This is a genomic window from Candidatus Agathobaculum pullicola, from assembly GCF_052117205.1.
GTDB classification, from domain to species: Bacteria; Bacillota; Clostridia; order Oscillospirales; family Butyricicoccaceae; genus Agathobaculum; species Agathobaculum pullicola.
The window spans coordinates 114102-170124 of the sequence record NZ_JBQKJP010000002.1; the positions used below are offsets into that span (position 1 = coordinate 114102).

The following is a 56023-nucleotide window of genomic DNA, read 5'->3' on the forward strand; positions in this document are numbered from 1 at the left end:
TGCTTCATAGCTTGTCCATCTCCCGAAAAAACTCGGCCTTCCGCGCGCTGCGCTGGACGGCCTCTTTCTCTTTTTTCTCAAAAGCGCGGATGACTGCCAGCTCATGCAATGCCACAAACAGCCCGCACCCGCAGCCGATCAGGATCATCACAAATGAGATCCCGCTGCACCACTCTGCGTCCCATGCGGCGGCAGCCACGCCAATAATTCCGCCTAAGCTGTATGCCGCGACTTTAAGTGCCCATTTCAATCTGTTCACCCCCTCATTGATACATCATCGCGCGCTCTGCTCGTATCGTCTCAATCAGCTTGTTTGCTGCTTTGGTGAACTCCTCCAGCTTGTTCACCAACTCTCGGATGTCCTCGGTCGGCATAACGCCGTGCTTGTAGGATATCAGCCTGTCCTTGTCAATGCGGTATGTCCATGTCCCCGTTTTGGGATTTTGGATAGCCTCGCCAATCGGCAGCTTGCCCGCGCGCATCGAAAGCGCAACGCTCATCGCATTCGGGTATTGGTCTAAGTACTGGCTCGCAATCAGCGGGGTCACTCGCTTCAGCGCGCGGATTTCATCATCTGTCCATGTCTTGTCAGCCATCTTCGGCCACCTCCTCCCTAAAGGTTATGCGCCTAACGGCTTGTCCGTTGCCTGTCCACATCTGTTCCCTCCTGCGCCTCGCGCTCCATCTTGTTCCGCGCACGGATTTTTAAAGTCTCCGGCGCATCCGGATCATTTAGAATCTGTTCAGGCGACATGGCCTCATACTCGCTGATCGGTCTTTGCATAATCAATTCACCCAACCCTTCCTGTGTTGTCATACATCTTCGTAATTTCCGCAATGTCAATGCTGGCCTTTTCCCAGCCTTTTCTTCTTGCGTCAAAATTCCAATCGCTTAACGTCATGTGAAGCCGCTCTCCCAGCTGCTTTACATCTTCCTTTTTCCCGGAAATCTTGATTTCTACTTTCATTTTGTCGCTCCTTGTCTTTCCATTCCCTTCCTGCTACAATGAAGAGCAGAAAAGAGGTGTCTTTATGACTTCCATGCAATACGCTGTCTTAAAAGCGATCCAACAGAATACCAGCGAAACTGTTTCTTATGTGCCTTATTCCGTCTTTTCCCGTCAGGTGCCAAACTGTCCGGACTCCTTCAAGCTCCTGTCTCTTCTCCCCTCTGCGTATTTTGATTCGCAAAAGAGTGAAGTCAACGGTGTGTGGGAAGCGTGCTTCTGGATTTCTGCCGAAGGCATTGACGCAATCTCGGAATATGAAAAGAATCAGAAACGGGATAAAGTCGCTTTTATCTCGCTATCTATTGGAGTTCTAACCCTTATTGTTTCAATCCTTGGCCTTTTTAACTGAAAAACCTCTTGGCGAGTGCTAAAATGCTCACCGCCAAAGATAACCAGCTCACTACCCACGCAATATCTTGCGTTCTCTTCCATCTGTCTTCCATGTCAACAAATGACTTCCGAATTTTCATCCGGCGATGCCGTTCTTTTGCGCGCTTGAAAATATTCTTTGAAGGTTTCAATTCCGGCGCGCTCAGCGCAAGCTGTCGCACCATTTCGCGGTTTCCGCACAAAAATCCGATGCGAAAACCCCATTGAAACATTTCCGTCGCGTTGTCCTGCGCATAAAAGCGCGCCTTTTCATCGTCCGGGAAATCCTTCTCCAATTGTTTGTTGAGCCTCTCAAACGCGGTTTCCATTCCGAACTCGTCTTTCTCTGCCTTGCCGCGCTCGCTGGTATCGTATTCAAGCAGAATCGCTTCTAATTCCGGTACATATGACATAATCACCCCTTCTTTCCTTTTCTCAGCTCCCGGGCAACCATAACAATCGCATCCGTAATTCCCAGTTTCATTCCCATTTGATTTTCCTTAAAGTCATACCCGTCCGCCAGTTTCATCAGCCGCTTTAGCTGCTTTTTGAGCGCTTTCTTCCGTTTCATAATCACCCCGCCTTTCCTTGCTCGTCCGCGCGCGCGAACAGATATTTCCACTCGCAATCCGGAAACATTGACAAAACTTTCTCGGCTTCAGGTAGCGTAAAAGCCGCCCGGCCTTTTCTCTTGTTCCGCATTGCGCTCTCGCTGATGCCACAAGCATCTGCCAATTGTCGTGACGTAATCTGCCTTTTAAACATTTCCAGCTCTAAATTAGGGTACATTCTGCTCACTCCTTTCTTTTCTCTGTACAGTAGTCTGTCTGGCTGGTAAAATATTGATGTCCCTTTGTAACGGCCTCCCGGAAAGGAGGTCTGATAGTGGAGTATACATATATCCCCGTCATGCCGTATGGCGCTCCGCCGTTTGTCGCCAAAATCCCGGCTGTTCACTCTCCGGATGAACTTCGTGAAAAAGCCATGGAAGTGTATGACGCTGCAAATGCTGCAGTGCGCTACCTGCGCAATATGCGCTAATTGATACCAACTTTTTAATTTCTTTGCATATTAAATCAGGGAGGCCGTAACATTGGGTTGCGGTCTTTCGACCTCTTGATAGACGATGTATCGTCTATCTGCTATAAATAATATCCGACATGTCGCTAATTGTCAAGTCATAATCTGCGACATGTCGCTAATTTTTTATTGCATCCGTTCTTTTTTTGTGGTATGTTGTAAACAAAGGAGGTGCGTCTCTTGGAAAACCTGTTGCAAAAAATTGATTTTCTAATGCAACGTGATGGGATAAAAAGTAAGCTCCAACTTTCAAAAGCTGCAAATATCCCTTACTCTACGCTAACAAGTTTATACAACAAAGACTTTAAAAAAGCTAAATTGCCAACCATCGAAGCAATTTGCAGGGTTTTTGGTGTTACTCTTGACTATCTTTGCCGTGATGAAATCACCGACCCCAACTATGGCCTTTCTCCGCTTTCTTCATCCGATTTATCCGAAGATGAAACCCAACTTGTAGAGGACTACCGCAATCTCAACAAACAAGGGCAAGAATATATCCGGCAAACCATGTATATTGCAAAACAGACATACAAAAAAATGCCTGACATTTCCGACTTGGAAAATCAGGCATGATTAACGGGGGCATCTAAATGATATTAAACTGCATAGAATTGTTAGGATTATGTCTTATTCTCTTTACCGTATTCTCCAAATTGATAACATTAGCGTTTAACATAATCCAACTTCCTTTTGCTGCTATCAGCCGAACTGCTGTTTATTGCATTTTATTCTTTCGCACTTTTCTTTTAGCTTTATTTTTTTCTGTATGCGTGTGGATTGCTGAACAAAATAACCTTCCAACCTTGCCTTTCCTTATTGTTTTTTCTTTTGTTTTGTATGGTGAAATTATTGCGCCTTATAGCAACAATGATATAGATTCCTCTGCTCAAACATATATTGCACTTTCTTCCGTTGTTGCTGTTATTATTTTTCTTCTTCTTTACTTTTTCAAATTCTTTCCTTTTATTAAAATACCCCTTTTATTCTTTTCTGCATTATCATGGGTTTTGAACCTTCCCTATATTGGCACATTTCTTAACTTTATTTTGCCGTTTTTGTCGTTTGTTACATGTGTGTTTGCAATATTAAATACTGTTTTAATTTGTATTGCATTTATTGGTTCTCTTTTAGGCGAAGTGAATTCAAAGAAAAATAATACTTAATTACACAAAATCAACGCCCCGCGCACCGCGCGGGGCTTACTTCTCAAAGGAGCTGATACCATGCGAAACCCCAATGGCTATGGCTGTGTTTACAAACTATCCGGCAAGCGGCGCAAGCCGTTTGCCGTCCGTATCACCGTCGGCTGGGAGCTGGGCGAGGACGGACGCAGCCGCCAGCGGTATAAACACCTTGGGTCGTTTGCTACGCAGGCTGAAGCGCTCAAAGCCCTCTCGGCCTATAACGATGATCCGCACGCACTCCCGGACGCATCGACCTTTGCGCAGGTGTATGAGCGTTGGTCTGCCGAAAAATTTGAAAAGGTATCGGAAAGCGCCATCACCGGCTATCGTGTTGCGTTCTCGCATTGCAAACCGATTCATGATGTAAAATTCGTTGACATTCGCAAAAACCACATGCAGACGATTGTCGATAAGCATAAAGGCGGCTATCACTCCAAGGAGAAGATAAAAACACTTTTTGTTCAGCTTTATAAATACGCGCTGGAAAATGATTTGGTCGCCAAGGATTACAGTAAGTTTGTCACCCTCTCCCGGCCGGATGAACCGACTACACGCCGACCGTTTACGAATGAAGAGATATCGCTGCTCTGGCAGAAAGTCGAAGCCGTTCCCAATGTGGATTTGATTCTGATTTTGATATATACCGGCTGGCGCATCGGTGAACTGCTGAACATGGAAACCGCGTCGGTCGATTTGGAAAACTGGACCATGCGCGGCGGTTCAAAAACCGCAGCCGGTAAAAACCGTGTTGTTCCCATTCATACGCGCATCCGACCTCTGGTTGCGGCCCGCTATGACCCCGCGCAAAAATATCTTGTCTGGCGTGCCGATAAGCCCAACCGCCCGATCACGCATGCGCATTTTCTTGAATCCATGTTTAACCCGGCTCTGGAGCTGTGCGGGATTCCGAAGCACGTCCCGCATGAATGCCGACATACTTGTGCCACTCTGCTTGATAATGCAGGCGCAAACCGCGTTTCTATCAAACGCATCCTTGGGCACACATCAACCGACGTCACCGACGCCGTGTATACCCATAAGGACATCGAAGAATTGCGCCGTGCTATCGAGCTTATTTCTTAACTTCTTTTGTCTATTGTTCGTCGTATTGTTTGTGTATTGTTTTTCCGAGCACTCATTTTTAAAATCAAAAAATAAGCATGAAAATACCCCGTAATTTCAAAAATTACGGGGTATTTTATATAAAAATATTTCTTACGTTTACGCCAAAATATTATAAACGTAATCCACTTCATATTCCAGTACCGATTGCTCCAGATCGGATAAAATTTTCAAATGCGCTTCAAATCCGGCCAGTTCCTCAAAATGTGTGCGCACGGTTGAGGCATCCGCTGCCGTATCGCCGCCGCAGCCGGACAGCACCGCCAGCAGAATGGCCATGCAAACAAACCGTTTCAGGTCACCACTCCCTTGTATTATACCGTTTGAGAAGTTCGGGCAGGTATCGCAGCATATCCCCCGGCGTCATTCCGTATTCGCTCAGCCGGTTTGCTGCTAAATCCCCCGCGCGGCCATGCAGCCACGCGGCAGCACAGGCTGCCTGCACCGGAGAAATCCCCTGCCCGCACAGCGACACCAGCATGCCCGCCAGCACATCCCCGCTGCCGCCCTTCGCCATGCCGGGATTGCCCGAATGATTGCGGTACATCGTACCATCCGGTGAAAAAATGCGTGTGTGATGGCCTTTATAGAGCAAAATACATCGGTTATCCTGTGCAAATGCGGCTAACTCCTCGGTTTTCGGCTGTTGGATGCCGCTCAGCCGCACAAACTCGGCTGCATGCGGCGTGAGTACAACCGGCTGTGCCGTCTGCCGTAATATATCCTTATGCGCGGAAAGCGCATTTATGCCGTCCGCATCCAAAACGACCGAACCGTTTGCACATTGCAGGAGCCCATATACAATTTCCGTCACCGCGTCCGACCGTCCCAGACCACAGCCGATGAGCACCGCGTCTGCCCGCGCAGCCAAGGCAGTCAGCACAGGCAGCGCTTCGCGCGACAGCATACCGTCTGCATCGCACGGCATCGGCCGCACGACCGGCTCATTCAGCTTGACCGCAAGCACCGACCAAGCCTTTTCGGACGTTGCCAGCGTTACCACGCCGCTGCCCATGCGCACCGCACCCTGTGCGGCGAAATATGCCGCACCTGTATAGCCCGCAGAACCGCACACACACAGCACGCGCCCGAACGCATTCTTATCTGCCTCCGGCTGCCTACGCGGCAAAATGCCATCCACATATGCCTCGTCGATCTCGATAAACGCCTCTGCCATGTCATACCCGCTCCTATTCTTGCCGTTTTACCTGTATTCAGCATAGCACGACGCCTTGTTTTGCGTCAAGCAAAGCACATCATTTTACTGTCTCCCGTGTCCCGTTCCGGTGTCCGACGGAATACAATGAACCGAGGAGGTGATTTTTTGCCCATCCGTATTTTTATTGACCCAGGGCACAACCCCACCGGTCCAAACACCGGTGCGGAAGGAAACGGCCTGCGTGAGCAGGACGTAAACTATACGGTCAGCATGTACCTTGCCGAACTACTGCGTGCCGACCCGCGTTTTGCCGTTCGGCTGAGCCGCAACAGCCCGACCGAAATCCTCGGCACGAGCAACGCGACGAGCCTCGCTACACGCGTCAACATGGCCAACAGCTGGCCTGCTGATTACTTCATCAGCATCCACTGCAATTCCAACGTCAACCCCGCCATCAACGGCACGGAGGTTTACGTCTACCAACAGAACACGCAACCCTACTGGCTGGCGCAGCATGTGCTGCAAGGCATTGTCAACCGTGTCGGCACCAAGGACAACGGTGTGCGTCTCAATCCCAGCTTATATGTACTGCGCCGCACACGTATGCCCGCCATTTTGGTCGAGCTGGCCTATCTGAGCAACGAAGCGGATGCCCAAAAGCTGCAGGATGACCCCTACGGCTTCGCACAGGGCATCTATAACGGCATGCTCAGCTATTTCGGATTCAGTCCTCTGTAATCAAAAAAGGTCTTGCCTGGGGCAAGACCTTTTTCTGTATCCGGTTTATTGCACAGTTAGAATCCGCCAGTCACGCCAAGCACTTGTCCAGTAATGAACGAGGCACGCTCCGAGCAAAGATACAGTACGCTTTGCGCAACCTCATCTGCGGTTCCGATTCGGCCGAGCGGTGTCTCTGCCGCCAGCCCGCGCATGGTTTCACTGCTGTGCATAGCGTTCATATCGGTATCGATTACACCGGGCGCCACACAGTTGACACGGATACCGCTCGGTCCGAACTCCTGTGCCAGTGACTTGGTCAGCCCGATCAGCGCTGCTTTACTCGCTGCATAATGGCTTTCACAGGAGGCGCCCATCTGTCCCCAGACGGATGAAATGGTCACAATGCTGCCCTGCTTTCGGTGCAGCAGGTCGGGCAATGCCGCCCGAATGGTGCGCACCGCTCCCATCAGGTTGATATCCAACATGCGCTGCCAATCCTCATCCGTAATGTCCTGAAACAGCTTCTGCTCCGCAATGCCGGCGTTGCACACCACCGCATCGGGCGCGCCAAAGTGCCCGCGCGCCTCTCCAAACGCACGGCTGACCGCCTTATCATCATGCAGGTCGGCGCATAGCGCCAGTGCGCCGGTTTGCTCTGCCAGCGTGCCGGCAACCTCCCGATTAACCCGATAGGTAAACGCAACCTGCCAGCCGGCTGCGGAAAAGGCATGCACACACGCTGCACCGATGCCGCGCGATCCTCCTGTAATAAAAACCGTCTGTGCCATCAGATTGCAACCGTCTGCTGCGCTTCAAACAGGCACTGATTCAAATCCTTTTCACGCGACAAGCCCTCTTCGATATCCAAATCGGTGACCTGATTGTCGTCAAACACCACAACACGATTGGTCTTTCCCTCTATCAGCGCGCACACCGCAGCATAGCCCATACGGGTTGCCATAACACGGTCCTGTGCGGTCGGAGAACCGCCGCGCTGGATGTGTCCCAGAATGGTCACGCGAGTATCAATCCCCGTCGCCTCATGGATGTGATCGGCAACCTCCTGTGCAGAGCCATAGCCCTCCGCGACGATGATGATGTGATGATTGCGGCCCTTAATACGGCCCATACGCATTTTTTCTACAATATCGGTATCAAAATCCAGCTTGCGCTCAGGCAGGCAAATTGCTGTTGCACCAACCGCACAGCCGACATGCAGTGCCAAATGGCCGGCCCGGCGTCCCATAACTTCCACAACCGAGCAACGCTCATGCGACTGCATGGTGTCGCGCAGCTTGTCGATGCACTCGATTGCGGTGTTGCACGCCGTATCAAAGCCGATGGTGTAATCCGTGCACACGATATCGTTGTCAATCGTGCCGGGCACACCGATACACGGCACACCCTTACGGGAAAGCGCCTGCGCGCCGCGGAACGTACCGTCGCCACCGCAGCAAATCAGGCCGTCAATACCGAGATATTTGCAAGTGTCTGCCGCTTTTTGCAGTCCTTCCTCGGTCATCATCTCCTTGCAGCGCGCAGTATACAGCATCGTGCCTCCGCGACGGATGATGCCGTCGACACTGCGTGCGCCCATCTCAATGATATCACCATTAATCAGACCGCTGTAGCCACGGCGGATGCCAAGCACGGAAATATCATTTGCGGATGCGGTTCGAACAACCGCGCGAATCAAGGCATTCATACCGGGTGCGTCGCCGCCGCTGGTGAGTACGCCAATTCTACGAATTTGCTTGTCCATAAAGAGCCTCCTGTATCGGTTGCTTAGAATTTATCCAATTAATTCATTATAACATTTTCTTCCCCCAAGAGAAAGCGCAATTTTTCCAAAAGGGGCACATCCGGCCTGCACCAGTAGCGCCTTGCCGCAAGGGTTTTCTTTTTGGTATCCGTGGGGTACAGATACACCGGCGTATCCCCCGGCTGTGTGACCAGAACCGTTTTAATCTGCGGCCATTCGTCGCTCTGCATGCTGGAAATACGCAAATACAGTTTTTGCGCCGCAATACGCGCGGCCTGCGCATCCGTATAAACCGACTGCTGCGGATGCTCACGTGACTGCATACTGCTGACCGCCACTTCGGTCAGCGGCTGCGCTTCGTTTAGCAGGATCTTAGGCGCCTCATCCTCGCGTGCGTCAATTTTACCAGTCAGCAGCACCGCGCTGTCCTCAGTCAGATACGCGCCGCACTGCTGAAGCGAGCGCGGAAACACCACTAATTCAATCGCCGCCGATTCATCCTCTACCGTCACATACGCCATCATCGAGCCATTTTTGGTCGATTTGAGCCGTACCGCCGTAATTACACACGCCAGATGGACGGTCATGCCGTCCTTATACTGCGGCTGTGCGCTCTCGCCAGACAGATCGTCGATGATTTGACGGACCGAAGCCGCCTGCGCCTGCCGCGCCAAATCGCGGTATTCGTCCATCGGATGGCCAGACAAATACAGACCGGTCGTTTCCTTTTCCATCGCAAGCAATTCCCGCTTGGAAACCTCCGGAATATTGGGCAAGGCGATTTGTGTATCCTGCACCGCATCGTTGCCCATACCGAACAGATCCATCTGTCCTTCTATATTCTTTTTGCGGCTCTGCGCAATCGCATCTACCACCGCGCCCACAATCTGAATCAGCTGACTGCGGCGGTAGCCCATCGAATCAAACGCCCCCGCTTTAATCAGACTTTCGAGCGCACGGCGGTTTAGTTCGCGGTCGTACATGCGCTCACAGAACTCCTGAAACGAAGAAAACATTCCGCCCGTCTCGCGTTCTGCCACCAGCTGCTTCATAAACGAACGGCCCACGCCCTTAACCGCAGCCAAGCCAAAGCGGATATCCCGCCCGGAAACCGAAAATCCGTCAAACGACTCGTTGACATCGGGTGGCAGCACGGAAATACCCATCTCTCGCGCGGCCTGAATATATTCCGAAATTTTGTCCGAGGAATCGAGCACACTGGTCAGCAGCGCCGCCATATATTCACGCGGATAATGGCATTTGAGATACGCCGTGCGGAAAGAAACCACCGCATAGCACACTGCATGCGCCTTGTTAAACGCGTAGTTGGCAAAATCCATGATTTCATCAAACAAGCTTGCGGCAACAGCTTCCGGCACACCGCGCCTCACCGCGCCGTCAATGCCAAGCTCCTCGTTGCCATGGATGAAGTTGACGCGCTCCTTTTCCAGTTCCTTCATCTTTTTCTTGCTCATCGCGCGGCGCACCATATCCGCCTTGCCAAGCGAATAGCCTGCCAAGCTTTGGAACACCTGCATAACCTGTTCCTGATAAATCATGCAGCCATAGGTGACGCCTAAAATCGGCTCGAGCAATGGGTGCTTATAGGTTACCTTTTCCGGATGGTGACGGCACTCGATATAGCGCGGGATGGACTGCATCGGCCCCGGCCGGTACAGCGCCACGACCGCGGTGATGTCCTCAATGGACTCCGGCTGCAGGCCGGTGACAACATTGGTGATGCCCGCGCTTTCGAGCTGGAACACGCCCATCGTCGAGCCGCGGCCGAGCATTTCATAGGTGGCCTTATCGCTCATATCCACCTTTTCGATGCTGAAATTCGGCACATGGCGACGAACCATCTTTTCCGCATCCGCAATGACCGTCAGGTTGCGCAGACCGAGGAAGTCCATTTTGAGCAGTCCCAACTCTTCGAGCGTGGTCATGGTAAACTGCGTGACCATCTGCTCATCATTGCGCGCGAGCGGCACATAGGTGTCGACCGGATCCTTGGTGATGACCACGCCTGCCGCGTGCGTAGACGCATGGCGCGGCATACCTTCCAGCGCGCGTGCGGTGTCTATTAGTTCGCGTACCTGCGGCTTCTCGTCGTACATTTTCTTTAGCTCCGGATTGACCGAAAGCGCTTTATCAATCGTGATGTGCAGTTCATTGGGGACCTGCTTGGCGACAACGTCAACCTCGTTATACGGGATGTTGAGCGCACGGCCCACGTCACGAATGGCGCCGCGCGCCGCCATTGTGCCGAAGGTGACAATCTGCGCTACGCGGTCCTTGCCGTATTTATTCGTAACATACTCAATGACTTCGGGGCGGCGCACATAGCAGAAGTCCACATCGATATCCGGCATGGACACGCGCTCCGGGTTCAAAAATCGCTCGAAGTAAAGCGAGTAATGGATGGGGTCAAGGTCGGTGATGCCCAGACAGTAGGACACAATCGACCCCGCCGCCGAGCCGCGTCCCGGCCCGACCGGAATCCCTTGCCGCTTAGCGTAACCGATGAAGTCGGAAACAATCAGAAAGTAATCGACAAATCCCATCTTGGCAATCATATCAATTTCATACTGCAAGCGCGTCCGCACCGTGCCGTCATCCTTTGGATAACGCACGGCAAAACCCTCATCGCATAGCTTTTGCAGATACTGTAGGGCGGTATACCCTTCCGGCACATCAAATTCCGGCAGGTGATATTTGCCGAACTCAAATTCAACCTGACACCGCTCGGCAATTTTGACCGAATTGGCAAGCGCTTCGGGATGATTCAGGAACAATGCGGCCATCTCGTCCGCATCCTTGATATAGAATTCCTCGGTTTCAAACTTCATGCGCGTGGGGTCATCCACCGTTTTACCCATCTGGATGGACATGAGAACGTCCTGAATACGCGCGTCCTTTCGGGTCAGATAATGCGCGTCATTGGTCGCAACCAGCCCGATATTCAGCTCCTCCGCCAACTGGAACAGCCCTTCGTTAACCTTTTTCTGAATCTCAATCCCGTGGTCCTGCACTTCCAGATAGAAGTGGTCGCGATCAAAAATTTCCAGAAACTGCTCGCACAGTTCATACGCGCCGTCCATGTCCCCCTCAGCCAACGCGCGCGGAATCACGCCTGCAAGGCAGGCAGACAAGCAAATCAAGCCCTCGCTGTGTTGTCGCAGCAACTCCATGTCAATGCGCGGCTTCATATAGAAGCCCTCGGCAAAACCCAGCGATACCAGATGAATAAGATTGCGATAACCGGTCATATTTTCGCACAGCAAAATCAGATGGCTGTGCCACTCTCCATTCACATAGCTGCGGTCAAACCGCGAATGTGGCGCAAGGTAGACTTCGCACCCTATGACCGGATGGATGCCCTTGGCCTTACATGCACGGTAAAAATCGATTACACCGTACATCACGCCGTGATCGGTCAGTGCGCACGCGGTCTGGCCCAGTGCCGCTACACGGTCCACCAACCCCTCGATACGGCATGCGCCGTCCAGCAGGCTATATTCACTATGCACATGCAAATGCGCAAACGGTACCATTTAGTCCTCCTTTGACGCAAACTCGGTAATTTTTTTCAGTCTATGGCTCAGCCCCGGTTTGGAGATCGGCGGCTCGAACCGCCGCGCCAGCTCCGCCAATGTATCAGTCGGATAGTCCAGCCTGAGGCGCACGGTCTCCCGCAGATTTTCCGGAAACGCCTCCTCTCCGCGCGTATCGAGCACGGCACGAATGGCCGCAATTTGCCGCGCGGCCGCATCCGCCGTCTTGACGAGGTTCGCCGTTTCGCAGTTGACTTGCCGGTTGATCGTATTACGCAGGTTTTTTTCCACCTTGGCTTCCATCAGCGCCATCGCCGCATGCGGCGCGCCGATACAGGTCAGAAAATCCTCTACACTTGCGCTGTCTTTAAAATATAACAGGCATGTGCCGCCCCGACGCGCGAGCTTGGGAGACAGGCCCAAATCCAGCAGCAAGCTGGTCTCCTCCCCGGCAAGGCTTTGATGACTGCTTTTCAGCTCCAGATGGCTCTTTTTCTCCGGCCCCGCCACTGTCCCCACCATCAGAAACGCGCCGCGCAGAAAAGACGCTAAACAACATTCCTCTTCCAACTCATTGCGATTGAGATGATAGGTCACATGGCTTTTGCGATCATATCCCAGCGCATCAAAAATCCGACCGATCTGCGCCGATTGCTCGAGCACAATCTGATATTTTCTGCCCTGCCGCTGCGGCTCGCATACGACAAAAAACGCGCGCTGCAGCAAAGCCTGCAAGCGGCGCGCAACCACGGCGTTTTCTGTGGACAGACGGATCTCCCGATGGGAGAAAACCGTTGCATGCAGCAATGCGCCGTAGGCCTCGGCCCGCGTACAGCACGCACGCTGCATCGACACACGGCACAGCTCATTTTTTACCTCAGTTGAAAAGGACATCTCTGCTCCCTGTTTTTCTCTGTTTATCTTTGATAATCGCGGTGCATAGTGACTACACCGTAATCATGGCCACGCAGATGATTGCTGAGCGCCTCAGCGATGGCAACCGAGCGGTGTTTTCCGCCTGTGCAGCCAATGCCGATGATGACGTTAGACTTTCCCTCCGCCATATAGCGCGGCAGCAGAAAGTCGATGAGGCTGGTCAGATGCCCCATCAGCGCATCTGCCGTACCGCCTTGAAATACATAGTCGCGGACATCCGGATCTGTGCCGTTTTTCTCACGCAGACTCATCTCATAATATGGGTTTGGCAGAAATCGCACATCAAAGACCAAATCGGACTCGGGCGGAATACCGTATTTGAAACCAAACGACTGCACGATCACCTCAAACGCACCATTGCCATCCGTACCGGCGAACAAGGCAAGCAGACGCTCCCGAAGTCCGGCAGCGGACAAGCCGGTTGTATCAACCACAAAGTCGGCCCGGTTGCGCAGTGCCGACAACATATGGCGTTCTTTTTCGATCGCCGCGGTCATGGGTATCCCCTTTTCCATCAGCGGATGCTTGCGGCGTGTCTCCTTGAAGCGCCGGATGAGCGTCGGCGTATCCGTATCCAGAAACAGGATGCGATAATCGCAGCCCATGGTTTTGATCGAATCGAGGGAATCAAACAGCTGCTGAAAATCCCCACCCGCACGCACGTCAGTGACCAATGCCACCTTCTCATATCGCTCGGTCGCGGCCAGACAGATCTCCGCAAAGCGCGGAATCAGCGCAATCGGCAGATTATCCACGCAATAATAGCCCAAATCCTCAAACGTGGCAACCGCGCGACTCTTTCCTGCGCCCGACATGCCCGAAACAATGATAAAATACATTTATGCCAATCCCCCTTGTCCAACAGCACGCTTTAGCGAACGATGCGTACCTCACATTCCAGCTCCACGCCGAACCGCTCACGCACGCGCTGCTGCACCAACTCAATCAGACGAAGCATCTCGTCGCAGGTCGCGCCGCCGCGATTGATCAAAAAGCCTGCATGCTTTTCCGAAACCTGCGCCGCGCCAACTGAAACCCCCTTAAGGCCCGCATCCTCAATCAGCCTTCCGGCAAAATATCCTTCCGGCCGCTTGAAGGTCGAACCGGCAGATGGGAAATTGAGCGGCTGCTTGTCGCGCCGGCGCTGTGCAAAATCATTCATCTTATCCAAAATCACGGCCGGATCGCCGGGCTGCAGCCGCATGGTCGTGCGGACAACCGTCCAATCCGAATGCGCGCGGAACGCACTGTTACGGTATCCGAAGCAATGTTCTTCGCCCGTAAGCGTGTGCAAATTTCCCTCACCGTCCAGATATTCGGTTTTTTCCACAATCCCCGCCATCTGACCGTCATATGCACCGGCGTTCATGAACACCGCGCCGCCTACGCTGCCCGGAATACCGCCGGAAAACTCCGCACCGGTCAGTCCCGCTCGCTGTGCACGCCGGGCCACGCGGCCAAGCAGTGCGCCAGCTTGAGCCACCAGCGTTCCATCGTCTTCCGCGCGTACATCGTCCAGCTCGGTCATGCAGATGACCGCTCCACGATACCCCGCATCTGCAACCAGCATATTGGAACCGTTACCCAGCAGCAGCAGCGGCAAGCCACAGCCCCGAATCACCTTGAGCGCTTCCGACAACTGTTCCGGTGTTTTGGGGGTGACAAACAGATCGGCAGGTCCGCCGATGGCAAACGTTGTATGACGACTCATCGGCTCTGCCGCCGCGATCTCTATATCCGGAACGGCAGCGCGCAGCGCCGCCATACATGACACGTTGATATTTTCCATATGATCCTCCATTGCTCTGACCGGTAAATCTACAAGTAAGCCGCAGCGGCAGGCCGATGCTTTTCTTCCGCATCCGCGCCGCACAGCAGCAGTATTGCTTCTTGTTCGCAAGTATTATACCAAATACGGACGTAAAGTGCAAATCAAAGGCACCCCGAAGGGTGCCTTTTTTTAATTTCTTGTTTTATGAATTTTACGAACCGCTTGCTGCCTGCAGCAGGCTGGCGCCTTCCGCCATGTCGGTCATGGCAGTCTGCAACTGCTCGCCCATCTTCGTGGTCAACTCAGACAGCTTGGTCTGATCGGTCTCCTCCGTCATCGCAGAAACGGTATCAATGAACTCGATCAGGGACTGGCAGCCGGACTGAATCTTGGTATGCGCCTCGGCATAGGCCTCCGGCGGAGTGATGGCAATGAAATCATTCAGCGAGGCCTTCATATCCTCCAGCACTTGCTTGGCCGATTCCGGATCGGTAACAGCCGTGCTCGCGCTGTTTTGGATCTCGCTCATCTCTGTGCTCAGATCCTCAACCGCCTGCTGGTACTCTTCTTCAGTCAGTGCAGTCGAAGCAGCTTCACCGCTCTCACCGGTCGCGCCGCCGTTATCGCCGGTACCTGCATTGTTGCCGCCGCCGCAAGCCGCCAGAGAAAGTGCCAACGCCGCTGCGAGCAGAGCAGCCAGCAAACGCTTTGTCATATTCTTCTTCATATTGTGTCTCTCCTTACCCTTACTTGTTTTTTTCAAGACTGTATTAAGCATTATAAAGGAAGAGAGCTGAATTGTAAAGTCAAATATTGCCAGTAGCTATGCAAACTTATCAGCAAATTCCTGTGCATTTTACCTATTAAGTCTTAGCGCACCCAAACTTCCTCATGCTCACCGCGCCGCGGACGTCCCAACAGCAGACGGCTTGCTTCTGTTGCCGGCTGTCCACGATACAGCACCTCATACATTGCTTCCGTAATCGGCATGGAAACGCCCTGCTGCTTGGCCAGATGATAACCTGCCTCGGTTGCATAGTAGCCTTCCACGGTCGCGCCGACCTCCTGCATGGCCTGCTGAACGCTCTTTCCCTTGCCTATCAGAATCCCTGCACGACGGTTGCGCGAGTGCATCGAGCAGCAGGTTACAATCAGGTCGCCCACGCCGGATAAGCCCGCAAATGTCTCCTGCCGCGCGCCCAGTTGGACGCCCAGCCGCGCAATCTCGGTCAATCCGCGGGTCATAAAGGCCGCCTTGGCGTTATCGCCCATACCAAGGCCGTCCGCGATGCCCGCGCCCAGCGCAATGATGTTTTTAAACGCGCCGCCAAGCTCACAGCCGATAATATCCGCCGAAGTGTACACGCGAAAATAGTTTTCGTTCATGAAGGCCGCTTGCGTCAGCTCAGCTGCGGCGCGGCTTTCCGACGCGGCTACAATAGCAGTCGGTACCCCACGCGATACCTCCTCCGCATGGGTCGGGCCGGTCAGCGCGACAACCGGATTGTTACCGTGCATCGCGCGGTCAATTGTCTGCGAAAAGCGGCAGTAGCCATGCTTGGCATCCAGCCCCTTGCCCACGTTGACGATCACCGTACCCGCCGGAACGATATTCGCCAACTGCTCCGCCGTGGACGCGACCGCAAACGATGGCACCGCCATCACGATAAGGTCAGCCTTTGCCGCACCCGACATATCGGTGGTAATCGCAATCCCCTCCGGAATCTTAACGCCCGGCAGCAGCTTTTCATTGGCGCGCTCACGCAGCAGCAGGTCGCACTCCTCCTGCAAATAAGTCCACGAGGTCACCTCATGGCCATTATCATGCAGCAGCAGCGCCAGCGCAATACCCCAGCCGCCGGTACCCAGTACAAAAACCTTCATTTTCCGTTCTCCTCTCCGTTACGCTCGGACTGCTCAATGGTTTTCTTGCTTTTGAAGGAAAACTTGTTTTCCTCGCCGCGCAAAATGCGCGCGATATTCGAGCGGTGCATGAAAACCACCGCCACCGCCATGCCGAATGCCATCGCAATCAGCACAGGGTCATCGTAGAATAGAAAGGTGGTGATGGGAAAGCTGATTGCGCCCAGAATCGACCCGAGGGAAATCCAACGTGTCAGCGCCACCGCTACAAAAAACAGAGCAAACGCAATCAGGAAAATACGCCAGTCGAACAGCAGCAGCATTACCGCGCCCACCAGCACGCCCTTGCCGCCGCGGAAGCCGAAATACAGCGGGAACATATGCCCGAGAATCACAAAGATGCCCGCTACCAGCTTACCAACCGGTCCGGCCAGCATCGCGCCAATCGATACTGCCGCTGCGCCCTTGGCGATATCGCCCAACAGCACAAACAGCGTCTTGCCCGCGCCCATTGTGCGATAGGAGTTGGTCAGTCCTGCGTTGCCGCTGCCGTATTCGCGGATGTCCTTTCCCAGTGTAACCTTACTGACAATGATTGCAAAACTCAGCGAGCCAAGCAGATAGGCGCACACAGCAATGATAGCAAAATGCGTAAGTGTCATATGTTTTTCCCCCAGTTACAGAAATAACAGCCGCGCTCATCATTCCCTCTTATCACTACGCTCTCGGATCACCATGCGCACCGGCGTACCGGTCAGACCGAACACCTCGCGAATCTGATTTTCCAGATAGCGCTGATAGGAAAAATGGAATAGCCGCGCGTCGTTGCAGAAGCAAACAAAGGTCGGCGGACAGGTGGATGCCTGCGTCATATAGAAAATACGCAGACGGCGGCCCTTGTCGGTCGGCGGCTGCACACGGGCAGTCGCCTCAGCCAGAATCGAATTGAGGCGGCCGGTCGGGATACGCATGTGGTTCTGCTCATAAACCTCGTGAATCAGACCAAACAGCTTGTCGACACGCTGGCCGGTCTGTGCCGAGATGAACAATACGGGTGCATACGGCATATAAGCCAGCCCTTCGCGCACGCGAAGCGTATATTCCTTCATGGTCGAGCCATCTTTTTCAACCAGATCCCATTTGTTGACCACGATGATGCACGCCTTGCCTGCGTTGTGCGCCTCACCCGCGACCTTGGTATCCTGCTCGGTCACACCTTCGGTCGCATCAATCATGATAACGCACACATCCGCGCGCTCGACCGCAAGCAGCGAGCGCATCACCGAATATTTCTCAATCTTTTCGTCCACCTTGCTCTTTTTGCGGATGCCCGCAGTATCGATAAACGTAAACTTTCCGTGCGCATTGTCCACATCCGCATCCACGCTGTCGCGCGTAGTGCCGGCCATGTTGGATACAATGACGCGTTCCTCGCCAAGCACGCGATTGAGCAGGCTGGACTTACCGACGTTCGGCTTACCGATGAGCGCGACACGGATGCGCTCCTCATCCTCTCCGGCCTCCTCTTCGAGCGGGAAATGCTCATATGCCGCGTCCAGCAACTCACCCATTCCGTAACCGTGCAGCGCGGAAATGCCGTATGGCTCACCCAAACCGAGGTTATAAAACTCATAAAACTCCGGTTCCGGTTGACCCGGCTTGTCACACTTATTGACCGCCAGCACAATCGGCTTGCCCGAGCGCAGCAGCATGGCCGCCACATCCTGATCAGCCGCCGTGATACCGGTGCGCAGGTCCGTGATGAAAATAATCACATCCGCGTGCGAGATCGCTGTTTCCGCTTGAAAACGCATAAACTGCAAAATCTCGTTGTCGTTATTCGGCTCAATGCCGCCGGTATCGATAATCGTAAAATCACGGCCGCGCCAGTCGCTCTCCGCATACAAACGGTCGCGCGTTACGCCAGGCGTATCCTCCACAATCGACAGGCGTTTACCCGCCAGCCGGTTGAACAACTGGCTTTTGCCGACGTTCGGCCGGCCCACAATCGCAACAATCGGTTTTGGCATATCGTTTCCCTCCTCTTTGCTTCGGGGGTGTCAGTCTTCAAAAATTTTGGCGAGCAAATCCGCACCGTCGATTTCCACCGGCACAAGCGGCACGCCAATCGCATCCGCGACCTGCTGCGGGGTATAATCGTCCAGAAATACATCGCCGCCATCGCGCAGCATGTTGGCCGAGATCAGCACACGCTCACCCAAATCGCGGCCTGCCAGCTGTGCAATCAAATCCTGTCCGGTGATCAAACCCGCAACCGAAACGCGATGCCCGAAAAAGTCATTGCGAATTTGCACTACTTTTCCATTCAGATTATCGCATTTTGCGGCCGCTTCGTCAAGCAGAACCGCCATGGACGGCGCCGCCGCCGCACCGGTGGCAATGGTGAAAGGACGCGCCGTGCGGCCCGCGTAATCAGGCAGCGCCAAGCGGAATTCCTCCATAAACAGCGGCAGCATGCCGATGCCGTTTTCAAACTGGGTGAAATCCTCATAATACGCAGTATCCGGCAGCGGACGTTCGGCTTTGAGATACAGCTCATCTCCGCACCAGACCAGCCTTGTGCCTAAATCATCCAGGCACGCTTCCGCGAATGGCTCTACGATGTCCAGAATCGCCTCGGCCGCCGCCTTGTCGGCTGGCTCGAGCGGATACAACCCCTCGCGATGCCGCGTCATGCCGAACGGCACGACCGAAATCGTATTCACCGCAGGATACAACGCCTTGAGATCACGCAGCGAGCGCTTCAATTCCTCGCCGTCGTTTAAGCCCTTGCACACCACAAGCTGACAATTCATCTGGATGCCGCCCTCGGCAAAGCGATTCATAATTTTCAGCGCTTCACCCGCGCGCGGGTTGTGCAGCATTTTAACGCGCAGCTCCGGATTGGTTGTCTGCACCGAAATATTGACCGGCGAAATGTGCATGCGCAGAATACGGTCGACATCCGCTTCAGACAGGTTGGTCATTGAGATATAATTGCCCATCAGAAAGGACATACGCGCGTCATCGTCCTTGACATAAAGCGTTTTGCGCATACCGCGCGGCAGCTGATCAATGAAGCAGAACACACACTTATTCGAGCACTGCTTCATGCCGTCCATCAGATAATGCTCAAAGTTCAACCCAAGCGGTTCGCCCTCGCGCTTGCGCACGCGTACCTCGCGCAGCGTTTTCCCATCCGCTTCCAGCACCTGTAAAGTAAGCGAAGCGTCATAACTGTAAAATTTATAATCGAGCACATCTCGAATGGCGGTGTTATCAATTTGCAGCAGGGTTTCCCCTGCTTGCAGTCCTGCGCGCTCCGCCGGACTGCCCGCGTCCACGCTGACAATTTTTGACGCCATACAGCGCCCTCCTTTCGGCAATTTTCCTTTTCCTTGCGATGCCCGGCACATCTTTTTCGTTGGGGCCGCCAGCGATCCAAATCAGACGAAACCATAAAAAAATGGAGAAGTCGTTGCCGCCTTCTCCATCTCCTGTTCTGTTTTCGCCTTACGCTTCCTTAACGGCGACAACCTCACGGCCGTTATAATAACCGCAAGCCTTGCACATTCTGTGAGCCAGCTTCATCTCGCCGCAGTGCGGGCACTTGGTCATGCCGGGCAGAGAGAGCTTCCAATGAGAGTTACGACGCTTGTCACGGCGGGCTTTCGATACCTTTCTCTTCGGTACTGCCATGGTGGATACACCTCCTACTCTATCTTCTATATTTTTTATTAACGAACTTCAGTTGCGCTCGTCCTCACCGGAATCGAGCAGAGCGTGCAGCGCGGCAAAACGCGGATCGATTTGTTTGCTTTCGCAATCACAATCGACCTCGTTGCGGTCAGCGCCGCAGTGCGGACACAATCCCCTGCAATCCTCCCGACACAGATACGTCATCTGCACCTGAAGAATCAATGCGGGCACCATCACATCCGCCGGGTCCACGCTGTCACCGGTCAGCACGAAAAGATCATCCTCTTCTTCCGCATCCGGGTCGTCCGATAATACCGTATCGACCTCGGCTGTCAGCAAAATCTGAAGAGGCTTGAGGCAGCGCGCACAGGCAGTGGAGTAAATCGTTTTGATTGTTCCCGTCAGCCGCAATATGCCGCTTTCACCGGAAACCTCGCCGCTCATCTGAACCGGGCTTTGAAACGGCTTGGCACCGTACAAAGTCTCTTCCCGCAGGTCAATCGTTTCAGAAAACGGAATTGACGCATGCTGGGACGCGGTCAGTTTTCTTAAATCAATCTTCATGTCAACCTCACATGGTACTAAGATAGTATACTACACCCAATCCCGCTTTGTCAACCAAAAAATGCGGCAAAAAACGCATTTCTCTATCCGGCGGGAGCACTTCCCTTTTCTTCCGAAATGCGGTATACTGAATGCGTTCCATTATTTTTACAGAAAAGGATACCGCATCTTGAGAGAATATTATATCACAAAAAACGACAGCGGGCAACGGCTGAACAAATTTCTTGAAAAAGCAGTACCTCTGCTGTCCGGCGGCATGATGCACAAATCTCTGCGCCTCAAGCGCATCAAGGTCAACGGCAAACGCACAGAAGCCGCCTACCGTCTTTGCGAAGGCGACACGGTGCAGCTCTACCTCAATGACAGCTACTTTGAAGCGCCGTGTGAAGAGCAAGCCTTCCGCCGCATCACGCAGCCGCATGTCCGTATCGTCTATGAGGATGAGAACATCCTTCTGGCCGACAAAGCGCCCGGTATGGTCGTCCATGCCGACGAACATGGCGACACCAATACGCTGATTGCGCACATTCAGGCATATCTGTTCCGGTCCGGCGCATGGAACCCTGATGACGCGGCCTCCTTTGCGCCCGCGCTGTGTAACCGCATTGACCGCAACACCGGCGGTATTGTCATCTGCGCGAAAACCGCCGAAGCGCTGCGCATCCTCAATGAACGCATCAAGGAGCGCGAACTGGAAAAGCGCTATCTGTGCGTGGTGCACGGCAGACCTGTACCGCCCGAAGGACACATTGAAAACTATCTGCGGCGGGATGAAAAGCGCAAGCAGGTCACACTGCACAAAACACGCGTTCCCGGCGCGAAAACCGCCAAAACGCGCTATCGCACGCTTGCCAGCAGCGGCAAGCTGTCTCTGGTCGAGTGTGAATTGCTCACCGGACGTACCCATCAGATTCGTGCGCACATGGCATCCATCGGCTGCCCGCTGCTCGGGGACGGCAAATATGGCACCAATGAGTTAAACCGTCCCTACCGCGAAAACGGCCAATTGCTGTATGCGTATTCACTAACGTTTTGCTTTGAAGCGGATGCCGGCGTGCTTTCTTATTTAAACGGCCGCACATTCCGCGTAAAGCATATCCCCTTTGTCGAGCAGTATTTCCCATCCTATCACATTCCGTAAGCGCAGGAGCAACCTATCCGGCTTTCGCATGGAAAAGCGACAGGCACAAATGTGCCTGCCGCTTTGTTTTATCATTATCATTGCAGCCAAGATGGTTTTTCGCGCATTCGCACACCCGCTGCGATACCGAGCGCGGCATACATGGTCACCACCGAAGTGCCACCGTAGGAGAAGAACGGCAGCGTCAGACCCATAACAGGCAGCAAACCGACATTCATAAAGATATTCATGAAGGTCTGGAATAGGAACATGCCGCCCACACCCACTGCCAACAGCGCGGAAAACATAGTAGAAGCGCGGTAAGAGACGTAGAACAAGCGCAGAATGAGCAGGCCCAGCAGGCAAATAATCAGCATACAGCCGATAAAGCCAAGTTCCTCACCTGCGACCGAAAAGATATAGTCGGTCTGATTTTCCGATACTAACTGCATTTGCGTCATCGTACCGTGTGTCAATCCCTGTCCGGAAATCTGTCCGGAGCCGATGGCGATTTTACCGTAGGTCGCCTGCATAGAAGCATTGGGATCAATGGACGGGTCGAACAACACCAGAATACGGGTTTTCTGATAATCCTTCAAGATAAAGTTCCAGATAATCGGGATGCTGACGATACCAAGACCTAAGCCCGCGCCCAACCATTTCAGCGAAAGCCCCGCAGCAAACAGCATAATGAGCGCAATCATAAAGTACTGGATCGCCATGCCGGTATCACCCGAAGCGATGACAACCGCACCCATCATAATCAGCGTGTGCAGACCGATGACGAACAGCCCGCGCCACTCGCTGATATGGTCCTTGATTTCCGAAATATGCGCGGCAAGCGTGAAAATGAATATCAGCTTGCCCAGCTCACCCGGCTGCAGGCTGGTGAGACCCAGATCCAGCCATGCGCGCTGACCGTTGACCGACATACCCAGAGGTGTAAAGAGCAAAAATTGCAGACCAATGTTTATCAGTACGAAAATCTTCCACCAGCCGCTCATACCCTCCAAATCAATCAGGCTCATCACCACAAAAGCACATAAGCCCATGATAATTGCCGCCCCTTGAATGATCAGATTCCGTGTACTGCCGTCAAACACGGTTACCGGGTTGAGCGTCGCCGAGTAGATCATGACCATGCCGTACCCCGAACAAACCAGAGCCAATATCACCAGATACAGGTCGGTATTTTTGATGTAATGCGTGACCGTTTTGAAAACGTCCATGCCGACCCTCCTTTTGCCGAAATTATATACGCTTTATATCATACCACAACGCAGCCGCTTTTTCGAGTCACAAATTCGGCAAATTTTTCACGCTGTCCGCTGGAAAACTGTGCAGAACATTGTTATAATAATGTCACTGTGTAAAATTTACAGGAGGAACTGCTATGCTATCCGATATTGAAATCGCACAGGGCTGCCAGATGCGCCCGATCACCGAAGTCGCCGCATCCGCCGGTCTGGATGTGGAGGATCTGGAATTATACGGAAAATACAAGGCCAAGCTGTCTGCCGATGTCTGGAAAAAGACAGCCGGTCAGCCGGACGGCAAGCTGGTGCTGGTCACCGCCATCAACCCCACTCCGGCCGGCGAGGGCAAGACCACCACAACCGTCGGCCTTGGTCAGGCAATGGCAAAGCTCGGCAAAAAAGCTATGATTGCCCTGCGCGAGCCGTCCCTCGGCCCGGTATTCGGCATCAAGGGCGGCGCTGCCGGCGGCGGCTATGCACAGGTTGTACCGATGGAGGACATCAACCTGCACTTTACGGGTGATATGCACGCCATCACGGCCGCTAACAACCTACTGTGCGCTATGCTGGATAACCACCTGCAGCAAGGCAACGCGCTGGGCATCGATCCGCGTCGCATTATCTTTACCCGCGTCATGGACATGAACGACCGCGCTCTGCGCAACATCACCATCGGCCTTGGCGGCAAAGTCAACGGCGTGCCGCGCGAGGACCACTTCATGATTACCGTTGCCTCCGAGGTCATGGCAATCCTGTGCCTTGCCTCTGATTTAGAGGACCTCAAAAAGCGCTTCGGCGATATTCTGGTGGCATATACTTACGAAGGCAAGCCGGTTTACGCGCGCGACCTCAAGGCGGAAGGCGCGATGACCGCGCTGATGAAGGATGCTATCAAGCCCAATCTGGTACAGACGCTGGAGGGCACGCCCGCGCTGATGCACGGCGGTCCGTTCGCCAACATCGCGCACGGCTGCAACAGCGTGCAGGCCACCAAGCTCGCGCTTCGGCTGGCGGACATTGCCATCACTGAAGCCGGCTTCGGCGCGGACCTCGGTGCGGAAAAGTTTATGGACATCAAGTGCCGCAAGGCTGGCCTGTCACCCAACTGCATCGTTATCGTTGCGACCGTGCGCGCTCTGAAATATAACGGCGGCATACCCAAGGCCGAGCTGAACCAGCCCAATCTGGCCGCGCTGGAGCACGGCATCTGCAATCTGGATGCCCATTTGGACAACATGAAAAAGTTTGGCGTGCCAACGGTCGTGGCCATCAACGCTTTCCCGACCGACACCGAAGAGGAAGTCGAATTCATCCGTCAGCACTGCGCCGCACGCGGTGTTCGGGTCGCTTTATCCGAGGTATTCGCCAAGGGCGGCGAAGGCGGTACGGCACTGGCAGAAGAGGTTCTTGCCGTACTGGACGAGGGCAAAGCAGACTTCCATATGCTGTACGAGGATTCACTTCCGCTTGAGGACAAGATCCGGAAGATCGCCAAGGAAATTTACGGTGCGCTGGGCGTGACCATTGCCCCGGCAGCACATAAGGAGCTGACGAACATCACCGAAATGGGCTACGGAAACCTGCCCGTTTGCGTTGCCAAGACCCAGTATTCTCTGTCCGATGATCCGGCGCTGCTCGGCCGACCGACCGAATTTGTCGTCAATGTCCGCTCCGCGCGTCTGGCCGCGGGCGCAGGCTTTGTTGTGGTCGAGACCGGTGCGATTATGACCATGCCGGGCCTGCCCAAGGTTCCGGCCGCGGAAAAAATTGACGTGGATGCTGACGGCAAAATCACTGGTCTGTTCTAAATTCCAATTGCAAATCCATCGACAGAAGCCGCCGATAGGCGGCTTCTGCATTACACCGGAAAAACAGGCCGCACAGTGGACAAATTCATTTACTCTGGTGTATAATAGCCATACGACAATAAGTCGCACTGTCCCTTGACCGCAAACTGACTCAAACAGGAGGTTATTATCATGGAAAATCCTGAAAAGCTGCTGGATTTACTCAGTCAGGACGCTCGTCTGACTCCCGCTCAGCTTGCTGCCATGACCGGTGCAAGCGAAGAAGAGGTCACCGATGCAATCCGGACTTTTGAAAAGAATTCTACCATTTTGGGCTATAAGACCGTTATTGATTGGGACAAAACCGCAAAAGAAAGTGTAACTGCGCTCATCGAGGTCAAAATCACCCCTCAGAAGGGTATGGGCTTTGACGAAATCGCGCGTCAAATCTACTCCCATCATCAAGTGGAAAGCGTTTATCTGATGAGCGGCGGCTTTGATCTGACGGTCATCATCAAGGACCGTTCCATGCGTGAGGTTGCGCGCTTTGTCTCCGAGCAGCTCGCGCCGATGGAAAACGTTCTTTCGACCGGCACACACTTCATTTTGAAGAAATATAAGGATTACGGCGTGGAATTCGACCCCTCAGATAACGATAAGAGAGAGGTCATGATGGCATGGTAGATTACGAACAACTTCTCTCCGACCGGGTCAAGGAGGTCAAGCCCTCCGGTATCCGTAAATTTTTTGATGTGGTTGCGACCATGCCCGAGGCAATTTCGCTCGGCGTGGGCGAACCGGATTTTGAAACCCCGTGGCAAATCCGCCGCGCGGGTATTCAGTCTTTGGAAAAAGGCCAGACTTTCTACACTTCAAACTGGGGTCTTGCCGAGCTGCGCCGTCAGATAGCCGCGTTGACTCGACGCAAATATCAGCTCTGCTATGATGCTGATAAGGAAATTCTGGTCACAGTCGGCGGCTCCGAAGCAATCGACAATGCCATCCGCGCGCTGGTCAATCCCGGCGAAGAAGTGCTCATTCCCGAGCCGAGCTTTGTCTGCTATACGCCATTGACCCAGATGGCAGGCGGCGTACCCATCCCGCTGCCGACGCGCGTGGAGGATCAGTTCAAGCTGACTGCGGACGCGCTGCGCGCAGCCATCACCCCGCGCACCAAGCTGCTGATCCTGCCCTATCCCAATAACCCGACCGGCGCGATCATGACAAGAGACGAGTTGGAAGCCATCGCAGCTGCCCTGCGCGACACCAATATCGTCGTACTGTCAGACGAAATCTATTGCAGCCTGACCTACGGCAAGGAACCCCATGTCTGCTTTGCCGAACTGCCGGGCATGCAGGAGCGTACCATTGTCGTAGATGGTTTCTCCAAGTCCTATGCGATGACCGGCTGGCGCCTCGGCTGGGCGATGGGACCGAAAGAGCTCATGCGCCACATCTGCAAAGTACACCAGTTCGGCATCATGTCCGCGCCGACCACCGCACAGTTTGCAGGCATTGAGGCCATCCGCTCGGGCGAGGATGACATCGAACGGATGCGCACACAGTATGACATTCGCCGCCGCTTTCTGCTCGGTGAGCTGCGCTCGATGGGACTGGAATGTTTTGAGCCGCAGGGCGCGTTCTATATGTTCCCATCCATCACTTCGACCGGACTGTCGTGCGAAGAATTCTGCGAGCGGTTGCTCAAAGAACAAAAGGTTGCCGTCGTACCGGGTAGTGCTTTTGGCGCAAGCGGCAAGGGACATGTGCGTATTTCTTATTCCTACTCAATGAATCATCTGCGTGAAGCCTGCTTCCGCATGCGCAAATTCCTGCAATCCCTATCCTAAAACAAAACGACCTGTTTCCTTGGAAACAGGTCGCTTTTCTATGCAAACTTTGTCTTAGAATATGCAGTACTGCGCCATATACGCATCCATCAGCGGCAGCAGGTCGGCATATTCTGCCTTATCCGCCAGATACTCGCGGATATCCTGCACGGTGACAAGCGCATGCACCTTGATGCCGAACTCCTCGCCGACCTCCATGACTGCCGTCTTGCCCGGCGTGGTTCCAACCTCGCAGCGGTTAACGGAAATAAACATATCGGTCACTTCGACGTTCGCACAGCCCTTGAGCACCGGCATCGTCTCGCGAATCGCAGTGCCTGCCGTGATTACGTCCTCAATGATGATGACACGGTCACCATCTTTAGGCTTGTAGCCAACGATGCTGCCGCCCTCTCCGTGGTCTTTAACCTCCTTGCGGTTGAAGAAAAACGGCTTGTCGATGCCATAATTGCGCGCAAGGGCACCGGACACAGAAGTTGCCAGCGGAATACCCTTATACGCCGGGCCGAACATCGCGTCAAAATTGTCGCCAATGGTCTCCTTGACGAGCGCTGCATAGAACTCACCCAGACGGGAGTTCTGCAAACCGGTCTTATAATTGCCGGTGTTGACAAAATACGGAGTCTTGCGGCCGGACTTGGTTGTAAAGTCACCGAAACGCAGCACGTCCGCACTCATCATAAACTCGATAAATTCCTTTTTCGCTGCTGTCAGCATAACTCGTTCCACCTTTATTCTCATTTATCATCAGTATACCAGATTTAACCGACAGAAACAAGCCGTCTGTAATATAGAAAAAGCCTGAAGCGGACGCTTCAGGCTCTTCCTATATTTATCGCAATACCGCGCCTTGGTCGGCCGAGGTGACCAGTCGAGAATAGCGGTACAGCCAACCCGACTTGATATTCGGCTCACGCGGCACAAACGTTGCGCGGCGCGCCTCCATCTCCTCGTCGGAAATCTTGACATTGACCTTGCTATTCGGGATATCGATAGCAATGATATCCCCCTCTTTGATCAGCGCAATCTCGCCGCCCGCAGCAGCTTCGGGCGAAACGTGGCCGATGGATGCGCCGCGGGATGCACCGGAGAAACGTCCGTCTGTAATCAGCGCGCAGTCCTTATCAAGCTGCATACCGGCCAGTGCAGAGGTTGGATTGAGCATCTCACGCATGCCGGGTCCGCCCTTCGGGCCTTCATAGCGAATGACCACAACATCGCCCTTGTGAATCTCACCGGCATAGATGGCCTTGATTGCGTCGTCCTCGGAATCGAACACCCGTGCCGGGCCTTCATGCACCATCATTTCCGGTGCGACAGCCGAGCGCTTGACGACACAGCCGTTCTTGGCAATGTTGCCCCACAGCACCGCAATACCGCCCGTCTCAGAATACGGATTCTCCAGCGGACGCACGACCTCGGGATTCTTGTTCACGATGCCCTCAAGGTTCTCGCCCACCGTCTTGCCAGTCGCAGTAATCAGCGACAGATCAAGCAAGTCACGCTTGGTAAGCTCCTTCATGATGGCCGGTACACCGCCCGCCATGTACAGTTCTTCGATATGATATGGACCAGCAGGAGCAAGATGACAGATGTTCGGCACCTTGGCAGACAACTCATTAAGCACATGCAAATCAAGCGGTACGCCTGCCTCGTTGGCCAGCGCCAGCAAATGCAGCACCGAGTTGGTCGAGCAGCCAATGGCCATCTCACAGGTCAACGCATTTCGGAAGGCCGCAGGCGTCAGAATGTCACGCGGCTTGATATCGCGGCGCAGTAATTCCATAATCTGCATGCCTGCATGCTTGGCCAGATGGATGCGCGCAGCATGCACAGCCGGAATTGTACCGTTGCCGGGCAGCGCCATGCCGATTGCTTCAGACAGGCAGTTCATCGAGTTTGCCGTGTACATACCCGAGCACGAGCCGCAGCCCGGGCACGAGCCGCACTCACATTCCTCAAGCTTGGCGTCATCAATCAGGCCAGCCTTATACGCACCAACCGTCTCAAACGTCTTGGACAGCGAGATTTCCTGTCCGTCATAACGACCGGCCAGCATCGGACCGCCGGAAATGATGATGGACGGAATATTGAGGCGCGCTGCGGCCATCAGCATGCCGGGTACAATCTTATCGCAGTTCGGGATGAGTACCAGCGCATCAAACTGATGTGCCTGCGCGAGCGTCTCAACGCTGTCTGCGATCAGTTCGCGGCTGGGCAGCGAGTACTTCATGCCGATATGGCCCATGGCAATGCCGTCACACACGCCGATAGCCGGAACCAGCACCGGTGTACCGCCTGCGACGCGAACGCCTGCCTTAGCGGCGTCCGCAATTTTATCCAGATTGATGTGACCGGGGATAATCTCGCTGAATGCGGAAACCACGCCGATAATCGGCTTTTTCATCTCTTCTTCGGTCAAACCGCAGGCACGCAGCAGCGAACGATTGGGCATACGCTCTGCGCCCGCAGTGATGTTATCACTTCTCTTGGACATGGGGATTCCCTCCTCTTTTGCAAACAGGCGGACGGAAACCCGCCCGCCTGTGCGCATTTTTCTTTTCGCGCCCATAGGAGCGCAATTCAATAGAAAAGTTCGGTATTTCGAATTTTTATATAGGGGCTGTGCATCGCGCAGCGCGTCCTATCGTTTGAAACGATGTGTTTCAAACAAATTATTTCTTCAGCCAGCTCATCATGCCGCGCAGCTTCTTGCCGACTTCCTCCAGCTCAGTGTCAGCCTCAAGCGCACGGGTCGCCAGGAAGCGCGCACGGCCGCCCGCACGGTTCTCCTGAATCCATTCGGAAGCAAAGGTGCCGTCCTGAATTTCGCGCAGGATCTTCTTCATCTCCTTGCGAGTCTCTTCGGTGATGATGCGCTTGCCAGTGCGGTAATCGCCGTACTCCGCAGTGTCGGAGATGGAGTAACGCATCTTAGCAAAACCACCCTCGTTAATCAGGTCAACGATCAGCTTCATCTCATGCACACACTCAAAGTAAGCGTTCTCCGGCGCATAACCCGCCTCAACCAGCGTCTCAAAGCCTGCCTTCATCAGCTCGCAAACGCCGCCGCACAGAACAGCCTGCTCACCAAACAGGTCGGTCTCGGTCTCGGTCTTGAAGGTAGACTCGAGGATGCCCGCGCGGCCGCCGCCGATGCCGCTTGCGTATGCCAATGCAATGTCCATTGCCTTGCCGGAAGCATCCTGATGGACGCAAACCAGATCCGGCACACCTGCGCCTGCCAGATACTGAGAACGAACGGTGTGGCCCGGGCCCTTCGGCGCGATCATGATAACGTCGACATCTGCCGGCGGAACAATCTGCTTGAAGTGAATGTTGAAGCCATGTGCAAAAGCAAGCACATTGCCCGGCTTGAGGTTAGGCTCAACAACATCCTTATAGATATCTGCCTGCTTTTCGTCCGGTACCAGCATCATAATGATATCGCCCGCAGCTGCCGCCTCTGCCATCGGCAAAACAGTCAGGCCGTAATCGGACGCCTTCTTCTCATGCTTGGAACCGGGACGCAGGCCGACAACAACATTAACGCCCGAATCCTTCAGATTCATCGCATGTGCGTGACCCTGCGAACCAAAGCCCAGAATGGCTACGGTCTTGCCGTCCAGCAGGGACAGATTGCAGTCCGAATCGTAGAACATCTTTACCATTTTTAACTCCTCCTAAATATGTATAAATGAGATTAGGAAAACAAATTAAATATACCGCCGTTATTTTTCAATCGCGGTAACGCCCGAACGGCTCATCTCCACTATCTCAAAGTTGGAGATGACATTCAAAAACGCATCAATACGGCTGGGCACCTCCGCCAGCTCGACAATCATCGACTGTTCGGTGGACTCGACAATATGTGCAGCGTACAGATCGCACAGCTGCCGGATGGAATCGCGCTCATTGCCGTTTTCCGCGCGGAGCTTGACAAATACCAGTTCGCTGCAGCAGGAGGCATCCTCCTGCAAATGGTCGACGCGCTGCACCTCTTCCAGCTTGAGCAGCTGCTTGATGATCTGCTCGAGGATGGGTTCGTCGCCCTGCACGATAATGGACATACGGGAAATCTTCGGGTCGGTTGTCGCCGACACGGTCAGCGAGTCAATGTTATAGCCGCGGCGACCGAACAGGCTGGATACGCGCGCCAGTACGCCCGCGTTATTCTGCACGGTCACAGAAAGGATATATTTTTCCATGATAGTTTCTCCTTTCTCAGTCCGCCACGATATCGTCCACCGTGCCGCCCGCGGGAATCATAGGCAGTACGCGCTCATCCTTGTCGATGCGGCAATCGATCAGCACCGGACCGGTGCGCGCAAGCGCATCTGCCAGCGCCGCACGAAGCTCCGCAATGTTGGTCACGCGGAAGCCACGGCCGCCGAACGCTTCGGCGAGCTTGATATAATCGGTCTTGCGATACAGATTGGTCTGGGAATAGCGCTTTTCGTAGAACATGGTCTGCCACTGACGCACATTGCCCAGCACGTTGTTGTTCATAATAATCGTGATAATCGGCAGGTTATAGGTGACCGACGTGCACAATTCGTTCAAATTCATATGGAACGAACCGTCGCCCGTGATATGAACCACCGTCTTTTCCGGGAACGCAACCTGCGCGCCCATCGCCGCGCCGTAACCAAATCCCATCGTGCCCAAGCCGCCCGAGGTCAGGAAATGACGCACCTTGCGGCAGCGGTTATACTGCGCCGCCCACAGCTGATGCTGGCCGACATCGGTTGCAACGATGGCATCGTCCCCAATCATGTCGTACAGCGTGCGCATCAGCTGGTGCGGATGGATGACGCTATCGTCATCCTTGGGTACATAGTCGAGCGCTTTGTGCCACTCGGCAATCTGTGCGCGCCAAGCATCGTGCTTTGCTTCTTTTACATACGGCAACAGCGCCCTGAGGAAATTCTCTGCATCGCTGACCACCGAATAATCCACGCCGATATTTTTGTTTATCTCGGCTGCGTCAATATCAATATGTATAATTTTTGACTTGGGAGCAAAGCGCCGCGGGTTGGTTGCCACGCGGTCGGAGAAACGCGCACCGATGCAGATCAGCAGGTCGCTCCGTTCCACCGCCCAAGCTGCCGAAACCGTGCCGTGCATACCGACCAGACCCAGACTCAGCGGCTCAGTGTCCGGAATACAGCCAATCGCCATCATAGTATGCGCGGAAGGAATATCCGCCCGACGCATCAAATCGAGCAACGCCATGCCGGCGTTTGCCGTCTCTACGCCGCCGCCATAATAGATGATTGGACGCTCCGCTTGCGCAATCATACCGGCAACCGTTTCCAGCTGCTCCGTCGTTACGTTATATGCCTCATGCACCTCTACCTTGTCCGCCGGAGTATATTCGCACTCCGCGCTTGTGACATCCTTCGGAATATCAATTAACACCGGGCCGGGACGGCCGGACGCCGCGATGCGGAACGCGCTGCGGATGGTATCGGCCAGCTCCTCCACATGGCGAACGACGAAGTTATGCTTGGTAATCGGCATGGTGATACCGGCAATGTAAACCTCCTGAAAGGAATCGCGTCCAATCAGGCTGGTACCAACGTTGCCGGTGATGGCAACCATGGGAATGGAATCCATGTAAGCCGTTGCAATGCCCGTAACCAGATTGGTTGCGCCCGGTCCGCTCGTTGCCAGACACACGCCAACCTTACCGGTTGCGCGCGCATAGCCGTCGGCTGCGTGGGCTGCGCCCTGCTCATGGGCGGTTAAAATATGTCGAATGCGGTCGCTATTCTTGTAAAGCGCATCATAGATATTGAGGACCGCGCCGCCCGGATAGCCGAAAATCGTATCGACCCCCTGCTCCACCAGCGCTTCCACCAAAATCTCAGAACCATTCTTTACCATGCGGATCCGCCTCCTTTCTTAAAATCATAAAATTAAAAAAAGCCTCTGTCTCTACAAAGAGACAAAGACTATTCCTCTGCGGTACCACTCTTCTTGCCGCAGATCATAATATTGCATACTGCGGCCACTCACCTGATCCTTTAACGCAGATCGCGCGGAACGCCTTACACAGGGCCTTATCTCATCCCATTTCAGACGCTCGGCTCACGGAGGACTTTCGCACTTTCCTTCCTCCACCGCCTTGCACCACCCGGCGGCTCTCTTTTGGATTCCAGACGCTACTTTTCCGGTCATCGCCAACTTGCGTTGTTCAAAATGTAATTCATATTATAAATCCGCTTACATCGATTGTCAACAGCTTTTTCGTATTTTACTCTGTTAAATTCCTGTCGGGTATATTCTTCCGCTTTTGTGCTATACTACCGATAAATCCTGATAGAAAAGAGGCCGAAACATGGCTGTCCCCCTGCTTCGCACGCTGATTCTATACTTTGCGGTCATCGCCGCGGTACGTCTGATGGGCAAACGGCAGATCGGCGAGCTGGATCCATCCGAGCTGGTCATCACCATTTTGGTTTCCGATCTGGCGGCGGTTCCCATGCAGGATCTGGGCATCCCGATGTTCGCGGGACTGGTCCCCATCGCCACGCTCATCGTGCTCGAAATCCTGCTCAGCTGGATCGCGCTGAAAAGCCGCACATTCCGGCGGCTGCTTAACGGTCAGCCTGCCATTATTATCCGCGGCGGGCAGCTGGACATTCCCAAGCTGCGTGAAATGCGCCTGACAACCGATGAAATCATTGAAACTCTGCGCAAGCAAAATGTCTCCTCTGTGTCCGATGTCAAATATGGCGTTATCGAACCGGACGGCACTTTATCCGTCATCCTCAAGCAGCCGCAGCAGCCGGTCACGGCAGAAATGCTGGGCATCACGCCAAAAGACACCGGCCTGCCGCTGGTGGTGGTGTCCGACGGCAAGCTGGTGCGCCGATCGCTGCGTCTGTTGCAGCTTGACCCCAAAGACATCGAAAACCGCCTGCGGAACCAAAGTCTTGCCGTATCCGACGTATTTCTGATGACGCTGGATGACTGCGGCAACAGCTTCATCCAAAGAAAGGAGAAACGCTGATATGCGGCGTCTTTGCATTGCCTTGCTGCTTCTGGCGCTGCTCATCTGGGGCAGCTGGTGGAGTCTGCACACGATAGAGCGGGTTACCGGAAGCATCGTGCGCGAAATACAGGCCGGCGAACTGGATAAAGCGCACCAGCGCTGGGACAGTGCACAGGTGCTACTTGGCTCTTTGCTGCTGCACGACGAGATTGATCAGGCCGACCGTCTGTTCGACCGCGTGCTTGCCGCGCATGCGTCCGGCAGTGCGGAAGATTTCCTGCTCGACTGCACAGAACTGGTTGCGCAATTAAACCATTTACCCGAGCTGGAGCGTCCAAGCCTTATTAACCTGTTGTGATTCTCCAAACTCTTCCCTGAAATTTTGTAGATTTTGATATAGCATTTCTCTTTCATATATGTTAATATTTATTTGCAAATAATAATTATTTTCAATAAGAGGAAAGGGATATGCTCTATGAACAATGCTGCCTATAAAAAACTCGATTACAGTCTCTCACTGATCTCCACTGCGGCCGACGGCAAAAACTTCGGCTGCATCATCAATTCCCTGCATCAGGTAACCTCTTCCCGCCCGCCGAAATTTACCCTGTCCCTCAATAACGACTCCGCTACAAGCGCCGCGCTCAAAAAATCCGGCGTTGCTGCCGTCACTCTGCTTGCACAGGATGCGGACGAAAAAATCGTCAACGAGTTCGGCTACAAATCCGGCCGCGCGATTGATAAATTTGCCGCTTTCCCGTTTGAGAAGGACGAAAATGGCTGCCCGTGGCTGCGCGAAGGCATGGTGTCCCGTCTGAGCCTGCGCGTAACCGAAACGGTGGCCATCGGTTCCTATACGTTGTTTATCTGCGAACTGGCCAACGCTGAGGTACTTGCTGACGGCGACTGCCTAACTGTAAAGGCGCTCGAAAGCCGTGGAAAAGATGCGCCGCCCACCGCGCCGGTCTATCATGAAGTTGGTCCGGATGCCGGCTGGAAATGCACGGTCTGCGGCTATGTGCGATTGGATGAAACCATCCCGGATGACTATGTCTGCCCAATCTGCCGCGCTCCACGCAGCAAATTTGTCAAGCGCAGCGAATCCTGATACTTCCAACCACCCTTTTTCCGCTCCTTTCAAAGAAGGAGCGGTTTTCTTGTCTTTCTCCCCTTCCTATGCTATGATGAAACAAAGGCAGGTGGATATATATGAAAAGCATCAAACCCGGCCGCGGCCCCTCAATGATGGGCGGCTTGGGCTCTGTATTCGGCATCATTTTCGGTATCTTTTGGACGGTGCTTGCCGCATCTATGACACAAGGATTTGGCCTGGTCGGCATCATCTTCCCATTGTTCGGTGTCTTATTTGTCATCATCGGCATATGCAACGCCGTTTACAACTTTAAGAACGCAACGGGTAAAAACCGCTATTCCGAATTCGACATAACGGATGATACCGAGGAACCCGACCCGCTCAATCGATATTTTGGCGACAAACCAGAAAGCACCCCCGATACCCATTCATCTGGCAGCGGCTTCTGCCCCTACTGTGGCGCGCCGGTACAAAGCGATTTTGCCTTTTGCCGCAAATGCGGAAAGGCTTTGCCAAAGGAGTGATCTGTCATGAAAAAAGTTCTGTTTGTCAACGGCTGCATCCGCGGAAACGCATCGCGCTCCCTTCGGCTGGCTCGGCGGCTGGTCAGCCGCATCCCGGATGCGGAAATTGAGGTACTGCAACTCCCCGCACTTCATCTGATGCCTTACGGCGCCAAAGAGATTGCCGAGCGCGATACGCTATCCGCTGCCGGCGCATTCAACACGCCGTTCTTCGCACTGGCCAACCAGTTCAAAGCGGCGGATGCCGTTGTGCTGGCCTGCCCGTTCTGGGACATGGGTGTGCCGTCCATGGTACGGACCTATCTGGAGCATTTGTGCGTGACCGGTCTGACCTTCCACTATGGCAAAGACAATTACCCTGTAGGCGACTGTCGCCTACAGCGTTTTGTTTACGTCACCACACGCGGCGGCATGGTAGATAACCGTGACCCGGTGCTCACCGACCACGCTTCCGCCTACCTGCTGTCCATCTGCAAACTGCTGAGCCAAGGACGCTTTGACACACTGGCCGCCGAGGGACTGGACATCGTCGGCAACGATGCAGAAGCACTGCTTTGTGCAGCCGAAGCGCAAGCAGATGACATCGCGCAACACTTTTGGGAATGACAACTCCCTCAGAAGCACAAAACCGCCGGAGGCCGCTTTGACCTCCGGCGGTTTTACATGTACGCCATTTGCACAACATTATATTATTTGGGCAGCTTTTGCGAGCCCTCAAACGAATCCGCACGCACCCAGAACACCTCTGCCACAGACAGCGCGGCATCAGTGTAGCTCCAGCCATCACGACCGGTTTGGTGCCGCATAATGGCATCGAAGCCGCGCCGCTTCTCCTCGTTATTCTGCGCGAAGTGCACACTGCCATAGCCCACAACCGAGGAAAACGCATAGCTGTACCGACAGGCCAAATCGCCTTCACCGGTCACGCCCATTTCGGTGTCCATCTCAAAGCACACGCGCGGGTCTGCCCGCAGCGCGTCGATTTTCTTTCCCTTGATGCCGCTGTGAAAATAGATAGTCAGTCCGCTTTCATCCCATGTATAGCCAAAATTGAGCGGAATCACATATGGTGCGCCATCCGCAATCATTGCCAAGCGGCAGGTTCTACACGACCGTATAATCGGCTCAATATTCTCGCGTCCTGTGATTTCTCTGTCTTTTCTGCGCATGATCCTTTCACCTCTGCATCAGCATATCATGTTTGGAAGCAACAGGCAAGACAAAGAGGCGCATTTACAACCTCTTTTTCATGATATACGAGAACAAGCCCATGGTGCAGCCAACTGTCCGGATAAGTAGTTGTAGGGCCAAGCTTTTTCACTGCGTTTGATACTGTTTGGGGCACGCACCCGATACTTACCGTCCTCTTTTCACATCCATACCTTGCATCTGCCAACGCTGCGCAGCCAATCCGGCTATCTCGACACGCGGCGCAATACGTTTCGCAGCGCCTTCCATTCGTACCATAGCATAACGGATTATCATAATCCTTTTCCCCTTCCCTCCTTTCTATGGGATCGCCTGCGTCTGATGCGTTTAGCATAACCGAGTGTTCCTACGATTTCCGGATTCTTTACGGGCCAGCAAAGCATCCTCACACATAAAGAAATAAAAAACCCCCGAACCGTTGCAGTAAATCTGCAACGGTCGGGAGAAATGGTTCTCTTCCTGCTTATCATACGTTTGTCCGCTCGACTTTCTGATAGCGTCCGCACGCATTTCTGAAACAACACACGATGCAGGAATGGGGTTTGTTCGGTTGTAAGTTCAGGTATTATGATCGGACACGTGGAACTGCTTGAGATTACCGATCTTCTGTGCGCGTACATCCATTTCCGCGCACACATCCGCAAGCGTCACCCCGCACTCGTTCATCATCACCATCATATGGTAGAACACGTCGTTGATCTCGCCGACCAATTCCTCTTTGTCACCGTTTTTCGCGGCGACAATGGTTTCGGCGCACTCCTCGCCCACCTTTTTGAGAATTTTATCCAATCCTTTTTCAAACAGGTAGCAAGTATAGGATTTCTCCTGCGGCTCTGCGCGGCGCTGCGCAATAACCGCCTCCATCTGTTCAAACGAATTCACGTTATTCGTCCTCCTTATCGTTTCTCTCTGCTCACTGCCGCCGGGTGACCATCAGCACGAGTACCGCAATCAGCGCAATCACCACAACTGCGCCGACTACAAAGCCCGCCACCGTCACCAAAGGGAACGCCATCATGCTTGCGTCCCTCTCTCCCACAGGGTGGTGTAGAAGCAGGTGCGGTTGCCTGTGTGGCAGACCGGCCCCTTGGGCGTGCCAACATAAATCAGCGTATCATCATCACAGTCGGACAGGATCCTGCTGACAAAAATGAAGTTGCCTGAAGTCTCGCCCTTGTTCCATAGCTTCTGTCGTGAGCGCGAGAAAAACCACGCTGTACCGGTATCCATGGTCAACTGAAGCGCTTCTTCATTGGCATAGCCCAGCATAAGTACCTCGCCGTTTCGCTCATCCTGACAGATGACCGGAATCAGCGGCGCTTTCACAAAAAACTTGCTCAAATCCATCTCTTACAACCTCACCGGAATGTTTTTCTCATGCAGATGGGCTTTCACCTCACCCACGGTCAACTCACGATAGTGAAACAGGCTAGCGGCCAGCGCAGCATCGCAGCCTGTTTGCTCAAACACCTCGGAAAAGTGGTCGAGCGCACCGCAGCCGCCCGACGCAATCACCGGAATCCCGACCGCGTCCACAACCGCGCGCGTCAGTTCAAGATCAAAGCCGCTTTTCGTTCCATCCTTGTCCATCGAGGTCAGCAAAATCTCACCCGCGCCGCGCTCATACACTTCACGCGCCCACGCGACCGCATCTATACCGGTCGGCGTGCGGCCACCCGCAACATACACCTCAAAGCCCGACGGCGTTTTCCCCGTTCGGCGGCCGTCGATGGCGACAACCACGCACTGGCTGCCATATTTATCCGCTGCGGCGTCCACTAAGCCGGGATTTTTAACCGCTGCGGAATTAACCGAAATCTTGTCCGCGCCCGCGCGCAGGATGTCACGGAAATCGTCCACCGTACGGATGCCGCCGCCCACGGTGACCGGGACAAACACCTCACGGCAGGTGCGGCGCACCACGTCCGCAATCGTGTCACGGCCGTCGCTCGTCGCCGTAATATCGAGGAATACGATTTCGTCCGCACCCTCTGCCGAGTAGAATTTGGCTAACTCCACCGGGTCGCCCGCGTCGCGCAGGCCGACAAAATTGACGCCCTTGACCACCCGTCCATCCTTGACGTCCAGACAGGGAATAATGCGTTTGGCCAGCATTATTCGGCCTCCTTAATCGCCGCCGACAAATTCAGTTTTCCCGTATAAACCGCCTTGCCTGCAACGGCTGCATCAATACCCAGCCGCTTGAGCTGACGAATATCCTCCAGCGTGGACACACCGCCCGACGCTGCGATGCGGCAGGATACGGTCGCACGCAGCGCGGCCAGCTGGTCAAAGTTCGGGCCCGACTGCATACCATCCTTGTCGATATCGGTAAAAATAATGGTCTTGACACCGTAGGATTCCATACGCTCGGCAAACGAAATGTAATTCTCACCACTGTCACCCAGCCAGCCGTCGGTACGCACGGTCTCGGATTTTGCATCAATGCTGACCGCAATCTTATCTCCATATTTTTTGACGGCTTCGGCCACAAACTGCGGGTTGCGTACCGCCGCTGAGCCAATGATGACGCGCTTGACGCCCAACGCAAGCACCGCCTCCACATCCTGCATAGAACGAACGCCGCCGCCCAGCTCAACGGTCGCGCCAGTCTCACGGATGACGCGCTCGACTACGCCGTAATTAGCGTGAGATCCGTCTTTTGCCGCGTCCAAATCAACCATGTGGATCATGGTCGCGCCCGCCGCGATAAACTTGCGCGCCGTCTCGACCGCGTCCTCCGCCACCTTGTGTACGGTATCATAATCGCCCTTTTTCAGACGCACACACTGTCCGTCCTTTAAATCAATTGCCGGGATAAACTTCATTTCCCCACCTCCGTCAGTTTTGCAAAGTTTTGAAGCATCAACAGTCCCACTTTTCCGCTTTTTTCCGGGTGAAACTGGCATCCAAATAGATTTCCGCGCGCCACCATTGCGGGTACCCGCGCGCCATAGTCAGTCACAGCGGCCAAATCACGTTCCTCTGTCGGACACGCCATAAAGCTATGCACGAAATACACATAGTCCCCGCTTGCAACGCCCTCGGTCATTGCGTTGGGGCGCAGCACCTCCAGCGCATTCCAGCCAATCTGCGGCAGCTTGAGTTCGGTCCGGATACGCTCGATGCGACCGGGCAGCAGCCCAAGGCCTTTACAGGGACGCACCTCATCCGACTCGTCAAACAGCATCTGCATGCCAAGACAGATACCCAGAAATGGCTTTTCTTCCGCCGCACGCAGCACCGCATCGGTCAGCCCCGAAGCGTGCAGGGCGTCCATCGCGTCCGGAAATGCACCAACGCCCGGTAATATCACGCCGGAAGCCTGCTCAATCACCGCAGGCGTGTCCGCGACTTTGTTCTCATAACCCAGAAAATCCAGCGTGTTGTGCACACTCATCAGATTGCCCGCGCCGTAATCCACAATTGCGATATAGCCCATCACAGCACTCCTTTTGCACTCAGCACGCCGCCGCCTGTCACCGTCACCGCCTGTTTGAGCGCGCGCGCAAGCGCCTTGTACAACGCTTCGGTAATATGATGCGCATTATCGCCGTATTCGGCCTTGAGGTGAAGCGTCAATCCCGCGTTCACCGCAAGTGCGCGCATAAATTCCACCGTCAGGCAGGTGTCGTATGTCCCACACATGGGCTGCGGCATGGGCGCGGCAAACACCAGATACGGACGGCCGGAAATGTCCAGCGCACAGAAGCCGAGCGCCTCATCCATCGGCACAAACGCCTGTCCGAAGCGCGCGATACCCGCCTTGTCTCCCAAGCACTGCGCGAGCGCCTGCCCGAGCACAATACCGCAGTCCTCCACCGTGTGGTGACCGTCGACCTCAAGGTCGCCCTTGCAACCAAGCGTCAGGCCAAAGCCGCCGTGCACGGCAAAGCTGTTCAGCATATGGTCAAAAAAGCCGATGCCGGTGTCAATCTTGCGCTCTCCACCCTCCAGTTCAAGCGAAAGCGTGATGTCGGTTTCTTTGGTTTTGCGCGTGATTTCAGCCTTTCTCATTCTCGTCCTCCTCCGTAAAACGCACCGCAATGGAATTTGCATGCGCGTCCAGATGTTCGCTCTGCGCCAGCGCGATGATATCCTGTGCATAGCCCGCAAGTGCGTCGCGCGTATACTCAATCACGCTGGTTTTCTTGAGAAACGTATCGGTCGAGAGCGGCGAGAAAAACCGCGCCGTGCCCGAGGTCGGTAGCACATGGCAAGGGCCTGCCATATAGTCGCCAAGCGGCTCAGGCGCATACTGCCCAAGGAAAATCGCGCCTGCATTGTGCAGATATGGCAACCATTCACGCGGATTTGCCGTCACAACCTCCAAGTGCTCGGGTGCGACGACGTCCGCCATTTTGCAGGCATCCTTCAAATCATCAAACACGATCGCACAGCCGTAATTTTGCACGCTTTCCTTAGTGATGTCATAACGCGGCAGCAGCTTCGCCTGTCGCTCCATCTCACAGGAAATGGCCTGCGCTTGTGCCATCGAATCGGTCAGGAGCACGGCAGAGGCAAGCTTATCGTGCTCAGCCTGACTCAAAAGATCGGCCGCGACCCAAGTGGGATTGGCCGTGTGGTCGGCAATCACCAGCACCTCACTCGGTCCGGCTATCATATCAATATCCACCGTGCCGAAGGCCAACTTTTTCGCCGCCGCGACAAAGGCATTGCCCGGACCGACAATCTTATCCACCTGCGGGATAAAGCCCGCGCCGTAGGTCAGCGCAGCAATTGCCTGTACACCGCCAATCGCGATGACGGTATCCACACCCGCGATTTTCGCCGCTGCCAACACTTCAATTGAGAGGTTTTCCGTCGGCGGGGTCACCATAATCAACTCACCCACGCCCGCGACCTTAGCAGGCACCGCGTTCATCAGCACGCTCGACGGATAGGCAGCCGTACCGCCCGGCACATACAGGCCGACGCGCGCAAGGCCTCGCACCGTCTGGCCGAGGATTTCTCCCTCGCTGCGCTTCCATTCCCACGACTTGGCAAGCATCTGCTCATGATAATCGCGGATATTGGCCGCCGCCTTCTCAAGCGCGGTAATCAGCGCGGGCGAACAGGCGGCATAAGCTGCATCGAGCTGCTCAGGCGCGATGATATACGGCTCGCGTTTGTCAAATTTCTCCGCGTATTCACAAACCGCGTCCCAACCGCGCGCCTGCACATCCTCCATAATGGTACGGACAGTCTGCTCGATATCTCCGCGCGCGCCTGCCGCGCGCGCTTCCATCTCGCGGATGACGGTCTGTTCGGCCCGGCCGTCCGCAAGCACGGTTTTCAAAAACATATTATCCCTCCAAACCGCTTTCCAGATCGGAAATCACCTGCTGGATGGCAGCTTTTTTCATCTTTGCACTCGCCAGATTGACGATGACGCGCGCTGAGATGGGCGCGACATCCTCGATTACCTCAAGACCGTTCTCCTTGAGCGTCGTGCCGGTCTCAACAATATCAACAATTGCATCCGCCAACTCCAACAGCGGTGCAAGCTCCACCGAGCCTTCGATTTTAATGGTTTCCACGTCCATATTCTTCTTGTTGAAGAAAGCCTTGGTCACCGCCGGGTACTTAGTCGCAATGACCGGGGTTTTGTAGCCGCCGTACACGTCCTTGCCCTTTTTAGTCGCCAGCGCAAAACGGCACTTCCCAAAGCCGAGATCGACCATTTCATAAAAACTGCCGCCCTTTTCCATGATGGTATCCTTGCCGACCACGCCCATGTCGCACACACCGTGCTCCACATAGGTGATAACGTCTGCTGCCTTGGCCAGCACAATCTCCACCCCCGTGTCCGGTAAGGCGAAAATCAGCTTGCGCGAGCCGGCTTCCAACTCGGAGATATCATAGCCCGCCGCTTTGAGCAGCGAGAGCGTTTTCTTTTCCAGCCGTCCCTTGGTCAGTGCGATGCGTACCGTATCGCGGCGGGTCGCTGCCTCCGGATGCGCCGCTCCCTGCAAGCTCTCCGCGACGCTCTCCACATCGATACCAAAGCCGCCTGCGGGCAGATCCTTGCCGAATTTCGCGCACAACGCATTGTATCGTCCGCCCGACAGAATCGCCGCGCCCGCGCCGCCGATATAACCGCGGAACATCACGCCGGTGTAATAATCCATCTCATGCACCAGACCAAGGTCTATCATGATGCGGCTGCCATAGCCTGCCGCGTCCAGCGCCTTGTACAGCCGACGCAGATAGGACACCGCGCCGAGCACACGCACATTACCGGTCAGGGCCTCAACCTGGTCAAGCACCTCTATGCCGCCGAACAGCTGCGGCATTGCGCCCAGCGCTTTGGCTGCGGGCCGCTCGCCGTAAGGCGCAAGCGCGTCGCCCAGCGCTGCAAAGGACTTATTTTCAATCAACCGGCGAATGCTCTCCGCCGTCTGCGCATCCACGCCCAACTCTTCAATCAGCGCTTTATAGATCTCCGCGTGGCCCAACTCAATGCGAAAACTATCCACACCCGTACCGGTAAGCGCACCGAACGCCGCCGACAGAATATCCTTGTCGGCTTCCAGACCATCCGCACCGATAAGTTCCGCGCCGACCTGCAGAAACTCCCCCTTGTGCCCATGCCCGCCTACGACCGAGCGAAACACTTTCTGGCTGTAATACAGCCGAACGGGCAGCGCCGCCTCATCCAGCCGAGTCGCTGCAATGCGGGCAATCGGCGTGGTGTTGTCCGGCCGCGCCACGCAAATACGCCCCGATCGGTCGATAATCTTGAGCATATTCTCCTGATCCAGTTCCGGGTTTGCCTGTGCGAACACATCGAAATACTCTACCGCAGGCGTAATCACTTCACTGTATCCACAGCCCTCCAACGCGGTACGAATTGCGTACTCGGTCTGCCGCAGTGCACGGCAGGAAGCAAACAGCAAATCGCGTGTCCCTTCGGGAGTGGAAATACGAAAACGGTTCATAACCGCAAAACCCCTTTATTACTTTATCTCGCTAAAATAATATCATATTTGTATACCATCTGTCAACCCCCGATTTTGCGGATGGTCATTTCGCGGTATGTCGCGCCGTCCTGTACAATCTCCAGCCGTCCCCCAGCGCCCAGCGCGCGGATACGAGAAAAAATCAGCATATCACTGACCCAGTTGCCTGTCTCGGAGAGCTTGCACAACGCTCTGCCAACGGTTAACGCCGCGTGACTCTCTTCCTCCGGTACACAGGATAAAATGGTTTCATCGTAATAATCTTCGGGTACCGACTGCACCTTGCCGTTCACCATGGCGCGCAGCGGTGTATTCTCCTCCTGCATGCGCGTCCATTCCGTCAGCAGCGCAGCCTGCTCGGTCTCGGTCAGCTGACGGCGGCGTTTGTAAAAGTAGGGGAGAATACCAGGTTCGGCCTCCCCCACTGTTGAATAATAAACCATACCTGCACGCGGCGATGCTTTTTGCCGCGCCTCCCGGCTGCGGCGGTCGATCCGCGCTGCATATCGTCGGAGGAGGAACTGCGGCATGAAACGGAATACTGCGTTCATCAATCGGCTGTCGGTAACAATCCCCAACACGCCTGCATTCCGATCAATTGGCGTCGCCTTGGAATATTCCTGTACCGGCATCCAGTCCACCTCGGCCACCCACACCGGAATATGCTTTCGATACAAGCGGCTGACCACATACCGCAGACCGCATTGCTCCAAAGCGTTGCCGCCCGCATACCAGATGACCGCCTCATCCACCTCGTCCAGCTGTTCGAGCACTTTCCAGTGCCGTTCCTGATACTCGGCTTGCCACTTGCCATCCAGCTCCGGGTCACCGCGCCACGGTGTCAGGATGTCCGCGCGTGCGGCGCGGTCGGTCACATCCCGAATATCGCCCTGTGAATAGTCATCCGAAAGCGCAAGGATCTGTTCCACTTCCACAGAAGGCTCCATGGCTTTACGCGCCATTGCAAGGCAGCCTTTGGCGCTGTCCCCGAAACAAATCCAGTACACAGTCACGCACCTCCGCCGTAGCTTTCGGCCAGTTCGATCACCTTATCCAGAAAGCTTTCCTCGCCCATGGTATTGATTTTCCAGAACACTGCCTGACTGCCGCCCGAGGTAATCGCAGTCAAAAACAGCTGGTTCCCGCTGCCCGCGAGCGTCAGGTTCAGGCTCACGCGATTGCTGCCCGTCCAGCTGTACCGCTCAAACACGCGCACCGCTACACGCACGCCATCCGCTGTCCATTCGCTGCCGTCCTCATAGGAAGCGGACGCACTGCCGTTCATGATACCGTCAAATAAGTAATCGAGAAATGCGTCAAAATCGCCGGTGAGATGCTTTTCATACTTCGCCACGGTAGTATCCTCCTTTTATTGCCTTTCCGTTTATGCAAACAGTGAAATCTGGGTGGTCTTAGGCATCGAGCCAAGTGCGCCAATCTGATCAAGCAGCTCGACCACCGCCTTGGATGCCTTGGGACAGCGCACAGTGAGCTCCTCTGCCGAGAGGAATTTGCCGTTTTTTCGTTCCTCCACGATGTTCTGCGCCGCCTGTTCGCCAATGCCGGGCATTGAGGAGAACGGCGGAATCAATCCGCTCTCGGTCACAAGAAAGTCGGTCGCATCCGAGGTATAAATATCCATTGGCTCAAAGGTAAAGCCGCGGCGGTAAAACTCGTGACAGACCTCGAGCGTGGTGGACATTTCCTTTTCCGCTGCGGTAATGGTCTTTTCCTTTTCCTTGACCGCCAGCTCGCGCATCTTATCCTGTACCACTTTGTCGCCCTTAATCATACATGAAGCGTCAAATCCTTTGGCACGCACCGAAAAGTACGCCGAATAGAACGCAAGCGGTCGATGCACCTTGAACCACGCGATGCGAAACGCCATCATAACATAGGCCACCGCATGCGCTTTGGGGAACATGTACTTGATTTTCTTACACGAGTCGATATACCAGTCGGGCACGTTCTGCTCCCGCATCGCGCCCTCCATTTCCTCGGTCAAGCCTTTACCCTTACGCACGGACTCCATCGTTTTAAACGAGAGCTTGGGCTGCACGCCCTGCAAAATCAGATAGTTCATGATATCGTCGCGGCAGCAGATACAGCCGGACAGCGGGATACCCTTACGCACCAGCTCCGCCGCATTGCCCAGCCACACATCCGTGCCGTGCGACAGACCGGAAATCGAAACCAGCTCGGCAAAGGTAGAAGGATGTGTCTCCTTAACCATGCCGCGCACAAACTTGGTGCCGAACTCCGGCACCGCCAGACAGCCGAGGTCGCCCAGAATCGGGTCGGTGTCAGGATTTTCGCCCGTGTACTTGAGCGCCTTGCACGAATGAAACAGGCTCATCGTATCCGGGTCGTCGAGCGGAATCTCCTGCGCGTTGACACCGGTCAAGTTTTCCAGGTGCTTAATCATGGTCGGGTCATCGTGTCCCAGCTCGTCGAGCTTCAAGAGGTTCGCGTCGATGGAGTGATATTCAAAATGGGTGGTGATGATGTCCGAATCCGGGTCATCCGCCGGATGCTGCACCGGACAGACATCGTAAATCTCGATTTCCTTGGGCACAACGACCACACCGCCGGGGTGCTGACCCGAAGTACGGCGCACGCCCGTGCAGCCCGCGGCAAGGCGGTTTTCCTCTGCCCGCGAGCACTCGATGCCGCGCTCATCCATGTACTTTTTGACATAGCCATAGGCGGTTTTTTCCGCAACCGTACCAATCGTACCCGCGCGGAATACATGGTCATGCCCGAAAATCTCACCCGTATAATAATGGATGCGCGACTGGTACTCGCCCGCGAAATTCAGGTCAATATCGGGTACTTTATCGCCTTCAAACCCCAGAAACGTCTCAAATGGAATATTAAATCCCTGTTTGGTCAGGGGCTTACCGCAATTCGGACAGATTTTGTCCGGCAGGTCGACGCCGCAGGAGTATTCCTCATGCCACTCAACGTATTTATCATCCGGGCACAAATAGTGCGGCGCGAGCGAATTTACTTCGGTGATATCCGACATAAACGCTGCCAGCGACGAGCCGACCGAACCACGCGAGCCGACGAGATAGCCGTCCGCAAGCGATTTTGTCACCAGCTTTTGCGCAATGATATACATGACTGCGTAGCCGTTGCCGATGATGGAATTGAGTTCACGGTCGAGCCGAGCCTGCACCATTTCAGGCAGCGGGTCGCCGTAAATGCGCTTGGCCTTTTCATAGCACATATTGCGCAGGTCGTCCTCGCAGCCGTCGATGTGCGGCGGGTAGTTTTCGCGCGGTACGGGGCGGATAGCATCGCACAAGTCCGCAATCCTATTGGTATTCTTGACCACGACCTCATACGCGCGGTCTTCTCCAAGGTAGGAAAACTCCTTGAGCATCTCGTCGGTGGATTTGAAATACAGCGGCGCCTGATTATCCGCGTCACCGAATCCTTGTCCCGCCATCAGAATACGGCGGAACGCCTCATCCTCGGGCTCGAGGAAATGCACGTCGCCAGTCGCGCAGCAGGGTTTGCCCAATTCGTCGGCCAGCCGCAGGATATCCCGGTTCCAATCGCGCAGCTGCTCATCGTCCTTTGCCATGCCTTTGGCAATCATGAATTGGTTGTTGCCGATTGGCTGGATTTCCAGATAATCATAGAAGGATGCAAGCCGCTTAATCTCATCCCACTCTGCGCCGTTCGTCAGCGCACGGAACACCTCCCCCGCCTCACACGCCGAGCCGAAAATCAGCCCCTCACGATGACGAATCAGCTCACTACGCGGCATAATCGGGCGCTTATTGTAGTATTCCAGAAAGCTCTTGGAAATCAGCTGATATAGGTTTCTGAGTCCCTTCTGGTTCTGCACCAAAATGATAAAGTGATAACGCGGCAGGTTTTTCAGCTTGTTTTTACGGTCGGTTGTTGCGGCGAGAACCGGGTTAATGTCCGCCGTCGTGACTGCATGCAACTCATCTTTCAGCCGCGCGAGCAGCTTTACAAAAATACGCCCCAGCACGGCCGCATCCTCGCTTGCGCGGTGATGCTCAAACGGGCCGACCGCCAGCTCCTTCGCCAGAATGTTGAGCTTAAACTTATGCAGATGCGGCAGCATCAGACGGCTCATTTCCAGCGTATCGATAGCGGTAAAGTCCCGCTCGATTTCCAGACGCTTGCAGGCCGTGCGTAAAAAGCCCATGTCAAAGCCCGCGTTATGCGCGACAAGCGGATAGTTTCCCTCGCCCGCCCACGCAAGAAATTTCGGCACGGCCTCGGCAAGCTCGGGCGCGTCCGCGACCGTCTCGTCCGAAATACCGGTCAGCTTGGTAATTTCCTCGGGAATAGGCTTATGCGGATTGACATAGGTCTGAAAGCTGTCCTGAATCGCGCCGTCCACGATGCGTACCGCCGCGATTTCGGTGATTTCCTCGCTTGCTGGATTAAGGCCAGTGGTTTCCAAGTCAAAGACAATGAATGTACCCGTCAGCGGCTCGGCCGACTTGCCGCGCACGACCGAAAGCGTATCCTCGTCGTTGATGTAATACGCCTCGATGCCGTAGATAATCTTCATGTCCCCGATGATGCTTTTCTGCTTGCCCTCCTGTGCGTGCAGTGCTTCAGGAAACGCCTGCGCCACGCCATGGTCGGTAATCGCCATCGCGCGATGCCCCCACTGCGCCGCACGGCACAGCAGCGCCGCGGTTGAGGTCATGCCGTCCATTGCGCTCATGTTGGTGTGCAGATGCAGCTCGACGCGCTTCATGCCCTCAGCCTTATCCTGCCGCATCGGCTTTTTCGCCTTGACGATGCCGGTCGGCTCCAAAACCATTTCTTTGGCATAGGAATCATACACCATCTTGCCCTGTACCGTGCAATACAGACCGTTTTTAATCTTGGATGCGGTATCCCCCGCCTTATCTGCGGCGAGGAACTTGGAAACACGCACGGAATTGGTACGATCGGTCATATCAAAGGCAATTTTAACATAGTCCTTACCAGTCTTTTTGCTGTGAATGTCCTTGTTGTCGGTAAAGAATACCTCGCCCTGAATGGTGACCATATCGTACGCCGCAATCGCTTCGTTGACCGAAATGATGGGGTCTTGTATCAGCTTACCAAAAATCAAATCATCTTCGCGGACCTTTTCCGCGCGCGGACGTTGATATCCGGTGTGCTCCTGCCGCGGTGCGGGACGCGGCTTTTTGGGTTTCGGCTCGGCAGGCGTTTCTGCCGCTGCCTGCTCGATCGCCTTCTGCAAAATCTCTTCGCGCCGCGGCGCGTCAGATGCCGGCACAAAATCGCAGACTTCCGCCCGCACGGCATGCACCGGACAGGGTGCGCCAAGCTCACGCAGGATACGCGCTTCCAAATGGCGCAGTGCATTTGCGAAGTGGCGTTCGCTGACCTCATCCATCGGGATTTGCAGTGTGCCGTCCGTATACTGCCATTTACCGCAATCGAGCAAACCGCGCGCAGACGGCATACGAAATGCCATATCTTCATAAAGCGAGCGGATATACGCGTCTGTCAGGCCGTCCGGCATGGTATAGCGCGGCTCAATGCACACGCGGCTCAGGCCGTACTGCTTTGCAATCTGCTTTTCCGTCTTGGCAAGGGTTTTGCGGCTGACGACCTGCTTCAAGTCCAGCTCGACCACCATCACTGTGTTATTATCTCCAAACGCGAGAGAACGCACCTCGCCTGAGGCGAGGTGCTGTTCTTCCATCAACAATTTACAGTTTTGAAATAAATCTATCAGTTTACCAGCCAATTTGACCGTTCCTCCGAATTATGCTTCAAAATGCTCGATCATGCCCATCAGCTCGTCCACCAACTGTTCCTGCGGCACCTTTTTGATAATTTCCCCCTTGCGGAAAATCAGGCCGACACCGTCGCCGCCCGCGATACCGAGATCCGCTTCGCGCGCCTCACCCGGGCCGTTGACCGCACAGCCCATCACCGCGACCTTGAGCTTTTTGCCGTGGATGTTCATACAGCGCTGCTCGACCTCTTTGGCAATATCGATAAGATCAATGCGGGTGCGCCCGCAAGTCGGGCAGGAAACAACGTTGATGCCGTCCTCTGCACGGCCGACTGCCTTGAGAATAGCCTTTGCCGCATAGATTTCCTTGACCGGATCATCGGTCAGCGATACGCGAATGGTATCTCCCACGCCGAGCGCAAGCAGACCTCCGATGCCCGCCGCGGATTTGATGGTGCCCATGTACTCGGTGCCCGCCTCGGTCACACCGAGATGCAACGGATAGTTCGTCTTTTCGTGCGCGAGCAGATATGCCCGCATGGTATACGGCACAGAGGACGACTTGATCGATATGCAGATATCGTCAAACCCGCAGTCATTGAGCAGACCGACATGATACAAAGCAGACTCGACCATTGCTTCGGGCGTGGGGCCGCCGAATTTCTCTAAAATATGCTTTTCGACCGAACCGGAATTGACCCCGATACGAATGGGAATCTTTCGTTCCTTTGCCGCCTGCACGACTGCGTGCACGCGGTCTGAGCCGCCGATGTTGCCGGGGTTGAGACGGATTTTATCTACGCCCGCCTCGATGGACGCGAGCGCAAGCCGATAATCAAAATGGATATCCGCCACGACCGGGATGGGTGAACCGACACAAATCTCTTTAAGCGCATCCGCCGCCTGCGCGTCCGGCACGGCGCAGCGGACAATATCGCAGCCCGCTTCCGCCAGCGCGCGAATCTGCGCAAGCGTTGCTTTCGCGTCGCGCGTATCCGTATTGGTCATGGACTGTACCACGATCGGCGCACCCCCGCCAATCGGCACATCCCGCACCATAATCTGTTTGGTTTGCTTCATGCTCATGAACCTCCCGCAACAATGCGCAAAATATCCTGTCCCGTCACATACACCATCAGCGCCAGCAGCAGCACCAGTCCCGCCGCATGGATATACCCTTCATACTTGGGCGGCACCGGCTTGCGGCGCACGGCCTCTATGATAAGGAACAGCAGCCGCCCGCCGTCCAGCGCAGGCAGCGGCAGCAGGTTCATCACACCCAGATTGATGGAAATAAACGCGACCAGCTGGAAGAATGAAATCATGCTGTATTTTGCCGTGTCCGCCATCACCTCAGCAACGCCGACCGGCCCGGACAGCTGGTCGACGCCGACCTGTCCGCTCACCAGCATGCCGAGACTCGCCCAAACCATGCGCGCATAGCTGACCGAGGTGCGCACCGCCATGCTCAAATGAAGGCCGATGCTGTCCGGCTGCTCGGCAAAGGTCAGACCAATCATCTTGCGTCCATCCCCGGCATCGATGGTTGCCTCCAATTTGACGGCAGGCAACGTGATTTTCTCTCCGTTTCGCCGCACGACAACCTCATAGGTCGTATCCTCGCCGCGTGCAAGTGCAACTTCAAAATCGCTGCGCAGCAGAATCCGATATCCGTCCACCTTGAGGATTTCATCTCCAGCCATCAGGCCGCCTTCTGCCGCGGCCGTGCTCGCCGGGTCGACCGACGCGAGCGTCGAGACGATATAGCCGCCGTCCAGTCCGTTGGGCCGCATGACCGCCAGCACAATCAGAAAACCGACAAGGAAATTCATCAGCGCGCCTGCGGCAACGATGAGCATGCGTCGGGGCAGGCTTGCCTTGCCGAATGCGTGCTCGTTCTCGCTTTCGCTGTCCTCCCCTTCCATCACGCACGCGCCGCCAAAGGGCAGCAGCTTCAAACAATACAACGTGCCGTGATACTGCTTTTTCAGCAGTGTCGGCCCCATACCGATCCAGAATTCATTGACCTGTACCCCGCCGCGCTTGGCTGTGATAAAATGTCCGAATTCATGCACAATAACCAGCATGCCAAACGCCAGAATCGCCAGTATGATTTGCAGCAAAATACTTCTCCTCCCACAGGACAGAATAAACCTGCTTTATGCTAAAACGCTCTCCCGTGCGGCACGGTCAGCCGCAAGCACATCTTCCAGCGTGATGCTGCTGCGATACGCAATCGCATCCAGCGCCCGTGCCACCCGCTCGGCAATCTCGGTAAAGCCGATGCGGCCTTCTAAAAACAGGCCGACCGCCGCTTCGTTTGCGCCGTTGAGCACCGCACCGCGGTCGCCCTTGCGCTCCGCCGCCTGTCGTGCAAGATTCAGTGCCGGAAACGCCTCATAATCAGGTGCATAGAAGGTCAGCTTCGCGGCCTCCGCCAGTGACAACCTTGGTACCTTGCAAGGCACCCGCGCAGGATAGGTCAGCGCATACTGAATCGGCAGACGCATGTCGGGCAAGCCGAGCTGCGCGATCATCGCGCCGTCGGCAAACTCTACCGCGGAATGAACGATACTTTCCCGATGAATGACAATTTCGATATCCTCAGGCGGCATGTCGTACAGCCACATGGCCTCAATAAATTCCAGCCCTTTGTTCATCATGGTCGCCGAGTCAATGGTGATTTTTGCGCCCATCGACCAATTCGGATGCGCAAGTGCCTGCTCACGCGTCACCGACCGCATTTCTGATGCGGTTTTCCCGAAAAACGGACCGCCCGACGCGGTCAGGATGATTTTTGCAAGCGGATTACTGTGTGCGGCCTGTGCGCACTGAAAAATTGCCGAATGTTCGGAATCGACCGGCAGAATTTTGACGCCCTTTTCCCGCGCCGCGCGCATAACCAGCTCACCCGCGCATACGAGTGTTTCCTTATTGGCCAGCGCAATATCCTTGCCCGCATCAATAGCGGCCAGCGTTGGCAGGAGTCCAACCATGCCGACCACCGCGGTCACGACGATGTCTGCGCCGCTCTCCGCCGCGCAAGCCGTCAGGCCCTCCATGCCGCTGAGCACGCGAATATCCGTGTCCGCGAGCTTGACCTTGAGGTCGCGCGCGGCTGGTTCATCAAACGCGCATACCATGTTCGGATGCAGCGCGCGCGCCTGCTCTTCGAGTAAGTCTATGCGCCTGTTTGTCGTCAATGCGACAACTTCAGCGTCAATCGAGGGCAAAATATCGACCGTTTGTGTGCCGATCGAACCCGTTGCGCCTAAAATCGCAATTTTTTTCATAAAACACACCCTTACCAGATGATTCGGAACAGGATTTCCGCAAACGGTGCGACAAACAATACGCTGTCAAACCGGTCGAGCACACCGCCATGCCCCGGGAAGATATGGCCGTAATCCTTGATGCCGGTCTGCCGCTTGATGACCGAAAAGGACAGGTCTCCTATTTCGCCCAGCATTGCGCCGACCGCGCCCAGCACGACCGCCGCCCACAGCGGCATCTTCAGACCAAGCGTCACATTCATCAGCAGTACGACAAGCAGCACCAGCACCGCGCCGCCAATCACGCCGCCTACCGCGCCTTCCACCGTTTTTTTGGGGCTGACCACCGGCGCGAGCTTATGCTTTCCGAAAAACATACCGGCGAACAGCGCACAGGTGTCCGCGCCCCATGCGGCGAGCAGCGGCAGCAGCACAATGAACTGTCCCGCTCGAAAGTCGGTCTGTCCAATCGGCATGAAGTCCATTTGATAGATGCGCAGCAGGCTGAGCATGAGATATGGCACAATGAGTGCGCCGAAGAAACCCCATGCGACTTGCGAAACGTTCATTCTATTATGAAATTTCAATTCGATTGCAAACGATCCAATCAGCAGCACGAAAATCAGGCCCTGCACCACATCCTGCAAGTCAAGCGGTAATATGTCAAAATGGCCGATTGCCAGCCCCAGCGCGACCAGCAGGCACAACAGCAGCTCCAGCCGGTTATGCACCAGCTTGGTCGGGCCGAGCACCTCGTACGTCGCTAATACGCACAGCGCTGCGACCGCAAGTTCCAACACGATCGACGGAAACACATACAGCGCAAGCAGCACCAACACAAAGCCGACCACACCGAACAACACTCTTGCTTTCATATCTTTACACCTCGCTCCGTCTGTTTATACGCCGCCGAATCGGCGATTGCGCTTGTTAAACACGTCAATCGCCGCATCCATATCAGCGGTCTTAAAATCCGGCCATAACACGTCAGTAAAATAATACTCGGCATAGGCCGACTGCCATAACAGAAAATTTGAGGTGCGAATCTCCCCGGACGGCCGGATAATCAGATCCGGATCAGGCATGTGTGCGGTATACAGATACGCACCGATCGTCTCCTCGGTGATATCCTCCGGCGCAAGCGCGCCGCTTTTCACCTGCTCCGCGATGGCCCGAACCGCGTTTTTGATTTCATCCCGTCCGCCATAGTTGATGCACAGGGAAGCCGTCGCCGCATCCGGCCCCAGCCGATCGGCAATCTCATCCACCTCGCGGATCTGCGCACGGATATCCTCAGGCAGCGGTGTCAAATCGCCCAGCACACGCACCGCGACCCCACGCTGAAACATGGTTTCCGCCGCTTCCTTCAGGTAGGTGCGAAACAGGTTCATCAGTGCGTTCACTTCCTCCTGCGGCCGTTTCCAGTTTTCGGTGGAAAACGCATACACTGTAAAATACTGTACCCCAATGTCCTTGCAGTAAGTCGCAATCGTGCGGAATGTTTCTGCACCGACTTTATGCCCTGCCTGCCGCGGCAGTCCGCGCTTTTTCGCCCAGCGGCCATTGCCGTCCATGATGACCGCGATATGCCGCGGCACGGGACGATTTTCCGGTACGGCTACTTTCTTTTTCCGTGTAAACAGACCCACAAATACTTCCCCCATGCAAAGGGGCGGCCATGCCGCCGCCCCCCAATGTTGTTTGCTTTTCTTTCAGAGCGATGCGCGGCGCGTCACACCTCTGCCAACTCCTTGGACTTCTTGGCAACCATGGCATCAACTTCCTTGACGTACTTATCCGTCAGCTTCTGCATCTTCTCTTCGCCCTCGTGCAGCTCGTCCTCGGTCATTTCGCTCTTCTTATGCGCCGCTTTGAACTTATCAATCGCGTCGCGTCGGATATTGCGCAGTGCAACCTTGGATTCCTCGCCCGTCTTGGAAACGCCCTTAATCAGCTCTTTACGGCGCTCCTCCGTCAGCGGCGGGAAGTTCAAACGAATCTGCTTGCCGTCATTCTGCGGATTGATGCCCAGATCGGATACCTGAATCGCCTTTTCGATTACCTTGAGAATCGATCCGTCCCACGGCTGGATCGCAAGCGAACGGGGGTCGGGCGAAGAAATCGCAGCCACCTGATTGAGCGGCGTCGGCGCGCCGTAATACTCGACCGTAATCTTATCGAGTACCGCCGGATTTGCGCGGCCTGCGCGGATAGCCGCCAACTCCTTGGCGAGTACGTCGATCGTTTTTTTCATTTTTTCCTCATAAGCATTGAGCTGAGCCTTCATGATTTGTCCTCCTCTACAATCGTGCCGATTTTTTCGCCGTTGACTGCACGATAAATATTTTCCGGATCGGAAAGTGCAAATACCAAAATCGGAATGTGGTTATCCATGGAAAGCGAGGTCGCGGTCGTATCCATTACACCGAGGCCCTGATTGAGCACGTCCATATATGTCAGGCGGTCATACTTCTTCGCATCAGGATTTTTCGCCGGATCGGAATCATATACGCCGTCGACGTTTTTGGCCAGCAAAATGACTTCCGCGCCGATTTCGGCCGCACGCAGCACCGCCGCGGTATCGGTTGAGAAGAAGGGGTTGCCCGTACCGCAGCCGAAGATGACCACGCGCCCCTTTTCCAGATGGCGCGTCGCGCGCTGCCGAATATACGGCTCTGCGATGCGGTTCATCTCAATTGCGGTCTGCACACGTACCGGCACGCCGCGCTGCTCAAGCGCATCAGCCAGCGCCAGCGCATTGATGGTCGTCGCCAGCATGCCCATGTGATCGGCGCGCGTACGCTCCATCTTACCGCCGCCGTCCTTGACGCCGCGCCAGAAATTACCGCCACCGACTACAATACCGATCTCGCAGCCCTCTTCGTTGCATTTTTTTATCACATCACATACCGGGCCAATCACATCGAAATTCAGGCCGAAATGCTTGTCCCCGGCCAGTGCTTCACCGCTGATTTTTATGAGAACGCGTTTATATCTCTGTGTTTCCATGCTCCACACTCCTTGCTTCATTTTCCCGTTTTCTATTCTACCCTATAAACGCCTTTTTTGCAAAGGGTTTCGCTATGGATTTTACAATTTATGCACAACTGCACCACACATCGTATAAGTCCGCACACTTACTCTGCCCATATCCCCTCCAATGTAAAAAAATCCCGCTCCAAACAGAGCAGGATTTTTGTGTTTATGTATGCTTTTACTTCTTAAGAACGACTTCGCCGCCCATATCCCACATATCGTCATTGAACCAGTCAGTCGGGCAAATGCCCAGCTTCACTTTGCTCAGATCTAACATGTGTTATTTACTTCATTTTCATCCATTATACCGCATGCGCCGTTACTATCCTTGTAGTACTCAACTATTGCCTAAAAACAAACGCATTTTGG

63 protein-coding genes, 1 pseudogene and 1 other annotated feature (1 of these 65 running past the window's edge) are annotated in these 56023 nt (G+C 54.6%); of the genes and pseudogenes, 15 read left to right on the forward strand and 49 right to left on the reverse strand.

All coding sequences use genetic code 11. The features are described from left to right. The 5 genes in view from ACTQ3V_RS01565 to ACTQ3V_RS01585 are tightly spaced (at most 32 nt apart) and all read right to left on the reverse strand, a layout consistent with a single transcriptional unit that may run on beyond the window. Nucleotides 1-8, reverse strand: the 5' end (the start) of a protein-coding gene (locus tag ACTQ3V_RS01565) for a hypothetical protein (RefSeq protein ID WP_441465969.1). Its footprint begins 166 nt before the window's first position; 8 of the gene's 174 nt are visible here — the first part of the coding sequence; it begins with the start codon at nt 6-8; the stop codon falls past the left edge of the window. Beyond that, a complete protein-coding gene (locus ACTQ3V_RS01570) occupies nt 5-250 on the reverse strand; it encodes a hypothetical protein (protein WP_441465970.1) in 246 nt (81 codons plus the stop codon). Before ACTQ3V_RS01570 ends, ACTQ3V_RS01565 begins: the two co-directional genes overlap by 4 nt. 13 nt (nt 251-263) lie before the next feature. After that, nucleotides 264-596 (reverse strand): hypothetical protein, encoded by a 333-nt coding sequence (locus ACTQ3V_RS01575; RefSeq protein ID WP_373163464.1) that lies wholly within the window; start codon nt 594-596, stop codon nt 264-266. A 32-nt stretch (nt 597-628) separates the two neighbouring features. Then, nucleotides 629-784: a hypothetical protein gene (locus ACTQ3V_RS01580; RefSeq protein WP_441465971.1), complete on the reverse strand. Its 156-nt coding sequence runs from the start codon at nt 782-784 to the stop codon at nt 629-631. Between the two features lie 7 nt (nt 785-791). Continuing rightward, nucleotides 792-968 (reverse strand): hypothetical protein, encoded by a 177-nt coding sequence (locus ACTQ3V_RS01585; protein WP_441465972.1) that lies wholly within the window; start codon nt 966-968, stop codon nt 792-794. 64 nt (nt 969-1032) lie between these two features. Here ACTQ3V_RS01585 and ACTQ3V_RS01590 point away from each other — a divergent pair, with 64 nt between their 5' ends. Beyond that, nucleotides 1033-1359 carry a hypothetical protein gene (locus ACTQ3V_RS01590; protein ID WP_441465973.1) on the forward strand — a complete coding sequence of 109 codons (327 nt, stop codon included), beginning with the start codon at nt 1033-1035 and terminating at the stop codon, nt 1357-1359. On the opposite strand, the gene ACTQ3V_RS01595 is transcribed toward ACTQ3V_RS01590, so the two are convergent. Together ACTQ3V_RS01595 and ACTQ3V_RS01600 are read right to left on the reverse strand one after the other, a co-directional pair. Further along, on the reverse strand, nt 1352-1792 hold the full coding sequence (locus ACTQ3V_RS01595) for a hypothetical protein (RefSeq protein WP_441465974.1): 441 nt from the start codon (nt 1790-1792) through the stop codon (nt 1352-1354). The genes ACTQ3V_RS01590 and ACTQ3V_RS01595 overlap by 8 nt on opposite strands. 2 nt (nt 1793-1794) lie before the next feature. Then, complete coding sequence (locus ACTQ3V_RS01600; RefSeq protein ID WP_441465975.1) at nt 1795-1950, reverse strand: hypothetical protein; 156 nt, start codon at nt 1948-1950, stop codon at nt 1795-1797. Nucleotides 1951-2264: 314 nt separating this feature from the next. On the opposite strand from ACTQ3V_RS01600, the gene ACTQ3V_RS01605 reads away from it, so the two are divergent. The 4 genes from ACTQ3V_RS01605 (at nt 2265) to ACTQ3V_RS01620 (ending at nt 4726) form a co-directional block, all read left to right on the forward strand. Next, complete coding sequence (locus tag ACTQ3V_RS01605) at nt 2265-2420, forward strand: hypothetical protein (RefSeq protein WP_441465976.1); 156 nt, start codon at nt 2265-2267, stop codon at nt 2418-2420. A 219-nt stretch (nt 2421-2639) separates the two neighbouring features. Beyond that, nucleotides 2640-3032 (forward strand): helix-turn-helix domain-containing protein, encoded by a 393-nt coding sequence (locus ACTQ3V_RS01610; protein ID WP_441465977.1) that lies wholly within the window; start codon nt 2640-2642, stop codon nt 3030-3032. 17 nt (nt 3033-3049) lie between these two features. Continuing rightward, complete coding sequence (locus tag ACTQ3V_RS01615; protein ID WP_441465978.1) at nt 3050-3622, forward strand: hypothetical protein; 573 nt, start codon at nt 3050-3052, stop codon at nt 3620-3622. 60 nt (nt 3623-3682) lie between these two features. Further along, the gene (locus tag ACTQ3V_RS01620; protein WP_441465979.1) at nt 3683-4726 is read left to right on the forward strand and encodes a tyrosine-type recombinase/integrase; all 1044 of its coding nucleotides are present in this window, start codon (nt 3683-3685) and stop codon (nt 4724-4726) included. Between the two features lie 138 nt (nt 4727-4864). Here the strand turns inward: ACTQ3V_RS01620 and ACTQ3V_RS01625 are convergent, their stop codons facing one another. Both ACTQ3V_RS01625 and ACTQ3V_RS01630 read right to left on the reverse strand, forming a co-directional pair. After that, complete coding sequence (locus tag ACTQ3V_RS01625; protein ID WP_441465980.1) at nt 4865-5044, reverse strand: hypothetical protein; 180 nt, start codon at nt 5042-5044, stop codon at nt 4865-4867. A 19-nt stretch (nt 5045-5063) separates the two neighbouring features. Further along, on the reverse strand, nt 5064-5942 hold the full coding sequence (locus ACTQ3V_RS01630; RefSeq protein ID WP_441465981.1) for an NAD(P)H-hydrate dehydratase: 879 nt from the start codon (nt 5940-5942) through the stop codon (nt 5064-5066). A gap of 147 nt (nt 5943-6089) precedes the next feature. Here ACTQ3V_RS01630 and ACTQ3V_RS01635 point away from each other — a divergent pair, with 147 nt between their 5' ends. After that, nucleotides 6090-6662 (forward strand): N-acetylmuramoyl-L-alanine amidase family protein, encoded by a 573-nt coding sequence (locus ACTQ3V_RS01635; RefSeq protein WP_441465982.1) that lies wholly within the window; start codon nt 6090-6092, stop codon nt 6660-6662. Between the two features lie 56 nt (nt 6663-6718). Here the strand turns inward: ACTQ3V_RS01635 and ymfI are convergent, their stop codons facing one another. From ymfI to ACTQ3V_RS01700, 13 genes are all read right to left on the reverse strand, one after another. Beyond that, on the reverse strand, nt 6719-7432 hold the full coding sequence (gene ymfI / locus ACTQ3V_RS01640) for an elongation factor P 5-aminopentanone reductase (RefSeq protein ID WP_441465983.1): 714 nt from the start codon (nt 7430-7432) through the stop codon (nt 6719-6721). After that, complete coding sequence (pfkA, locus tag ACTQ3V_RS01645; protein WP_441465984.1) at nt 7432-8406, reverse strand: 6-phosphofructokinase; 975 nt, start codon at nt 8404-8406, stop codon at nt 7432-7434. The genes ymfI and pfkA overlap by 1 nt, the downstream gene beginning before the upstream one ends. A 38-nt stretch (nt 8407-8444) precedes the next feature. Continuing rightward, nucleotides 8445-11960, reverse strand: coding sequence for a DNA polymerase III subunit alpha (locus tag ACTQ3V_RS01650; protein ID WP_441465985.1), 3516 nt, complete (start codon nt 11958-11960; stop codon nt 8445-8447). Beyond that, a complete protein-coding gene (whiA, locus tag ACTQ3V_RS01655) occupies nt 11961-12854 on the reverse strand; it encodes a DNA-binding protein WhiA (protein ID WP_441465986.1) in 894 nt (297 codons plus the stop codon). A gap of 23 nt (nt 12855-12877) precedes the next feature. Then, nucleotides 12878-13735: an RNase adapter RapZ gene (gene rapZ / locus ACTQ3V_RS01660; RefSeq protein ID WP_441465987.1), complete on the reverse strand. Its 858-nt coding sequence runs from the start codon at nt 13733-13735 to the stop codon at nt 12878-12880. 32 nt (nt 13736-13767) lie between these two features. After that, on the reverse strand, nt 13768-14685 hold the full coding sequence (murB, locus tag ACTQ3V_RS01665) for a UDP-N-acetylmuramate dehydrogenase (RefSeq protein ID WP_441465988.1): 918 nt from the start codon (nt 14683-14685) through the stop codon (nt 13768-13770). A 193-nt stretch (nt 14686-14878) separates the two neighbouring features. Beyond that, on the reverse strand, nt 14879-15394 hold the full coding sequence (locus ACTQ3V_RS01670; protein WP_441465989.1) for a DUF6376 family protein: 516 nt from the start codon (nt 15392-15394) through the stop codon (nt 14879-14881). Nucleotides 15395-15537: 143 nt separating this feature from the next. Further along, nucleotides 15538-16551 (reverse strand): NAD(P)H-dependent glycerol-3-phosphate dehydrogenase, encoded by a 1014-nt coding sequence (locus ACTQ3V_RS01675; protein ID WP_441465990.1) that lies wholly within the window; start codon nt 16549-16551, stop codon nt 15538-15540. Further along, entirely contained in the window at nt 16548-17192 is a 645-nt protein-coding gene (plsY, locus tag ACTQ3V_RS01680; protein ID WP_441465991.1) for a glycerol-3-phosphate 1-O-acyltransferase PlsY, read from the reverse strand. The genes ACTQ3V_RS01675 and plsY overlap by 4 nt, the downstream gene beginning before the upstream one ends. Before the next feature lie 39 nt (nt 17193-17231). Next, nucleotides 17232-18560 carry a ribosome biogenesis GTPase Der gene (gene der / locus ACTQ3V_RS01685; protein ID WP_441465992.1) on the reverse strand — a complete coding sequence of 443 codons (1329 nt, stop codon included), beginning with the start codon at nt 18558-18560 and terminating at the stop codon, nt 17232-17234. Between the two features lie 30 nt (nt 18561-18590). Continuing rightward, a complete protein-coding gene (locus tag ACTQ3V_RS01690; RefSeq protein WP_441465993.1) occupies nt 18591-19895 on the reverse strand; it encodes a DUF512 domain-containing protein in 1305 nt (434 codons plus the stop codon). Nucleotides 19896-20043: 148 nt separating this feature from the next. Next, nucleotides 20044-20229: a 50S ribosomal protein L32 gene (rpmF, locus tag ACTQ3V_RS01695; RefSeq protein ID WP_125114771.1), complete on the reverse strand. Its 186-nt coding sequence runs from the start codon at nt 20227-20229 to the stop codon at nt 20044-20046. A 48-nt stretch (nt 20230-20277) separates the two neighbouring features. Further along, nucleotides 20278-20793: a YceD family protein gene (locus tag ACTQ3V_RS01700; protein WP_441465994.1), complete on the reverse strand. Its 516-nt coding sequence runs from the start codon at nt 20791-20793 to the stop codon at nt 20278-20280. A 169-nt stretch (nt 20794-20962) separates the two neighbouring features. On the opposite strand from ACTQ3V_RS01700, the gene ACTQ3V_RS01705 reads away from it, so the two are divergent. Beyond that, nucleotides 20963-21934 (forward strand): RluA family pseudouridine synthase, encoded by a 972-nt coding sequence (locus ACTQ3V_RS01705; RefSeq protein ID WP_441465995.1) that lies wholly within the window; start codon nt 20963-20965, stop codon nt 21932-21934. A gap of 77 nt (nt 21935-22011) precedes the next feature. On the opposite strand, the gene ACTQ3V_RS01710 is transcribed toward ACTQ3V_RS01705, so the two are convergent. Continuing rightward, nucleotides 22012-23142: an FtsW/RodA/SpoVE family cell cycle protein gene (locus tag ACTQ3V_RS01710; RefSeq protein WP_441465996.1), complete on the reverse strand. Its 1131-nt coding sequence runs from the start codon at nt 23140-23142 to the stop codon at nt 22012-22014. A 164-nt stretch (nt 23143-23306) separates the two neighbouring features. Here ACTQ3V_RS01710 and ACTQ3V_RS01715 point away from each other — a divergent pair, with 164 nt between their 5' ends. The 3 genes from ACTQ3V_RS01715 (at nt 23307) to ACTQ3V_RS01725 (ending at nt 26806) form a co-directional block, all read left to right on the forward strand. Continuing rightward, nucleotides 23307-24977 carry a formate--tetrahydrofolate ligase gene (locus tag ACTQ3V_RS01715; protein ID WP_441465997.1) on the forward strand — a complete coding sequence of 557 codons (1671 nt, stop codon included), beginning with the start codon at nt 23307-23309 and terminating at the stop codon, nt 24975-24977. Nucleotides 24978-25148: 171 nt separating this feature from the next. Further along, complete coding sequence (locus ACTQ3V_RS01720; RefSeq protein ID WP_441465998.1) at nt 25149-25640, forward strand: Lrp/AsnC family transcriptional regulator; 492 nt, start codon at nt 25149-25151, stop codon at nt 25638-25640. Further along, nucleotides 25634-26806, forward strand: coding sequence for a pyridoxal phosphate-dependent aminotransferase (locus ACTQ3V_RS01725; protein ID WP_441465999.1), 1173 nt, complete (start codon nt 25634-25636; stop codon nt 26804-26806). The genes ACTQ3V_RS01720 and ACTQ3V_RS01725 overlap by 7 nt, the downstream gene beginning before the upstream one ends. A 54-nt stretch (nt 26807-26860) precedes the next feature. Here the strand turns inward: ACTQ3V_RS01725 and pyrE are convergent, their stop codons facing one another. The 5 genes from pyrE to ilvB all read right to left on the reverse strand — a co-directional run bounded on the left by pyrE (nt 26861) and on the right by ilvB (nt 32695). Further along, a complete protein-coding gene (gene pyrE, locus ACTQ3V_RS01730; RefSeq protein WP_441466000.1) occupies nt 26861-27523 on the reverse strand; it encodes an orotate phosphoribosyltransferase in 663 nt (220 codons plus the stop codon). A gap of 115 nt (nt 27524-27638) precedes the next feature. Next, nucleotides 27639-29303, reverse strand: a complete 1665-nt coding sequence (gene ilvD / locus ACTQ3V_RS01735; protein ID WP_441466001.1) for a dihydroxy-acid dehydratase — start codon at nt 29301-29303, stop codon at nt 27639-27641. Nucleotides 29304-29481: 178 nt separating this feature from the next. Continuing rightward, nucleotides 29482-30477 carry a ketol-acid reductoisomerase gene (gene ilvC / locus ACTQ3V_RS01740; protein ID WP_441466002.1) on the reverse strand — a complete coding sequence of 332 codons (996 nt, stop codon included), beginning with the start codon at nt 30475-30477 and terminating at the stop codon, nt 29482-29484. A gap of 60 nt (nt 30478-30537) precedes the next feature. Continuing rightward, complete coding sequence (gene ilvN, locus ACTQ3V_RS01745; RefSeq protein ID WP_441466003.1) at nt 30538-31014, reverse strand: acetolactate synthase small subunit; 477 nt, start codon at nt 31012-31014, stop codon at nt 30538-30540. A gap of 16 nt (nt 31015-31030) precedes the next feature. Then, the gene (ilvB, locus tag ACTQ3V_RS01750) at nt 31031-32695 is read right to left on the reverse strand and encodes a biosynthetic-type acetolactate synthase large subunit (RefSeq protein ID WP_441466004.1); all 1665 of its coding nucleotides are present in this window, start codon (nt 32693-32695) and stop codon (nt 31031-31033) included. Between the two features lie 54 nt (nt 32696-32749). Then, nucleotides 32750-32998: a binding site (T-box leader), on the reverse strand. 151 nt (nt 32999-33149) lie between these two features. On the opposite strand from ilvB, the gene ACTQ3V_RS01755 reads away from it, so the two are divergent. The 5 genes from ACTQ3V_RS01755 (at nt 33150) to ACTQ3V_RS01775 (ending at nt 36029) form a co-directional block, all read left to right on the forward strand. Next, entirely contained in the window at nt 33150-33824 is a 675-nt protein-coding gene (locus tag ACTQ3V_RS01755) for a DUF421 domain-containing protein (protein ID WP_441466005.1), read from the forward strand. Nucleotide 33825: 1 nt separating this feature from the next. Further along, nucleotides 33826-34164 carry a DUF4363 family protein gene (locus ACTQ3V_RS01760; RefSeq protein WP_441466006.1) on the forward strand — a complete coding sequence of 113 codons (339 nt, stop codon included), beginning with the start codon at nt 33826-33828 and terminating at the stop codon, nt 34162-34164. Nucleotides 34165-34281: 117 nt separating this feature from the next. Then, nucleotides 34282-34914, forward strand: a complete 633-nt coding sequence (locus ACTQ3V_RS01765) for a flavin reductase family protein (RefSeq protein WP_441466007.1) — start codon at nt 34282-34284, stop codon at nt 34912-34914. Nucleotides 34915-35015: 101 nt separating this feature from the next. Next, nucleotides 35016-35423 carry a DUF7577 domain-containing protein gene (locus ACTQ3V_RS01770; protein ID WP_441466008.1) on the forward strand — a complete coding sequence of 136 codons (408 nt, stop codon included), beginning with the start codon at nt 35016-35018 and terminating at the stop codon, nt 35421-35423. Nucleotides 35424-35429: 6 nt separating this feature from the next. Next, nucleotides 35430-36029, forward strand: coding sequence for an NAD(P)H-dependent oxidoreductase (locus ACTQ3V_RS01775; protein WP_441466009.1), 600 nt, complete (start codon nt 35430-35432; stop codon nt 36027-36029). 83 nt (nt 36030-36112) lie between these two features. On the opposite strand, the gene ACTQ3V_RS01780 is transcribed toward ACTQ3V_RS01775, so the two are convergent. From ACTQ3V_RS01780 to pyrH, 21 genes and pseudogenes are all read right to left on the reverse strand, one after another. Continuing rightward, the gene (locus ACTQ3V_RS01780; RefSeq protein WP_441466010.1) at nt 36113-36592 is read right to left on the reverse strand and encodes a pyridoxamine 5'-phosphate oxidase family protein; all 480 of its coding nucleotides are present in this window, start codon (nt 36590-36592) and stop codon (nt 36113-36115) included. Nucleotides 36593-36779: 187 nt separating this feature from the next. Then, nucleotides 36780-36908 (reverse strand): hypothetical protein, encoded by a 129-nt coding sequence (locus tag ACTQ3V_RS01785; protein ID WP_441466011.1) that lies wholly within the window; start codon nt 36906-36908, stop codon nt 36780-36782. A 282-nt stretch (nt 36909-37190) separates the two neighbouring features. Continuing rightward, nucleotides 37191-37514 carry a phosphoribosyl-ATP diphosphatase gene (hisE, locus tag ACTQ3V_RS01790; protein ID WP_441466012.1) on the reverse strand — a complete coding sequence of 108 codons (324 nt, stop codon included), beginning with the start codon at nt 37512-37514 and terminating at the stop codon, nt 37191-37193. A gap of 132 nt (nt 37515-37646) precedes the next feature. Further along, on the reverse strand, nt 37647-37979 hold the full coding sequence (gene hisI, locus ACTQ3V_RS01795) for a phosphoribosyl-AMP cyclohydrolase (RefSeq protein ID WP_441466013.1): 333 nt from the start codon (nt 37977-37979) through the stop codon (nt 37647-37649). 3 nt (nt 37980-37982) lie between these two features. After that, nucleotides 37983-38747, reverse strand: a complete 765-nt coding sequence (gene hisF, locus ACTQ3V_RS01800) for an imidazole glycerol phosphate synthase subunit HisF (protein WP_441466014.1) — start codon at nt 38745-38747, stop codon at nt 37983-37985. Then, nucleotides 38747-39460: a 1-(5-phosphoribosyl)-5-[(5-phosphoribosylamino)methylideneamino]imidazole-4-carboxamide isomerase gene (gene hisA, locus ACTQ3V_RS01805; RefSeq protein ID WP_441466015.1), complete on the reverse strand. Its 714-nt coding sequence runs from the start codon at nt 39458-39460 to the stop codon at nt 38747-38749. The genes hisF and hisA overlap by 1 nt, the downstream gene beginning before the upstream one ends. Continuing rightward, nucleotides 39457-40074, reverse strand: a complete 618-nt coding sequence (gene hisH / locus ACTQ3V_RS01810) for an imidazole glycerol phosphate synthase subunit HisH (RefSeq protein WP_441466016.1) — start codon at nt 40072-40074, stop codon at nt 39457-39459. The genes hisA and hisH overlap by 4 nt, the downstream gene beginning before the upstream one ends. Continuing rightward, nucleotides 40074-40649, reverse strand: a complete 576-nt coding sequence (gene hisB, locus ACTQ3V_RS01815; RefSeq protein ID WP_441466017.1) for an imidazoleglycerol-phosphate dehydratase HisB — start codon at nt 40647-40649, stop codon at nt 40074-40076. The genes hisH and hisB overlap by 1 nt, the downstream gene beginning before the upstream one ends. Beyond that, nucleotides 40636-41937: a histidinol dehydrogenase gene (hisD, locus tag ACTQ3V_RS01820; RefSeq protein WP_441466018.1), complete on the reverse strand. Its 1302-nt coding sequence runs from the start codon at nt 41935-41937 to the stop codon at nt 40636-40638. The genes hisB and hisD overlap by 14 nt, the downstream gene beginning before the upstream one ends. Nucleotide 41938: 1 nt before the next feature. Continuing rightward, complete coding sequence (gene hisG / locus ACTQ3V_RS01825) at nt 41939-42607, reverse strand: ATP phosphoribosyltransferase (RefSeq protein WP_441466035.1); 669 nt, start codon at nt 42605-42607, stop codon at nt 41939-41941. Between the two features lie 9 nt (nt 42608-42616). Continuing rightward, nucleotides 42617-43573, reverse strand: a pseudogene (hisZ, locus tag ACTQ3V_RS01830) (ATP phosphoribosyltransferase regulatory subunit); the annotation flags it as partial. Between the two features lie 62 nt (nt 43574-43635). Then, nucleotides 43636-44601 (reverse strand): DUF3658 domain-containing protein, encoded by a 966-nt coding sequence (locus ACTQ3V_RS01835; RefSeq protein ID WP_441466019.1) that lies wholly within the window; start codon nt 44599-44601, stop codon nt 43636-43638. Between the two features lie 2 nt (nt 44602-44603). Next, nucleotides 44604-44948 carry a DUF6054 family protein gene (locus tag ACTQ3V_RS01840; protein WP_441466020.1) on the reverse strand — a complete coding sequence of 115 codons (345 nt, stop codon included), beginning with the start codon at nt 44946-44948 and terminating at the stop codon, nt 44604-44606. A gap of 30 nt (nt 44949-44978) precedes the next feature. Then, nucleotides 44979-49355, reverse strand: a complete 4377-nt coding sequence (locus ACTQ3V_RS01845) for a PolC-type DNA polymerase III (protein WP_441466021.1) — start codon at nt 49353-49355, stop codon at nt 44979-44981. Between the two features lie 18 nt (nt 49356-49373). Beyond that, nucleotides 49374-50432, reverse strand: coding sequence for a flavodoxin-dependent (E)-4-hydroxy-3-methylbut-2-enyl-diphosphate synthase (ispG, locus tag ACTQ3V_RS01850; protein WP_441466022.1), 1059 nt, complete (start codon nt 50430-50432; stop codon nt 49374-49376). Continuing rightward, nucleotides 50429-51469, reverse strand: coding sequence for an RIP metalloprotease RseP (rseP, locus tag ACTQ3V_RS01855; RefSeq protein ID WP_441466023.1), 1041 nt, complete (start codon nt 51467-51469; stop codon nt 50429-50431). The genes ispG and rseP overlap by 4 nt, the downstream gene beginning before the upstream one ends. Before the next feature lie 36 nt (nt 51470-51505). Next, nucleotides 51506-52639, reverse strand: a complete 1134-nt coding sequence (locus ACTQ3V_RS01860; protein WP_441466024.1) for a 1-deoxy-D-xylulose-5-phosphate reductoisomerase — start codon at nt 52637-52639, stop codon at nt 51506-51508. Between the two features lie 11 nt (nt 52640-52650). Next, nucleotides 52651-53493, reverse strand: a complete 843-nt coding sequence (locus tag ACTQ3V_RS01865; RefSeq protein ID WP_441466025.1) for a phosphatidate cytidylyltransferase — start codon at nt 53491-53493, stop codon at nt 52651-52653. Nucleotides 53494-53517: 24 nt separating this feature from the next. Then, complete coding sequence (uppS, locus tag ACTQ3V_RS01870; protein ID WP_441466026.1) at nt 53518-54267, reverse strand: undecaprenyl pyrophosphate synthase; 750 nt, start codon at nt 54265-54267, stop codon at nt 53518-53520. Between the two features lie 83 nt (nt 54268-54350). Next, nucleotides 54351-54908, reverse strand: coding sequence for a ribosome recycling factor (frr, locus tag ACTQ3V_RS01875; protein ID WP_441466036.1), 558 nt, complete (start codon nt 54906-54908; stop codon nt 54351-54353). Continuing rightward, complete coding sequence (gene pyrH, locus ACTQ3V_RS01880) at nt 54902-55627, reverse strand: UMP kinase (RefSeq protein WP_125115840.1); 726 nt, start codon at nt 55625-55627, stop codon at nt 54902-54904. Before pyrH ends, frr begins: the two co-directional genes overlap by 7 nt. Nucleotides 55628-56023 lie beyond the last annotated feature (396 nt).

Bases quoted from the DNA above. Each gene is read 5' to 3' on its own strand.
- ACTQ3V_RS01575 (WP_373163464.1), bottom strand. From the start codon at position 596: ATGGCTGACAAGACATGGACAGATGATGAAATCCGCGCGCTGAAGCGA.
- ACTQ3V_RS01580 (WP_441465971.1), bottom strand. From the start codon at position 784: ATGCAAAGACCGATCAGCGAGTATGAGGCCATGTCGCCTGAACAGATT.
- ACTQ3V_RS01585 (WP_441465972.1), bottom strand. From the start codon at position 968: ATGAAAGTAGAAATCAAGATTTCCGGGAAAAAGGAAGATGTAAAGCAG.
- ACTQ3V_RS01590 (WP_441465973.1), top strand. From the start codon at position 1,033: ATGACTTCCATGCAATACGCTGTCTTAAAAGCGATCCAACAGAATACC.
- ACTQ3V_RS01595 (WP_441465974.1), bottom strand. From the start codon at position 1,792: ATGTCATATGTACCGGAATTAGAAGCGATTCTGCTTGAATACGATACC.
- ACTQ3V_RS01600 (WP_441465975.1), bottom strand. From the start codon at position 1,950: ATGAAACGGAAGAAAGCGCTCAAAAAGCAGCTAAAGCGGCTGATGAAA.
- ACTQ3V_RS01615 (WP_441465978.1), top strand. From the start codon at position 3,050: ATGATATTAAACTGCATAGAATTGTTAGGATTATGTCTTATTCTCTTT.
- ACTQ3V_RS01620 (WP_441465979.1), top strand. From the start codon at position 3,683: ATGCGAAACCCCAATGGCTATGGCTGTGTTTACAAACTATCCGGCAAG.
- ACTQ3V_RS01625 (WP_441465980.1), bottom strand. From the start codon at position 5,044: ATGGCCATTCTGCTGGCGGTGCTGTCCGGCTGCGGCGGCGATACGGCA.
- ACTQ3V_RS01630 (WP_441465981.1), bottom strand. From the start codon at position 5,942: ATGGCAGAGGCGTTTATCGAGATCGACGAGGCATATGTGGATGGCATT.
- ymfI (WP_441465983.1), bottom strand. From the start codon at position 7,432: ATGGCACAGACGGTTTTTATTACAGGAGGATCGCGCGGCATCGGTGCA.
- pfkA (WP_441465984.1), bottom strand. From the start codon at position 8,406: ATGGACAAGCAAATTCGTAGAATTGGCGTACTCACCAGCGGCGGCGAC.
- ACTQ3V_RS01650 (WP_441465985.1), bottom strand. From the start codon at position 11,960: ATGGTACCGTTTGCGCATTTGCATGTGCATAGTGAATATAGCCTGCTG.
- whiA (WP_441465986.1), bottom strand. From the start codon at position 12,854: ATGTCCTTTTCAACTGAGGTAAAAAATGAGCTGTGCCGTGTGTCGATG.
- rapZ (WP_441465987.1), bottom strand. From the start codon at position 13,735: ATGTATTTTATCATTGTTTCGGGCATGTCGGGCGCAGGAAAGAGTCGC.
- murB (WP_441465988.1), bottom strand. From the start codon at position 14,685: ATGGAAAATATCAACGTGTCATGTATGGCGGCGCTGCGCGCTGCCGTT.
- ACTQ3V_RS01670 (WP_441465989.1), bottom strand. From the start codon at position 15,394: ATGAAGAAGAATATGACAAAGCGTTTGCTGGCTGCTCTGCTCGCAGCG.
- ACTQ3V_RS01675 (WP_441465990.1), bottom strand. From the start codon at position 16,551: ATGAAGGTTTTTGTACTGGGTACCGGCGGCTGGGGTATTGCGCTGGCG.
- plsY (WP_441465991.1), bottom strand. From the start codon at position 17,192: ATGACACTTACGCATTTTGCTATCATTGCTGTGTGCGCCTATCTGCTT.
- der (WP_441465992.1), bottom strand. From the start codon at position 18,560: ATGCCAAAACCGATTGTTGCGATTGTGGGCCGGCCGAACGTCGGCAAA.
- ACTQ3V_RS01690 (WP_441465993.1), bottom strand. From the start codon at position 19,895: ATGGCGTCAAAAATTGTCAGCGTGGACGCGGGCAGTCCGGCGGAGCGC.
- rpmF (WP_125114771.1), bottom strand. From the start codon at position 20,229: ATGGCAGTACCGAAGAGAAAGGTATCGAAAGCCCGCCGTGACAAGCGT.
- ACTQ3V_RS01700 (WP_441465994.1), bottom strand. From the start codon at position 20,793: ATGAAGATTGATTTAAGAAAACTGACCGCGTCCCAGCATGCGTCAATT.
- ACTQ3V_RS01710 (WP_441465996.1), bottom strand. From the start codon at position 23,142: ATGGACGTTTTCAAAACGGTCACGCATTACATCAAAAATACCGACCTG.
- ACTQ3V_RS01715 (WP_441465997.1), top strand. From the start codon at position 23,307: ATGCTATCCGATATTGAAATCGCACAGGGCTGCCAGATGCGCCCGATC.
- ACTQ3V_RS01720 (WP_441465998.1), top strand. From the start codon at position 25,149: ATGGAAAATCCTGAAAAGCTGCTGGATTTACTCAGTCAGGACGCTCGT.
- ACTQ3V_RS01725 (WP_441465999.1), top strand. From the start codon at position 25,634: ATGGTAGATTACGAACAACTTCTCTCCGACCGGGTCAAGGAGGTCAAG.
- pyrE (WP_441466000.1), bottom strand. From the start codon at position 27,523: ATGCTGACAGCAGCGAAAAAGGAATTTATCGAGTTTATGATGAGTGCG.
- ilvD (WP_441466001.1), bottom strand. From the start codon at position 29,303: ATGTCCAAGAGAAGTGATAACATCACTGCGGGCGCAGAGCGTATGCCC.
- ilvC (WP_441466002.1), bottom strand. From the start codon at position 30,477: ATGGTAAAGATGTTCTACGATTCGGACTGCAATCTGTCCCTGCTGGAC.
- ilvN (WP_441466003.1), bottom strand. From the start codon at position 31,014: ATGGAAAAATATATCCTTTCTGTGACCGTGCAGAATAACGCGGGCGTA.
- ilvB (WP_441466004.1), bottom strand. From the start codon at position 32,695: ATGGTAAAGAATGGTTCTGAGATTTTGGTGGAAGCGCTGGTGGAGCAG.
- ACTQ3V_RS01755 (WP_441466005.1), top strand. From the start codon at position 33,150: ATGGCTGTCCCCCTGCTTCGCACGCTGATTCTATACTTTGCGGTCATC.
- ACTQ3V_RS01760 (WP_441466006.1), top strand. From the start codon at position 33,826: ATGCGGCGTCTTTGCATTGCCTTGCTGCTTCTGGCGCTGCTCATCTGG.
- ACTQ3V_RS01765 (WP_441466007.1), top strand. From the start codon at position 34,282: ATGAACAATGCTGCCTATAAAAAACTCGATTACAGTCTCTCACTGATC.
- ACTQ3V_RS01770 (WP_441466008.1), top strand. From the start codon at position 35,016: ATGAAAAGCATCAAACCCGGCCGCGGCCCCTCAATGATGGGCGGCTTG.
- ACTQ3V_RS01775 (WP_441466009.1), top strand. From the start codon at position 35,430: ATGAAAAAAGTTCTGTTTGTCAACGGCTGCATCCGCGGAAACGCATCG.
- ACTQ3V_RS01780 (WP_441466010.1), bottom strand. From the start codon at position 36,592: ATGCGCAGAAAAGACAGAGAAATCACAGGACGCGAGAATATTGAGCCG.
- ACTQ3V_RS01785 (WP_441466011.1), bottom strand. From the start codon at position 36,908: ATGATAATCCGTTATGCTATGGTACGAATGGAAGGCGCTGCGAAACGT.
- hisI (WP_441466013.1), bottom strand. From the start codon at position 37,979: ATGGATTTGAGCAAGTTTTTTGTGAAAGCGCCGCTGATTCCGGTCATC.
- hisF (WP_441466014.1), bottom strand. From the start codon at position 38,747: ATGCTGGCCAAACGCATTATTCCCTGTCTGGACGTCAAGGATGGACGG.
- hisA (WP_441466015.1), bottom strand. From the start codon at position 39,460: ATGAAGTTTATCCCGGCAATTGATTTAAAGGACGGACAGTGTGTGCGT.
- hisH (WP_441466016.1), bottom strand. From the start codon at position 40,074: ATGGGCTATATCGCAATTGTGGATTACGGCGCGGGCAATCTGATGAGT.
- hisB (WP_441466017.1), bottom strand. From the start codon at position 40,649: ATGAGAAAGGCTGAAATCACGCGCAAAACCAAAGAAACCGACATCACG.
- hisD (WP_441466018.1), bottom strand. From the start codon at position 41,937: ATGTTTTTGAAAACCGTGCTTGCGGACGGCCGGGCCGAACAGACCGTC.
- ispG (WP_441466022.1), bottom strand. From the start codon at position 50,432: ATGAGCATGAAGCAAACCAAACAGATTATGGTGCGGGATGTGCCGATT.
- ACTQ3V_RS01860 (WP_441466024.1), bottom strand. From the start codon at position 52,639: ATGAAAAAAATTGCGATTTTAGGCGCAACGGGTTCGATCGGCACACAA.
- ACTQ3V_RS01865 (WP_441466025.1), bottom strand. From the start codon at position 53,493: ATGAAAGCAAGAGTGTTGTTCGGTGTGGTCGGCTTTGTGTTGGTGCTG.
- pyrH (WP_125115840.1), bottom strand. From the start codon at position 55,627: ATGGAAACACAGAGATATAAACGCGTTCTCATAAAAATCAGCGGTGAA.